Source organism: Phenylobacterium sp. (assembly GCF_030680185.1).
Lineage (GTDB): Bacteria > Pseudomonadota > Alphaproteobacteria > Caulobacterales > Caulobacteraceae > Phenylobacterium.
Genome location: NZ_JAUXVZ010000029.1, coordinates 105,764 through 158,867 on the forward strand (window position 1 = coordinate 105,764; position 53,104 = coordinate 158,867).

At 68.9% G+C, this 53,104-nt stretch carries 46 protein-coding genes and 1 pseudogene (1 of these 47 only partly in view); 22 read left to right on the plus strand and 25 right to left on the minus strand.

All coding sequences use genetic code 11. The features are described from left to right. From Q8L83_RS05655 to infA, 4 genes and pseudogenes are all read right to left on the minus strand, one after another. On the minus strand, nucleotides 1–443 hold the start of the coding sequence (locus Q8L83_RS05655; RefSeq protein ID WP_305285299.1) for a monovalent cation/H+ antiporter subunit D. Its footprint begins 1,084 nt before the window's first position; 443 of the gene's 1,527 nt are visible here — the first part of the coding sequence; it begins with the start codon at nucleotides 441–443; its stop codon lies off the left edge, out of view. A gap of 86 nt (nucleotides 444–529) precedes the next feature. Then, nucleotides 530–844, minus strand: a pseudogene (locus Q8L83_RS05660) (Na+/H+ antiporter subunit C); the annotation flags it as partial. A 2-nt stretch (nucleotides 845–846) separates the two neighbouring features. Next, the gene (locus Q8L83_RS05665) at nucleotides 847–3,726 is read right to left on the minus strand and encodes a monovalent cation/H+ antiporter subunit A (protein ID WP_305285303.1); all 2,880 of its coding nucleotides are present in this window, start codon (nucleotides 3,724–3,726) and stop codon (nucleotides 847–849) included. A 118-nt stretch (nucleotides 3,727–3,844) separates the two neighbouring features. Further along, nucleotides 3,845–4,114, minus strand: coding sequence for a translation initiation factor IF-1 (infA, locus tag Q8L83_RS05670; protein WP_300574777.1), 270 nt, complete (start codon nucleotides 4,112–4,114; stop codon nucleotides 3,845–3,847). A gap of 329 nt (nucleotides 4,115–4,443) precedes the next feature. Here infA and Q8L83_RS05675 point away from each other — a divergent pair, with 329 nt between their 5' ends. Next, entirely contained in the window at nucleotides 4,444–5,625 is a 1,182-nt protein-coding gene (locus Q8L83_RS05675) for an NAD(P)/FAD-dependent oxidoreductase (protein ID WP_305285304.1), read from the plus strand. A gap of 4 nt (nucleotides 5,626–5,629) precedes the next feature. Here Q8L83_RS05675 and Q8L83_RS05680 read toward each other — a convergent pair whose 3' ends face one another. Together Q8L83_RS05680 and Q8L83_RS05685 are read right to left on the minus strand one after the other, a co-directional pair. Continuing rightward, nucleotides 5,630–8,482, minus strand: coding sequence for an Ig-like domain-containing protein (locus tag Q8L83_RS05680; RefSeq protein WP_305285305.1), 2,853 nt, complete (start codon nucleotides 8,480–8,482; stop codon nucleotides 5,630–5,632). A 194-nt stretch (nucleotides 8,483–8,676) separates the two neighbouring features. After that, nucleotides 8,677–9,213 (minus strand): 2'-5' RNA ligase family protein, encoded by a 537-nt coding sequence (locus Q8L83_RS05685; protein ID WP_305285307.1) that lies wholly within the window; start codon nucleotides 9,211–9,213, stop codon nucleotides 8,677–8,679. A gap of 151 nt (nucleotides 9,214–9,364) precedes the next feature. Between Q8L83_RS05685 and Q8L83_RS05690 the strand changes: the two genes are divergently transcribed. Beyond that, nucleotides 9,365–10,894 (plus strand): MFS transporter, encoded by a 1,530-nt coding sequence (locus Q8L83_RS05690; RefSeq protein ID WP_305285308.1) that lies wholly within the window; start codon nucleotides 9,365–9,367, stop codon nucleotides 10,892–10,894. Between the two features lie 64 nt (nucleotides 10,895–10,958). On the opposite strand, the gene Q8L83_RS05695 is transcribed toward Q8L83_RS05690, so the two are convergent. Then, on the minus strand, nucleotides 10,959–11,546 hold the full coding sequence (locus tag Q8L83_RS05695) for a fasciclin domain-containing protein (protein WP_305285309.1): 588 nt from the start codon (nucleotides 11,544–11,546) through the stop codon (nucleotides 10,959–10,961). Nucleotides 11,547–11,738: 192 nt separating this feature from the next. Between Q8L83_RS05695 and Q8L83_RS05700 the strand changes: the two genes are divergently transcribed. The 4 genes from Q8L83_RS05700 (at nucleotide 11,739) to Q8L83_RS05715 (ending at nucleotide 15,300) form a co-directional block, all read left to right on the plus strand. Beyond that, entirely contained in the window at nucleotides 11,739–12,731 is a 993-nt protein-coding gene (locus tag Q8L83_RS05700) for an ATP-binding cassette domain-containing protein (protein WP_305285310.1), read from the plus strand. Nucleotides 12,732–12,739: 8 nt separating this feature from the next. Next, on the plus strand, nucleotides 12,740–13,573 hold the full coding sequence (locus tag Q8L83_RS05705; protein WP_305285311.1) for a hypothetical protein: 834 nt from the start codon (nucleotides 12,740–12,742) through the stop codon (nucleotides 13,571–13,573). Between the two features lie 6 nt (nucleotides 13,574–13,579). Beyond that, nucleotides 13,580–14,383, plus strand: a complete 804-nt coding sequence (locus Q8L83_RS05710) for an ABC transporter permease (RefSeq protein ID WP_305285312.1) — start codon at nucleotides 13,580–13,582, stop codon at nucleotides 14,381–14,383. A 107-nt stretch (nucleotides 14,384–14,490) separates the two neighbouring features. Next, nucleotides 14,491–15,300 (plus strand): SIMPL domain-containing protein, encoded by an 810-nt coding sequence (locus tag Q8L83_RS05715; protein WP_305285313.1) that lies wholly within the window; start codon nucleotides 14,491–14,493, stop codon nucleotides 15,298–15,300. A 19-nt stretch (nucleotides 15,301–15,319) separates the two neighbouring features. On the opposite strand, the gene Q8L83_RS05720 is transcribed toward Q8L83_RS05715, so the two are convergent. Further along, nucleotides 15,320–16,324: a nitronate monooxygenase family protein gene (locus Q8L83_RS05720; protein WP_305285315.1), complete on the minus strand. Its 1,005-nt coding sequence runs from the start codon at nucleotides 16,322–16,324 to the stop codon at nucleotides 15,320–15,322. Nucleotides 16,325–16,499: 175 nt separating this feature from the next. On the opposite strand from Q8L83_RS05720, the gene Q8L83_RS05725 reads away from it, so the two are divergent. Then, nucleotides 16,500–17,945, plus strand: a complete 1,446-nt coding sequence (locus tag Q8L83_RS05725; RefSeq protein WP_305285316.1) for a methylmalonyl-CoA mutase family protein — start codon at nucleotides 16,500–16,502, stop codon at nucleotides 17,943–17,945. Then, complete coding sequence (gene scpA, locus Q8L83_RS05730) at nucleotides 17,942–20,104, plus strand: methylmalonyl-CoA mutase (RefSeq protein WP_305285317.1); 2,163 nt, start codon at nucleotides 17,942–17,944, stop codon at nucleotides 20,102–20,104. Before Q8L83_RS05725 ends, scpA begins: the two co-directional genes overlap by 4 nt. 52 nt (nucleotides 20,105–20,156) lie before the next feature. On the opposite strand, the gene Q8L83_RS05735 is transcribed toward scpA, so the two are convergent. After that, nucleotides 20,157–21,428 carry a SulP family inorganic anion transporter gene (locus Q8L83_RS05735; protein WP_305285318.1) on the minus strand — a complete coding sequence of 424 codons (1,272 nt, stop codon included), beginning with the start codon at nucleotides 21,426–21,428 and terminating at the stop codon, nucleotides 20,157–20,159. Nucleotides 21,429–21,533: 105 nt separating this feature from the next. Beyond that, on the minus strand, nucleotides 21,534–21,956 hold the full coding sequence (locus Q8L83_RS05740; protein ID WP_305285319.1) for a DUF4112 domain-containing protein: 423 nt from the start codon (nucleotides 21,954–21,956) through the stop codon (nucleotides 21,534–21,536). Between the two features lie 189 nt (nucleotides 21,957–22,145). Between Q8L83_RS05740 and Q8L83_RS05745 the strand changes: the two genes are divergently transcribed. Beyond that, nucleotides 22,146–22,388, plus strand: coding sequence for an AbrB/MazE/SpoVT family DNA-binding domain-containing protein (locus Q8L83_RS05745; protein ID WP_305285320.1), 243 nt, complete (start codon nucleotides 22,146–22,148; stop codon nucleotides 22,386–22,388). After that, nucleotides 22,385–22,717 (plus strand): endoribonuclease MazF, encoded by a 333-nt coding sequence (gene mazF, locus Q8L83_RS05750; RefSeq protein WP_305285321.1) that lies wholly within the window; start codon nucleotides 22,385–22,387, stop codon nucleotides 22,715–22,717. The genes Q8L83_RS05745 and mazF overlap by 4 nt, the downstream gene beginning before the upstream one ends. Nucleotides 22,718–22,754: 37 nt before the next feature. Here mazF and Q8L83_RS05755 read toward each other — a convergent pair whose 3' ends face one another. The 5 genes from Q8L83_RS05755 to Q8L83_RS05775 all read right to left on the minus strand — a co-directional run bounded on the left by Q8L83_RS05755 (nucleotide 22,755) and on the right by Q8L83_RS05775 (nucleotide 28,802). Beyond that, complete coding sequence (locus Q8L83_RS05755; RefSeq protein WP_305285322.1) at nucleotides 22,755–25,478, minus strand: polar localization protein TipN; 2,724 nt, start codon at nucleotides 25,476–25,478, stop codon at nucleotides 22,755–22,757. 160 nt (nucleotides 25,479–25,638) lie between these two features. Then, nucleotides 25,639–25,902 (minus strand): hypothetical protein, encoded by a 264-nt coding sequence (locus Q8L83_RS05760; protein ID WP_305285323.1) that lies wholly within the window; start codon nucleotides 25,900–25,902, stop codon nucleotides 25,639–25,641. Nucleotides 25,903–26,020: 118 nt separating this feature from the next. Continuing rightward, on the minus strand, nucleotides 26,021–26,671 hold the full coding sequence (locus tag Q8L83_RS05765) for a beta/gamma crystallin-related protein (RefSeq protein ID WP_305285324.1): 651 nt from the start codon (nucleotides 26,669–26,671) through the stop codon (nucleotides 26,021–26,023). 66 nt (nucleotides 26,672–26,737) lie between these two features. Continuing rightward, nucleotides 26,738–27,304: a methylated-DNA--[protein]-cysteine S-methyltransferase gene (locus Q8L83_RS05770; protein WP_305285326.1), complete on the minus strand. Its 567-nt coding sequence runs from the start codon at nucleotides 27,302–27,304 to the stop codon at nucleotides 26,738–26,740. Continuing rightward, nucleotides 27,285–28,802, minus strand: a complete 1,518-nt coding sequence (locus Q8L83_RS05775) for a DNA-3-methyladenine glycosylase 2 family protein (protein WP_305285327.1) — start codon at nucleotides 28,800–28,802, stop codon at nucleotides 27,285–27,287. The genes Q8L83_RS05770 and Q8L83_RS05775 overlap by 20 nt, the downstream gene beginning before the upstream one ends. Before the next feature lie 186 nt (nucleotides 28,803–28,988). Here Q8L83_RS05775 and Q8L83_RS05780 point away from each other — a divergent pair, with 186 nt between their 5' ends. The 7 genes from Q8L83_RS05780 to Q8L83_RS05810 all read left to right on the plus strand — a co-directional run bounded on the left by Q8L83_RS05780 (nucleotide 28,989) and on the right by Q8L83_RS05810 (nucleotide 36,973). Further along, entirely contained in the window at nucleotides 28,989–29,804 is an 816-nt protein-coding gene (locus Q8L83_RS05780) for an alpha/beta fold hydrolase (protein ID WP_305285329.1), read from the plus strand. A 4-nt stretch (nucleotides 29,805–29,808) separates the two neighbouring features. After that, nucleotides 29,809–31,398, plus strand: coding sequence for a PAS domain-containing hybrid sensor histidine kinase/response regulator (locus Q8L83_RS05785; protein ID WP_305285330.1), 1,590 nt, complete (start codon nucleotides 29,809–29,811; stop codon nucleotides 31,396–31,398). A 272-nt stretch (nucleotides 31,399–31,670) separates the two neighbouring features. Further along, nucleotides 31,671–32,627 (plus strand): sulfate adenylyltransferase subunit CysD, encoded by a 957-nt coding sequence (cysD, locus tag Q8L83_RS05790; RefSeq protein ID WP_305285331.1) that lies wholly within the window; start codon nucleotides 31,671–31,673, stop codon nucleotides 32,625–32,627. Further along, nucleotides 32,627–34,516, plus strand: a complete 1,890-nt coding sequence (gene cysN, locus Q8L83_RS05795) for a sulfate adenylyltransferase subunit CysN (RefSeq protein ID WP_305285333.1) — start codon at nucleotides 32,627–32,629, stop codon at nucleotides 34,514–34,516. The genes cysD and cysN overlap by 1 nt, the downstream gene beginning before the upstream one ends. Nucleotides 34,517–34,640: 124 nt before the next feature. Next, entirely contained in the window at nucleotides 34,641–34,988 is a 348-nt protein-coding gene (locus tag Q8L83_RS05800; RefSeq protein WP_305285334.1) for a helix-turn-helix transcriptional regulator, read from the plus strand. Further along, a complete protein-coding gene (locus Q8L83_RS05805) occupies nucleotides 34,985–35,464 on the plus strand; it encodes an SRPBCC domain-containing protein (RefSeq protein ID WP_305285336.1) in 480 nt (159 codons plus the stop codon). Before Q8L83_RS05800 ends, Q8L83_RS05805 begins: the two co-directional genes overlap by 4 nt. Before the next feature lie 90 nt (nucleotides 35,465–35,554). After that, complete coding sequence (locus Q8L83_RS05810) at nucleotides 35,555–36,973, plus strand: response regulator (protein ID WP_305285337.1); 1,419 nt, start codon at nucleotides 35,555–35,557, stop codon at nucleotides 36,971–36,973. A 24-nt stretch (nucleotides 36,974–36,997) separates the two neighbouring features. Here Q8L83_RS05810 and Q8L83_RS05815 read toward each other — a convergent pair whose 3' ends face one another. Continuing rightward, nucleotides 36,998–37,465 carry a GFA family protein gene (locus tag Q8L83_RS05815; protein ID WP_305285338.1) on the minus strand — a complete coding sequence of 156 codons (468 nt, stop codon included), beginning with the start codon at nucleotides 37,463–37,465 and terminating at the stop codon, nucleotides 36,998–37,000. Nucleotides 37,466–37,637: 172 nt separating this feature from the next. On the opposite strand from Q8L83_RS05815, the gene Q8L83_RS05820 reads away from it, so the two are divergent. Continuing rightward, the gene (locus Q8L83_RS05820) at nucleotides 37,638–40,121 is read left to right on the plus strand and encodes a TonB-dependent receptor (protein ID WP_305285339.1); all 2,484 of its coding nucleotides are present in this window, start codon (nucleotides 37,638–37,640) and stop codon (nucleotides 40,119–40,121) included. A gap of 42 nt (nucleotides 40,122–40,163) precedes the next feature. Here the strand turns inward: Q8L83_RS05820 and Q8L83_RS05825 are convergent, their stop codons facing one another. Continuing rightward, a complete protein-coding gene (locus tag Q8L83_RS05825) occupies nucleotides 40,164–41,180 on the minus strand; it encodes an NAD(P)-dependent alcohol dehydrogenase (protein WP_305285340.1) in 1,017 nt (338 codons plus the stop codon). 79 nt (nucleotides 41,181–41,259) lie between these two features. Here Q8L83_RS05825 and Q8L83_RS05830 point away from each other — a divergent pair, with 79 nt between their 5' ends. Further along, nucleotides 41,260–41,874, plus strand: coding sequence for a hypothetical protein (locus tag Q8L83_RS05830; protein WP_305285341.1), 615 nt, complete (start codon nucleotides 41,260–41,262; stop codon nucleotides 41,872–41,874). On the opposite strand, the gene Q8L83_RS05835 is transcribed toward Q8L83_RS05830, so the two are convergent. Both Q8L83_RS05835 and Q8L83_RS05840 read right to left on the minus strand, forming a co-directional pair. Beyond that, complete coding sequence (locus tag Q8L83_RS05835) at nucleotides 41,855–43,018, minus strand: MFS transporter (protein ID WP_305285343.1); 1,164 nt, start codon at nucleotides 43,016–43,018, stop codon at nucleotides 41,855–41,857. The genes Q8L83_RS05830 and Q8L83_RS05835 overlap by 20 nt on opposite strands. A 48-nt stretch (nucleotides 43,019–43,066) precedes the next feature. Beyond that, nucleotides 43,067–44,098, minus strand: coding sequence for a DUF1176 domain-containing protein (locus Q8L83_RS05840; RefSeq protein ID WP_305285345.1), 1,032 nt, complete (start codon nucleotides 44,096–44,098; stop codon nucleotides 43,067–43,069). A 127-nt stretch (nucleotides 44,099–44,225) separates the two neighbouring features. Between Q8L83_RS05840 and Q8L83_RS05845 the strand changes: the two genes are divergently transcribed. Further along, nucleotides 44,226–44,600, plus strand: a complete 375-nt coding sequence (locus tag Q8L83_RS05845; RefSeq protein ID WP_305285346.1) for a DUF423 domain-containing protein — start codon at nucleotides 44,226–44,228, stop codon at nucleotides 44,598–44,600. On the opposite strand, the gene Q8L83_RS05850 is transcribed toward Q8L83_RS05845, so the two are convergent. Beyond that, a complete protein-coding gene (locus Q8L83_RS05850; RefSeq protein ID WP_305285347.1) occupies nucleotides 44,597–45,799 on the minus strand; it encodes a multidrug effflux MFS transporter in 1,203 nt (400 codons plus the stop codon). The genes Q8L83_RS05845 and Q8L83_RS05850 overlap by 4 nt on opposite strands. A gap of 101 nt (nucleotides 45,800–45,900) precedes the next feature. On the opposite strand from Q8L83_RS05850, the gene Q8L83_RS05855 reads away from it, so the two are divergent. Beyond that, a complete protein-coding gene (locus tag Q8L83_RS05855; protein ID WP_305285348.1) occupies nucleotides 45,901–46,896 on the plus strand; it encodes an alpha/beta fold hydrolase in 996 nt (331 codons plus the stop codon). 8 nt (nucleotides 46,897–46,904) lie between these two features. After that, nucleotides 46,905–47,897 carry a prolyl aminopeptidase gene (gene pip / locus Q8L83_RS05860; RefSeq protein ID WP_305285349.1) on the plus strand — a complete coding sequence of 331 codons (993 nt, stop codon included), beginning with the start codon at nucleotides 46,905–46,907 and terminating at the stop codon, nucleotides 47,895–47,897. Nucleotides 47,898–47,916: 19 nt separating this feature from the next. Here the strand turns inward: pip and rodA are convergent, their stop codons facing one another. The 5 genes from rodA to Q8L83_RS05885 all read right to left on the minus strand — a co-directional run. Further along, the gene (rodA, locus tag Q8L83_RS05865; RefSeq protein ID WP_305285351.1) at nucleotides 47,917–49,071 is read right to left on the minus strand and encodes a rod shape-determining protein RodA; all 1,155 of its coding nucleotides are present in this window, start codon (nucleotides 49,069–49,071) and stop codon (nucleotides 47,917–47,919) included. Continuing rightward, nucleotides 49,068–51,047 (minus strand): penicillin-binding protein 2, encoded by a 1,980-nt coding sequence (mrdA, locus tag Q8L83_RS05870; RefSeq protein ID WP_305285352.1) that lies wholly within the window; start codon nucleotides 51,045–51,047, stop codon nucleotides 49,068–49,070. Before mrdA ends, rodA begins: the two co-directional genes overlap by 4 nt. A 12-nt stretch (nucleotides 51,048–51,059) precedes the next feature. Further along, on the minus strand, nucleotides 51,060–51,521 hold the full coding sequence (locus tag Q8L83_RS05875; protein ID WP_370868359.1) for a hypothetical protein: 462 nt from the start codon (nucleotides 51,519–51,521) through the stop codon (nucleotides 51,060–51,062). A gap of 47 nt (nucleotides 51,522–51,568) precedes the next feature. Beyond that, nucleotides 51,569–52,681, minus strand: coding sequence for a rod shape-determining protein MreC (gene mreC / locus Q8L83_RS05880; RefSeq protein WP_305285355.1), 1,113 nt, complete (start codon nucleotides 52,679–52,681; stop codon nucleotides 51,569–51,571). A gap of 64 nt (nucleotides 52,682–52,745) precedes the next feature. Further along, a partial coding sequence (locus Q8L83_RS05885) for a rod shape-determining protein (protein WP_305285356.1) occupies nucleotides 52,746–53,104 on the minus strand: 359 nt, incomplete at its 5' end.

A 53,104-nucleotide genomic window follows, 5' to 3' on the forward strand; every position in this document is an offset into this window, starting at 1 on the left:
AGCATCAGCCCATAGGAGGCGATCAGCAGCACTTCGAAGAACACGAACAGGTTGAACAGGTCGCCAGTCAGGAACGCGCCATTGAGGCCCAGCAGCTGGAACTGGAACAGCGGATGGAAGTGCCAGCCCTTGCGGTCGATGCCGCTCGCGATCGCATAGCCCATCACCGGCAGGGCCAGGACGGCGGTGACCACGAGCATCAGGGCCGACAGCCGGTCCAGCACCAGCACGATGCCGAAGGGCGCCATCCAGTCGCCCATGGCGTAGACATCGACCTGGCCGCTGGCGGCGTGCCTCATCAGGCCGCAGCCGATCGCCAGCAGCGCCAGGCAGGCGGCCAGGGACAGGGTCCGCGACGCCACGAGCCGGTGTCTCAGGAACAGCAGCATCAGCGGCGCAAGCAGGGCCGGGATCAGGACCGGGGCGACCAGCCAGGGATTCATGGCTGGGCCTCCACGTCGCTGCGCACCTGCGCCTCGGCGGCCGATGCGCCGGACAGGGCCTCCTGCTCGGCCGACGTCTCCCCGTGCCCGTCCACCTGATCGGTGCCGGCTTCCAGGAAGGTGCGCAGGGCCAGCACCACCACCAGGGCGGTCATGCCGAACGCGATAACGATGGCGGTCAGCACCAGCGCCTGGGGCAGCGGATCGCTATAGGCCGCCACGTCCTTGCCATAGATCGGCGGCTGATCCACGACCAGCCGGCCCGACGAAAACAGGAAGACGTTGATGGCGTAGGACATGAAGGCCAGGCCCAACACCACAGGGAAGGTCCGGGCGCGCAGCACCAGATAGATGCCCGCCGCCGAGAGGACGCCCACAGCCGAGGCCACGAGAAATTCGATGCTCATGCCCCCGCCCCTCCTGGGGCTGGCGCAGGCGCAGGCGTCGGGGGCGGCCGGCTGGGATCGACGTCCATGGGCAGGTCGTTGGGCGGCAACTTTTCGGCGCGGCCGGCCACGCCCGACAGGTGGTGCAGGGCCAGCATCACCGCCCCGACGACCGTGAAGGCGACGCCGATATCGAAGGCCAGGGCGCTGGACAGGCCCACATCGCCGATCAGCGGGATCGAGACATACTCATAGGCGCTCTTCAGGAAGGGCGCCCCCAGCATCATGGACACCACCCCCGTCAGGGCCGCCACCGTCACGCCGAAACCGATCAGGGCGTGATGGTCGGCGGGCAGCCGGCGGTTCGACCAGGCGTAGCCCGAGGCCATGTACTGCATCAGCAGGGCGATGGAGACCACCAGGCCGGCGATGAAGCCGCCGCCCGGCTCATTATGCCCACGCAGGAAGATGTAGAGCCCCACCACCGAGGCCAGCGGCAGCAGCAGGCGTGTGGCCACCACCAGCATCATCGGGTGGCGTTCGGGGCTGCGGCGCTGGTCCGGCATCCAGTTGGCCAGCCTCTGGCCCGAGGCGCCGCGGTCGGCGGTCTCCAGCAGGGCGAAGATGGTCAGGGCCGCAATGCCCAGGACGATGATCTCGCCGAAGGTGTCGAAGCCCCGGAAGTCGACCAGGATCACATTGACCACATTGGTGCCGCCGCCGCCGGAATAGGAGTTGGCCCAGTGGAATTCCGAGATCGAAGCTGGTCCGTCCCGGCGCAGCAGCGCCCAGGTGGCCGCCGCCATGCCAAGGCCGCCCACCGTCGCCAGCACGCCGTCGCGGGTCCGGCGGGCGCGGCTGCTCTCCACCGGACTGGTCTTGGGCATCAGGTTGAGCGCCAGCAGCAGCAGGAGGATGGTCACCACCTCCACCGAGATCTGGGTCAGGGCGAGGTCCGGCGCGGACAGGTAGACAAAGCCCAGGGAGACGACCAGGCCGATGACGCTGATGAAGATCAGCGCCAGATAGCGCTGCCGGTGCCCCAGCACGACCGCGGCGGTCCCGCCCACGAGCAGGACCCAGGCCACGATCGCCGCGCCCGGCGCCGCGAGGGTCGGGCGCAGGCCCTCCACGTGCGGCGCGCTCAGGAAGCCCCCCACGGCGACCAGCAGGGCGGCCCCCATGATCATGGCCAGGTAGCGCTGCAGCGAACCGTTGTGGACAAGCTCGGTGGTCTTGCGCGCCGCGCCCGCGCCTGCGGCCACCGTCCGGTCGAACAGGGTCTTGGCGTCGGGCAGGCCCAGGGCGGTCCAGATCCGCGCCGCCGGGCGGTGCAGGGACAAGAGGATCACGCCGCCGACCACGGCCGCCAGGCTCATGGCCAGCGGCAGGTTGAATCCGTGCCACAGGGCCAGATGCTTTTCGCCCGCCGCCCCGCCCGTCACCGCCGCAGCTACGGCGTTGACCAAGGGCCCGGCCACCAGGGCCGGCGCCAGGCCGATGGCCACCGCCAGGATCACCAACAGGGCCGAGGGCGCCCACATGCCGAACGGCGCATCGTGGGGCTTGGCGGGATAGCTCTCGCGCTTGGGTCCGAAATAGACCCCGACCACATAGCGGAAAGCGTAGGCGGCCGAGAACAGGATGCCGACCATCACCATCACGGGAATCAGCCACGGCAGGCCGAAGGCCGAGGCCTGCACCGCCTCCTCCAGCATCATTTCCTTGGAAATGAATCCGTTCAGCGGCGGGATCCCCGCCATGGCCGCCCCGGCCAGCACCGCCAGGGTCGCGGCGATGGGCATCAGCGTATAGAGGCCGCCGAGCTTGCGCAGATCCCGGGTGCCGACCTCGTGGTCGACAATGCCCGCGTTCATGAACAGGGCGGCCTTGAAGGTCGCGTGATTGATGATGTGGAAGACGCCCGCCACCGCCGCAGCCGGCGTGCCCAGGCCGAACAGGAAGGTCAGCATGCCCAGGTGGCTGATGGTCGAATAGGCCAGCAGCCCCTTCAGGTCGTCCTTGAACAGGGCGACGATGGCGGCGAACACCATGGTGAACAGGCCGACCCCGCCCACCAGGTAGAACCAGGCCTCGGTGCCCGACAGCGCCGGCCACAGGCGCGCCAGCAGGAAGATGCCGGCCTTCACCATGGTCGCCGAGTGCAGATAGGCGCTGACCGGCGTCGGCGCGGCCATGGCGTGGGGCAGCCAGAAGTGGAACGGGAACTGGGCCGACTTGGTGAAACAGCCTCCCAGGATGAGCAGCAGGGCCGGCAGATACATGGGCGAAGCCTGGATCGCCTCGCCGCTCTGCAGGATCACGCTCAGGTCATAGGAGCCGACGATCTGGCCCAGCATCAGGAGGCCGCCGATCAACGACAGCCCGCCCATGCCGGTGATGGTCAGCGCCATGCGCGCGCCCTGGCGCCCCTCGGGCAGATGGCGCCAATAGCCGATCAGCAGGAAGGACGAGAGGCTGGTCAGCTCCCAGAACACCAGCAAAAGCAGGATGTTGTCCGACAGGACGATGCCGACCATGGCCCCCTGGAACAGCAGCAGGAAGGCGAAGAAGCGGCCCATGGGGTCGCTCTTGTTGAGATAGAACCGGGCGTAGATGATCACCAGCAGGCCGATGCCCAGGATCATCCCGGCGAACATCAGGCCGAGGGCGTCAAGGAAGAGGTTGAAGTTCAGCCCCAGGGTCGGGAACCAGGCGATCCTCGTGGAGACCACCTCGCCGGCCATGACCTGGGGGGCGAGACTGAGCAGGAGGACCAGGGCGGTCGCCGTCACAAGCCCCGTGGCCAGCGCACAGGCGTTGCGGCCCAGTCGGATGGTCAGCGCCGGCGCAAGCGCGCCGAGAAACGGCAGTAAGGCGATCCACGCCAGGGTCAAGATGGCCCTCGTGTTGAAGTCGTCGGTAGGGGAAGGCGCCCATCAATAACGGCGCCACGCCGCAGCCCCAATGAAATTCGCGTTATTGCGGAGCTATCGCCCCGCGGAGTTCCCAGCCTTAGCGGCGGCGGAACTGCGGACGCTGGCCGCCGCCCATGCGCGGGCCTTCGGTCTTGTGGCGATAGGTGATGCGACCCTTTTCCAGGTCGTAGGGGGTCATTTCCACCGTAACCCGGTCGCCGACCAGCGAGCGGATGCGGTTCCGCTTCATGCGGCCGGCGGTGTAGGCGAGAATGGTGTGTTCATTGTCCAGCTGCACCCGGAACCGGCCCTCGGGCAGCAGTTCGGTGATCACGCCTTCGAACTCGATGAACTCTTCTTTGGACATACGTATCGTCTCCTGCTGGCCGCCGACGCCCGGCGTATTGGCCCGCAGGCCGCGCCCCAACCATCAGAAGGGGCAGTCTAAGGTCTGCGCCCCAAAAGCGGCGCCGTGCGGTCCAGACGCGCCAACGGCCCCGCTCTGCCCCGGCGAACCGATGCATCTGAGGGGCGCTTGTGAGGCGAGCTTCTATCGAACCGCGCGGATGAAAGACCTAGGTCAAGCGTCGCGCGACGAAATGTCGAGACCTGTTAGGTAGGCTTCCAGGCGCCAAATGTCCAGCCAGGACCGCTCCGCCCGCCCCTCGCACGCGATTCTGCGCTAGAGACGCGGCCATGGAACCCAACTACGACGTGGTGGTGGCTGGCGCCGGCGCGGCCGGCATGATGTGCGCCGCCCAGGCCGGCCAGCGCGGCCGCAAGGTGCTGATCCTCGATCACGCCAAGGCGCCCGGCGAGAAGATTCGCATCTCCGGCGGCGGCCGCTGCAACTTCACCAACATCCACACCACGCCGAACAACTTCCTGTCGGAGAACCCGCGCTTCTGTATCTCGGCCCTGCGACGCTACCGACCCAAGGACTTCATCGCCCTGGTGGACCGGTACGGAATCGCCCACCACGAAAAGACCCTCGGCCAGCTCTTCTGTGACGGCTCGGCCCGCCAGATCATCGACATGCTGCTGGCCGAGATGGCCAAGGGCGGGGTCGAGCTTCGGCTGCAGACCACCATCGAGGCCATCGCCCGCACCGAAACTGATTTCACCCTGACCGTCGGCGGCCAGACGGTCGCCTGCCAGAGCCTGGTGATCGCCACCGGCGGCAAGTCGATCCCGAAGATGGGCGCCACGGGCTTCGGCTATGACGTGGCCCGACAGTTCGGCCTGCGGGTCACCGAGACGCGGCCGGCGCTCGTGCCGCTGACCTTCGACGTCTCGCTGCTGGAACGCACCGCCCCCCTGGCCGGCGTCGCCGTCGACGCGACGGTCGCCGCCGGCAAGACCCGCTTCGCCGAAGCCCTGCTCTTCACCCACCGGGGCCTGAGCGGTCCGGCCATCCTGCAGGCCTCATCCTACTGGCGCGAGGGCCAGGAGATCGCCGTGGACCTGGCGCCGGGCCAGGACGTCTACGCCCACCTCCGCGCCGCACGCACCACCCGGGCCAAGGCCGCGCCCGCCACCATCCTGGCCGAGCTGCTCCCCAAGCGCCTGGCCCAGTTCCTCAGCGAGACCCATGCGCCCAAGGGCAATATGGCCGACCAGTCCGACAAGGTCCTGCGCCCCCTGGCCGAGGCGGTGAACACCTGGCGGGTCAAGCCCGTCGGCTCCGAAGGCTACCGCACCGCCGAGGTCACCCTGGGCGGCGTCGACACCACGGAGCTGGAGTCGCGCACCCTGGCCGCCAAGACCGTGCCCGGCCTCTACTTCATCGGCGAAGTGGTCGACGTGACCGGCTGGCTCGGCGGCTACAACTTCCAATGGGCCTGGGCCTCAGGCTGGAGCGCGGGGCAGTCGGTCTGAGCACTCAGCCCGCCATGATCCAGTTGTCGCCTAGGTCCGCCAGGCGGACGCCCTCCAGGATCATCTGGTCGCCGCCGCTCAAGGTGATCACGGTGTCGTCGCCCACCTGAGCGGTGACGTAGCTGACGCCCGGCGCCAGCAGGACGCGGTCGCCTTCCAGCAGGTTGAAGTCGGTCACGACGTCCAGGCCGGCGCCGTCGAAGGTGTGGAACAGGTCGGCCCCCTCACCGCCCGTCAAGGTGTCGTTCCCCCGATCGCCCGACAGGAAGTCGTCCCCGAGGCCGCCGAACACGATGTCATCGCCCTGGCCGCCGCGGACGGTGTCATTGCCCGCATCGCCAAAGATGATGTCGTCGCCCAGGCCGCCCTGGACCTGGTCGGCGCCCTGGCCGCCGTGGACGGTGTCGTCGCCCATGTCGCCGAAAAGGTTATCCGCCCCGACATTTCCCTGCAGAAAATCACTGTCCTTGCCCCCCAGGACCAGATCATCCCCAAGGCCGCCATAGATGGTGTCCGAGCCCGTGTTGCCCTGGAGCACATCGTCGCCTTCGCCGCCGTCAATCAGGTCTGCGCCTCCCTCGCCCGTCACCGTGTCGTTTCCGCCGCCGGCGTCGATCGTATTGTCCAGGGCGTTGCCGGTGATGAATTCCGAGAACGGGGTCCCGAAAATCTGCGTGGGCGGCGGGGACGGCGGCGGCGGCGGGGCGGCGACCGTGTCGATGGCGTAATTGTTGGACTCGGTCGTTCCGGCTCCACTGTTGCCGGCAAGGTCGGCCACGCCGGCATTGTCCAGCACGATGAGGTTCGTGGCGTCCGAGACGCTCGCGCTCGGGGTCAGGGTGGCGGTCCAGGTCACGCCGCCATCGGCGGATGAGACCGCGCTCAGGGTCCCGTTGGCCACCGTCAGGTCGTCGTTGGAAAACCCTGTCACCGCCTCCGAGAAGGTGATCGTCACCTGCGACGTCTCACCGGCCTGAAGGGCCGTATCGGCCACCACGATGCTGGCGGTGGGGCGGAGCGTGTCGATGGCGTAGTTGTTGGACGCCGTCGTCCCGGTCCCCCCGTTTCCGGCGGCGTCTATCACGCCGGTATTGTCCAGCGTAATGACGTTCGTCGTATCCGAAATGCTGGCGCTGGGGGTCAGGGTGGCCGTCCAGGTGACGCCCCCATCGGCGGACGACACCGCGGTCAGGGTCCCGTTGACCACCGTCAGATCGCCGTTGGAAAATCCCGACACCGCCTCCGAGAAGGTGAAGGTCACCAGCGACGTCTCTCCCACCGCCAGCGCCGTATCGGCGACCAAGATGCTCGCCGTCGGGCGAAGGGTGTCGATGGCGTAGTTGTTCGAACTCGTCGTCCCCGTTCCCGTATTGCCGGCGGCGTCAGTCACGCCGGCGTTATTCAGGGTGACCACATTGGTGGTGTCGGTGGTGGCGGCCGTGGGGGTTAGGGTCGCCGTCCAGGTGATCCCGCCATCGGACGAGGCGAGTCCGCTCACGAGCCCGTTCGCCACCGTCAGGTCGGCCGTGGTGAACCCGGTCACCGCTTCGGAGAAGGTGAACGTCACCTGCGACGTGTCACCGGCTCGCAGGGCCGTATCGGCCACCACGATACTGGCCGTCGGGCGGGCGGTGTCGATAGCGTAGTTGTTGGAGTCGGCTGTTCCTGCTCCAGCGTTGCCGGCGGCGTCGACCACACCTGTCATGTCCAACGTGATGAGATTGGTGGTGTCGGTGACGCCCGCTGTCGGCGTCAGGGTCGCCGCCCAGGTAATTCCGCCGTCGGACGACGACAGGCCGCTGACGACGCCGTTGGCCACCGTCAGGTCGCCCGTGGAGAATCCGCTCACCGCCTCCGAGAAGGTGAACGTGACCTGCGACGTCTCGTCGGCCGCCAGCGCCGTATCGGCCACCACGATACTGGCCGTCGGGCGAACGGTGTCGATGGCGTAGTTGTTGGAGCTGATGGTTCCGGCTCCGGCGTTGCCGACGCCGTTGGTCACCCCGAACATGTTCAGCGTTATGAGATTTGTGGCGTCCGAGACATTCGCGCTCGGCGTCAGCGTGGCCGTCCAGGTGACGCCGCCATCGGTGGAGGACACCACGCCAAGGGCCCCGTTGACCACCGTCAGATCGGCATTGTCGAAGCCGTTCACAGCCTCGGAGAAGGTGATCGTCACCAACGAGGTTTCCCCCGCCGCAAGCGCCGCGTCAGCCACGACCACAGTCGCCGTCGGACGGATTGACTCGACACTGTAGTTGCCGGACGTCGAGGTTCCGAGGCCTGTATTGCCCGCCAGATCCGTATAGCCCGCATTGTTGAGCGTGATGACGTTGGTGCTGTCGCTGACGTTCGCCGTCGGCGACAGGCTGCCGGTCCAGGTGACTCCGCCATCGGACGACGACAGCCAGGTCACGGTCCCGTTTTCCACCGTAAGGTCGGCCGCGGTGAACCCGGTCACCGCCTCGGAGAAGGTGAATGTCACCGTCGAGGCGTCACCGGCCCCCAGCACCGTATTGGCGACCACGATACTCGCCGTCGGACGGACCGTATCAACGGCGTAGTTGTTCGAACTCGCCGTGCCGATCCCGGGCGTGCCGCCCAAGTCGGTGACGCCGGTCAGGTCCGCGGTGATGACATTGCTGGCGTCGGTGACCCCAGCATTCGGGATGAGGGTCCCGGTCCAGGTCGTCCCGCCATCGGCCGAGAAGAGTCCGGCGACCAGGCCGTTTCCCACGGTCAGATCACCGGGCGCGAAGCCTTGGACAGGCTCGGAAAATGTGAATGTTACAGTAGAGCTTTCACCGACAATCAGCGACGCGTCAGCGACAAGAATATCAACTGTGGGGGCCGCCATGAGTATTCATCTTCTCTCAGGTCGCCCACGAAGCCGGCCGAAAGCGAACGTTGTTCTTGTAATACCGGTATGCGGTTCGAAAATGAACGCTCTACCGAGCTACAATAGATGCATGACTCAAGGCAAACTGTTGATACTGGCGCACAACCTATCTTGGGTCTGACGCGCCAAGCACAGTGGGGGCCCGTCACCCCTCAGGTGAGTGAGACGGCTTGGCCTCCGCCCGCGAACCTCACCTTCGCCACCGGCGCCCACGGGCCGCCCAGATAGCGCCAGACCAGCAGGCCCTCGGCCGTGATATCGAAGGGCTCGAACGCCAGCTGCAGCCGCTCGCACAGGACGCGGGCCTCGGCTGGGTCAGCCTTGTTCTGGATGGTGATGTGCGGTCGAAAGGGCGCGCGGTCCTGTGGCGTCAGCCAGGACGCGAAGGCCTGCGCCAGTTCAGCGCGCAGGGCCTCCAGTTCCGCCGAGGCGATCCGATAGGCCACCCCGCGGCCGATGAACCAGGGTCCTCGCACCGCCAGGGTGATGGGCGCGCGCCGCGCGCAGGCCGCCTTCAGCGTCTCGGCGATGAAGGGCTCCTGATCCCCCGGCAGGGCGTGGAACAGGGTCAGGTGGGCGGGAGCCACGTTGCGGTGTTTCGGAAAGTGCGCCCGCCGCAGGTCGTCGAACCAGTCGAAGGCGCCCGCGTCCAGGGCCGCGGTGACGATCAGGGGCGGGCCGCCGCTCATCTTTCGCTCCCCATTCAAGGCCGCCTCATCCTTTCTGCTCTAGCCTCGGGTATGCTCACCGGCCAGTTGACCTTTGGGTCAGGCTCGGGCTTGCTCCCGTGATTGAGATGCGCCGATCCATTTTAAGAGCGTGCTCGGGGAGGATTTGAAATTGGCCCAGAATTCATCGGGCGTCAGCGAGCGGCTGCCGTTCAAGACCAAGCTGGCCTTCGGGGTCGGGAGCGGCGCGGAGTCCATCGCGCTGTTCTCCGTCGGCTCCTACGCCATGCTCTACTACAATCAGGTGCTGGGCCTGGAGGCGCACCTGGCGGGCCTCGCCATCTCCGCCAGCCTGTTCCTTGACGGCATTTCCGACCCCCTGGTGGGCTCGCTCTCGGACCGCACCAAGTCGCGCTGGGGCCGGCGCCACATCTATATGTTCTTCGCCCCCATCCCCATCGTGCTGTCCCTGTGGGCGGTGTTCAATCCGCCCGATGGTCTGGGGACCTGGGCCCTGTTCTCCTGGTTCGCCGTGACCGTAGTCATGCTGCGCCAGTCGATGACCTTCTATCATACGCCACACCTGGCCTTGGGCAGCGAGCTCAGTCGCGACTACACCGAGCGCTCCAAGGTGATGTCCTACAACAGCTTCTTCACCTGGGCGGGGGCCGCAGCCACCACCTGGATCGCGCTCAGCTACTTCTTCCAGGCGACACCGGAATACCCCCGCGGCCTGCTCAACCCCGAGCCCTACGGCCCGTTCTCGTTCATCATGGGCGCCATCGCCCTGGTGCTCCTGGCGGCGTCGGCCTGGTTCACCCGCGACCGCATCCCCTATCTGCCCAAGCCGCCGGAAAACCTGCCGAAATACAGCCCCTTCGAGTTCTTCAAGGACCTGGGCAAGGCGTTCAACAACGTCAACTATGTCTGGCTGCTGGTGGCCTACTTCTTCCTCAGCATGATGATCGGCCTGCGCGGCGGGCTTCACCTCTATACCAACACCTACTATTGGGGCCTGGGGTCGGAGCAGATCCGCTTCTTCGTCATCGGCTCGTTCGCCGGCTATCTGTCGGCCTTCCTGTTCGCCGCCATGCTGCACGGGCGGTTCGACAAGAAGGCGACCATCATCGTCTCGGCCATCGTCTACGCCCTGGCCCCGTCCGTGCCGATCCTGATGGGTTTCGCCGGCATGCTGACGACTGAGACGCCGAACCTGCTGGCCATCCTCATCGCCTTCTCGGTGCTGAGCTACGGGGCGGCCAGCGTGCTGTCGATCAGCATCATGTCGGCCCTCGCCGACATTGCCGACGAGAACGAGCTGAAGTTCGGCCTGAGGCAGGAGGGCGTGCTCTATTCGACCCGCGCCCTGTTCGCCAAGGTCGATCAGGCCATCGGCGCGGCCCTGGCGGGCTTCGTCCTGACCCTGATCTCCTTCCCCGTCCGCGCCCAGGTCGGTGAAGTGCCAGCCCAGGTGATCTGGGATCTGGCCCTTTGGGACGGCGTCCTGGCGGGTATTCCGGGCTTCATCGCGGTCTTCTTCTACGCCCGCTACAAGATCACCCGGGCCTCCTATGAAGAGACGAAGGCCGCCCTGGCCGCCCGTCGCGCGGAGACCGCCGCGCCCCAGGCCATGGCCGCTTCAGCCGCGGTGGACGTGCCCGAACCGCTGATCCCGCCGGTCGCCCCGCGGCCCGCCGAATAGCGGCCATGCAAAAGGCCCCCGCCTCGCGGCGGGGGCCTTCCGTCGTCCGTCGATCGCGTGGGGCCTATTCGGCCGGCATCAGCACGGTGTCGACCACGTGGATCACGCCATTGGACTGGTCGAGATCGGTGGCCGTGACCATGGCCGTCCCGCCGCGGGCGTCGGTCAGCTGGACGGCGCCGTTGACGACCGTGGCGGTCAGCGTGTCGCCCTCGACCGTGGTCAGGGTGGCCGTGCCGCCGCCGGCTTCGATGGCGGACATCAGGTCGGCGGCCATCATCTCGCCGGCCACCACATGATAGGTCAGGACCGAGGTCAGCATGTCCTTCGAGGCGGGCTGCAGAAGCGTATCCACCGTACCGGCCGGCAGCTTTTCAAAGGCGGCGTTGGTCGGCGCGAAGACCGTGAACGGGCCCGGGCCCGACAGGGTCTCGACGAGGCCCGCAGTTTCGATGGCGGTCACCAGGGTGGTGTGGTCAGGAGACGCCTGGGCGCCGGCGACGATATTGGTCTCCATGGCCGCGGGTTCAGCCGTGGCCATCGGCGCGGCGTCGGTCGCCGCGGGTTCTTCGGGCTGCGAACAGGCGGCCAGGGCGAAGGCCATGGCGATGGCGGAAGCGCCGGCAAGAATGCGGATTTTCGGATCAGTCATAGCTAGTCCCTCGTAGTCAGCGCGGCCGCGATCGGCGCGACGGCTAAGGTGAATACGCGCCAGCCGCCTTCACGGATGCGTCATCGCCACTTTCTTTTCGCGTTTGGCGTGTGGCGAAGCTGCGCCATTGCAACGGACGGGCCGCCCCTCTAGGGTCCGCGTCCTTCTCATTTTCATCACGGGCGCTCGCCCATGCCACAGATCCTCGTCGAGGACCTGGCCAAGACTTATCGCGTCGCCGAACGCGATCCCGGCCTCATGGGCGCGGTCAAGGGTCTGGTCCATCGCCGCCACCGCACGGTCGAAGCCCTGCGGGACGTCTCCTTTTCCCTGGAGGCGGGCGAACTGCTGGGCTTCATCGGTCCCAACGGGGCCGGCAAGTCCACCACCATCAAGATCCTGTCGGGCATCCTGAAGCCCGACGCCGGGGTCGTGCAGGTGAACGGCCGGGTCCCCTTCACCGACCGCATCGCCCATGTGTCGAAGATCGGCGTGGTGTTCGGCCAGCGCACCCAGCTCTGGTGGGACCTGCCGGTCTCCGAAGGCTTCGACCTGCTGGCCGACATCTATCGCGTCGAGCCTGCCCGCTACCGCGCCAACCGCGACGAGCTGGTGGCCCTGCTGCGCCTGGAGCGAGTGCTGGACCAGCCGGTGCGCCAGCTGTCGCTCGGTCAGCGGATGCGCGCCGAGATCGCCGCGGCCCTGCTGCACGAGCCCGACATCCTGTTCCTGGACGAGCCGACCATCGGCCTGGACGCCCCGTCCAAGCTCGCCGTCCGAGATGTGGTTCGCCGCCTGAACCGCGAGCGCGGCGTCACCGTCCTGCTCACCACCCACGACATGCACGACATCGAGGCCCTGGCCGAGCGGGTCATCGTCATCGGCCATGGCCAGGTCCTGGCCGACAGCCCGTTCGAGACCCTGCGGGCCAATGTCCTGGCCGAGCGACGCCTGGTGGTCGACTTCGCCCATGAGGCGCCCGACCTCAACATGCCCGGCGTCGAGGTGCGCAGCCGCAGGGGCCAGACCCTGGAGCTCGCCTTCGATCCGGCCCGGACCCCGACGCCCACCCTGATCGCCGCCCTCGCCGCGGCCCACGAGGTGGTCGACATCCATGTGGGGGAACCGGCCATCGAAGAGGTCATCGCCCGCTTCTACGACCTGCACGGCGCGAGCGAGGGCTGAGGCGCGCCATGGACGCCGCCCGCCCCTATCTGGCCGCCTTTTCCAGCCGCTTCCTGCTGATGCTGCAGTACCGGGCGGCCGCCATCGCCGGCTTCGCCACCCAGTGCTGGTGGGGCGCGATCAAGGTGATGATCCTGGCCGCCTTCTTCGCCGCCTCGCCCGGCGCGGCCGAGGCCTCTCCCATCAGCCTGGCCCAGGCGATCACCTATATCTGGATGGTCCAGGCCCTGCTGGCGCTCACCCCCTGGGGCTCCGATCCGGAGGTCGCCCAGGCCGTCCGCACAGGGTCGGTGGCCTATGACCGTCTTCGTCCGGTGGACACCTACTGGCTGTGGTACGTGCGTGGCGGCGCCTGGATGGTCTCCCGCGCCGCGCCGCGGGCCGCCCTGATGCTGCTCGCCGCGGGCCTCGCCCTGCCCCTGCTGGGCCTGGAGGCCTGGGCGTGGGGCCCGCCCGCCGGCCTTGCTGCGGCGGGCTTCTTCACCGTCAGTCTTGGGCTCGCCGTCGCCCTCTCCTCGGCCCTGCTGATGATCGTCAATATCGTGGTCGCCGCCACGCTGACGGACCGAGGGGCTGTGGTGCTCTACAATCCCCTGGTCATCGTCTTCTCGGGCAACCTCCTGCCGCTCGCCCTCTATCCCGACTGGGCGCAGACGGCCCTGCTCATGCAACCCTTCGCCGGCATGCTGGATATTCCCCTGCGCCTCTATATGGGCCAGCTCGCCGGCGCCTGGGCCTGGGCAGGCCTTGGCCTGCAGGTCTTCTGGGTCCTGGCGCTGATCCTGGTGGGCCGTGCGGCGCTGGCCCGCGTCATGGCCCGCCTCGAAGTGCAGGGAGGCTGAAGCGCCATGAACAGCCTCGCCCTGCTCGGCCGCTACTACGCCGCCTCCATGCGCGCCCAGCTGCAGTATCCCGGCTCGGCCATCATGCTGGGGATCGGCGCCTTCGCCACCACCATCATCGACATGCTGGCCGTCTGGGCCCTGTTCGACCGCTTCGGCCAGGTCCAGGGCTGGCGGCTCGGCGACATCGCCGTCTTCTACGGGGTGATCTCGATCAGCTTCGCCCTGGCCGATTTCGTCAGCCGCGGCTTCGACGTCTTCGGCTCGGAGTTCGTCAAGACCGGCGCCTTCGATCGGGTGCTGCTGCGGCCGCGCTCGCCCACCCTGCAACTGATCGGCTACGAGTTCCGCCTCAGCCGCTTTGGCCGCATGGCCCAGGCCGTCCTGGTGCTTAGCCTTGGTGCCTGGGCCGTGGGTCTCGATTGGACGCCGGACAAGATCGCCCTGCTGGCCTGGACCGTGGCCGGCGGGGCGGCGCTCTTCGTCGGCCTGATGATCCTCCAGGCCAGCCTCGCCTTCTGGACCACCGAAAGCCTGGAGGTGTTCAACGTGCTCACCTATGGCGGCGTCCAGGCTGGCCAGTTCCCGCTCAGCCTCTATGCCGGCTGGTTCCGCAACCTGCTGATCTTCATCGTGCCCATTGGCGCCGTGGCCTACTACCCCGTCCTCGCCCTGCTGGATCAGCCCGACCCCCTGGGCGCCCCGGACTGGTGGCTGCCTGCCGCGCCGGCCATGGGCTTCCTCTTCCTGGCCGCATCCTTCCTCGCCTGGCGCGCCGGCGTCGCCCGCTACACCTCGACAGGAAGTTGAGCTCTCCCACCTCCCGTCATTCCAGTCCTCGCCGGGAATCCCTCTCGAAGCTCGGGCGGCTTCCAAACTGAGGCGGCCGGTTTACGCTAGGTCGCAGGAGGATTCCCATGACAGCTATCGCCCGCGCCACCCCCCTCGCCGCCGCCCTGATCGCCGCCCTCATCGCCTCGGGCGCGGCGGCCCAGACGCCCGAGCCCATCCGCGCGATTGCGACGGATACGCCCATCGTCAACATCACCGCCGAGGGCCGTTCCAACCGCGCGCCGGACCTCGCCCTGTTCAACGCCGGCGTCGTGGCCCAGGCCAAGACCGCCGCCGAAGCCATGAGCGCCAACAACGTCCGCATGGACGCCGTGGTCGCCGCCCTGCGCCGCGCGGGCGTCGCTGAACGAGACATCCAGACCTCGGCGCTCACCCTGCAGCCGCAGTATCACTACCCTCAGCCTGTGCGCAGCCAGGACGGGACGACCGAGGTGATGGCGCCCCAGGCCCCCAGCATCATCGGCTATGAAGCCCGCAACACCGTCACCGTGAAGCTGCGGCGCATCGCCGACATGGGTCGCCTGATGGACGCCATGGTGAGCGCCGGCGCCAATCAGGTGGACGGCCCCCATTTCAGCGTCGAACAGCCCGACGCCGCCGCCGACGAGGCTCGCGCCGACGCCCTGCAGAAGGCCCGCGCCCGGGCCGATCTCTATGCCCGCCAGGCCGGCTTCCGCACGGCCCGGCTTCTGACCATCAGCGAGGGCGGCGGCTATTACCCGATGCAGCGCGACCTCCAGTCGATCGTGGTGACCGGCCAGAGCTATGGCGGGGCCATGCCTGCGCCCCCGCCCCCGCCCCCGATGGCCCCGGTGCAACCCGGCGAGGTCTCGGTGGGCGTCAGCCTCTCGGTGCAGTTCGCCCTGGAGCGCTGAGCGCCCTTGGCGGCGGGGCTTACTCCGCCGCCATCAGCACCCGGCCGGCGGTGAACGAGGTCTTCTCGGCGAGCGACGCCTTGGCCGCCTCGTATTCTTCGGCCAGCTTGGCCACCAGTTCGCCGGCGCCGAGGATTTCCTCGACTGCGCCGATGCCCTGGCCGCAGCCCCAGATGTCCTTCCAGGCCTTGGCCTTGGTGTTGCCGCCCGAGCCGAAGTTCATCTTCGACGGATCGGCTTCCGGCAGGTTATCGGGGTCGAGGCCTGCGGCCAGGATCGAGGGCCGCAGATAGTTGCCGTGCACGCCGGTGAACAGGTTCGAATAGACGATGTCCTCGCCCGAACTCTCGACGATCATGTCCTTATAGCCCTGGGCCGCATTGGCCTCCTTCGTCGCGATGAAGGCCGAGCCGATATAGGCCAGGTCCGCGCCCATGGCCTGGGCGCCCAGGATGGCCGCCCCATTGGCGATGGCGCCGGAGAGCGCGATCGGCCCGTCGAACCAGGTCCGCAGCTCCTGGATCAGGGCGAAGGGCGACAGCGCCCCGGCGTGGCCACCAGCGCCGGCCGCCACGGGGATCAGGCCGTCGGCGCCCTTCTCCACCGCCTTGCGGGCGAAACGGTCGTTGATGATGTCGTGCATGACGATGCCGCCATAGGCGTGCACCGCCTGGTTCACATCCTCCCGCGCGCCCAGCGAGGTGATGATGATCGGGACCTTGTACTTGGCCGCCATCTCCACATCGTGCTCCAGCCGGTCGTTGGTCTTGTGCACGATCTGGTTCACCGCGAACGGCGCAGAGGGAAGGTCCGGGTTCTTGGCGTCCCAGGCCGCCAGTTCCTCGGTGATCTGGGCCAGCCATTCGTCCAGCTGGCTCGCCGGCCGGGCGTTCAGGGCCGGGAACGAGCCAACAATGCCGGCCTTGCACTGGGCGACCACCAGGTCCGGGTTCGAGATGATGAACAGGGGCGAGGCGATGGCCGGCAGGCGCAGGCGGTCACGGAGAATGGGCGGCAGGGCCATGGGACGTTTCCTTGATCGGCAGATGTTCTGATTTACGATGTAAGCGAAAACCCGCCTCGCGCGCAAGACGCCTCGCCGATGCCCCCACGGCAGGCGGCCCCCGGCGAAAATCTGCCCCTGGGCGCCGTGGCGGCGCCCTTGACGCTCACCGCGCCCCCGGCTCATCACAGAGGGGATGGTCCAGATCGCTTCCCCCGCCGTGGAATTTCCGCAGGCCAGCGCCGAAGACTGGCGCGCCCTCGTCCTCAAGACCCTGGGCGACAAGCCGCCCGAAAGCCTGACCACCACCACGGCCGAGGGCCTGACCATCACGCCCCTTTATGGGCCGATGGACGCCCAGCCCGTCCCCACCCGGCCCTTCGATCCCGAGCGCGCCTGGGACCTGCAGGGCGTCACCCGCCATCCCGCCCCCGCGCGGGCCAATGCTGACATCCTCGCCGATCTCGAAGGCGGCGCGGCCTCGGCGCTGGTGGCCCTCGACCCGCAGGGAAAGACCGGCTGCGCCGTCGGATCGGCCGAAGACCTCGCCCTCGTCCTCGACGGCGTCATCCTCGAACTGGCGCCGGTGGCTCTGGACGCGGGCTTCCTCGGGATCGTCGCCGCCGACTGGCTGAGCAGCGTCGCCAAGGCCGCGCCGGCCGCTCAGCTCCTGTTCCATCTCGATCCGCTCAGCGCCTTCGCCGCCGCGGGCCAGAGCCCCGGCCCCATCGAGGCCCACCTCTTCGCCGCCGCAGGCGCGGCCGCCCGCCACGCCCAGACCTATCCCCAGGCCCAGCTCTTCCTCGCCTCCGGCGCCGTCATCCACGAGGCCGGCGGCGGCGAGGCCTGCGAGATCGCCTTTGCGGCCGCCAGCGCGCTGGCCTACGCCAAGGCCATGGTCCGGTCCGGCATGAGCATGGAGCAGGCCTTCGGCGCCATCACACTCGGGCTCACCGCCGAGGCCGACTACTTCCTGACCATCGCCAAGCTGCGCGCCGCCCGGCTGGTCTGGGCGCGGCTTGTGGGCGCCTGTGGCCTGGATATTCCCGCACGGATCGAGGCCAGATCCTCCCGCCGCATGCTCACCCGCCGCGATCCCTGGACCAATATGCTCAGACTGACCTCGGCGGGCTTCGGCGCGGCCGTCGGCGGAGCCGACGCCGTGGTCCTGGGCGCCTTCACCGACGCCATCGGCCTGCCCTCGGCCCTGGCCCGCCGGCAGAGCCGCAACACCCAGCTGGTGCTGATGGAAGAGGCCCATATCGGCCGCGTCGCCGATCCCGCCGCCGGCTCGGGCTATGTGGAATCCCTCACCGACCAGATCGCCCGCGCCGCCTGGTCGGCCTTCCAAGTCACTCAAGGCCTGGGGGGCGTCATCTCGGCGCTCACCGCTGGCCACATCGCCGCCGAGGTGGAGACCACCTGTGCGGCCCGCGCCGATCTCGGCCAGCCAGCCATCGTCGGCGTCACCGCCTTCCCGCCGGCCAAGGACGAACCCGTCGAGATCGACACCCCGGCGCCCCGCAGCGTCCAGGCGCCCTCGCCCCGCCTGCCCGGCCCAGACGGCCGCTGCCCGCCGCTGGCCCCGCTACGCCTCTCCGAACCCTTCGAAACCCCCAGCGTCATGGGGACCGCCCAATGAGCGCCTTCCCCGACTATACCGAAGTCCCCTTCGACGCAGATCGCCCGGCCGCGACGGTCCTGACGGCCGAACCCTGGGCCACGCCGGAAGGGATCGACGTCGCCCCCGCCTATGGACCGGCCGACATCGAAGGCCTGAGCGGCCTGGACGGCTACCCCGGCCTCGCGCCCTTCCTGCGTGGCCCCTACCCGACCATGTACGCCACCAATCCGTGGACCATCCGCCAGTATGCGGGCTTCTCCACGGCCGAGGACTCCAACGCCTTCTATCGCCGCAACCTGGCGGCCGGTCAGAAGGGGCTGTCGGTGGCCTTCGACCTCGCCACGCACCGGGGCTACGATTCCGACCATCCGCGGGTGGCCGGCGATGTGGGCATGGCCGGCGTCGCCATCGATTCCATCCTCGACATGCGCACCCTGTTCGACGGCATTCCCCTCGACCAAATGAGCGTGTCCATGACCATGAACGGCGCGGTGCTGCCGATCCTGGCGCTCTATATCGTGGCCGCCGAGGAACAGGGCGTGCCGGCCGCCAAGCTCTCGGGCACCATCCAGAACGACATCCTCAAGGAGTTCCTGGTCCGCAACACCTACATCTATCCGCCAGCGCCTTCGATGCGGATCATTTCCGACATCTTTTCATATACTTCAACGGAGATGCCGAGGTTCAACTCGATCTCCATCTCCGGCTATCACATCCAGGAGGCCGGGGCGACGCTAGACCTGGAGCTGGCCTACACCCTGGCTGACGGCATCGAATATGTCCGAGCCGGCGTCGCCGCCGGCATGAGCGTCGACAAGTTCGCCCCGCGCCTCTCCTTCTTCTGGAACGCGGGCATGAACGCCTTCATGGAGATCGCCAAGCAGCGGGCCGGCCGCCTGCTCTGGGCCGAGCTCATGCAGGCGGAGTTCGCCCCCAAGGACTCCCGCTCGCTCTCGCTGCGCGCCCACACCCAGACCAGCGGCTGGAGCCTGGCGGCCCAGGACGTCTACAACAATGTCGCGCGCACCTGCGTCGAGGCCATGGCGGCCACGGGCGGCCAGACCCAGAGCCTGCACACCAACTCCCTGGACGAAGCCCTTGCCCTGCCGACGGATTTCTCCGCCCGCATCGCGCGCAACACCCAGCTCTTCCTGCAGCTGGAAAGCGGCCAGACCCGGGTCATCGACCCCTGGGGCGGCTCCTACTATGTGGAGCGCCTGACCGCCGACCTCGCCGCCCGCGCCCGCACCCATATCGCCGAGGTCGAGGCCCTGGGCGGCATGGCCAAGGCCATCGAGGACGGCCTGCCCAAGCGCCGCATCGAGGAGGCCAGCGCCCGCACCCAGGCCCGCATCGACTCCGGCCGCCAGAGCGTCGTGGGCGTCAACCGCTACCGCTCGTCCGACCTCGACGAGATTCCGGTGCTCAAGGTCGATAACTCCGCCGTCCGCCAGCGCCAGCTCGAGAAGCTGGCCCGCCTGAAGGCCGACCGCGATCCCGCCGCCGTCGAGAAGGCCCTCGACGCGCTCACCGCCGGCGCGGCCGGGACCGGCAACCTGCTGGCCCTGTCGGTGGAGGCCGCCCGGGCCAAGGCCACGGTGGGCGAGATCAGCTACGCCCTGGAAAAGGTCTTCGACCGCCACAAGGCCAAGGCCGATGCGGTCAAGGGCGTCTATCTGCGCGAGTCCGGCGAGACCCCGGCCGCCCTGAAGGCCAAGGCCATGGTCGGCGCGTTCGCCTCCGCCGACGGCCGCAAGCCCCGGGTGCTGATCGCCAAGATGGGCCAGGACGGCCACGACCGCGGCCAGAAGGTGATCGCCTCGGGCTTCGCCGACCTCGGCTTCGAGGTGGAGATCGGCGACCTCTTCCAGACCCCGGCCGAGGCCGCGGCGCTGGCCGTCGAGCGCCAGGTCCATGTGGTGGGCGCCAGTTCGCTGGCCGCCGGCCACCTGACCCTGGTGCCCGAGCTCAAGGCCGAACTCGCCCGCCTGGGCCGCCCCGACATCCTGGTTGTGGTCGGCGGCGTCATCCCGCCGGAGGACTTCGCCGCCCTGACCGACATGGGCGTCGCCGCCATCTTCCCGCCCGGCACGGTGGTCCCCGAATGCGCCATCGAGGTGCTGGACCGCCTCAACGAAGAACTCGGCTACGCCCAGCTGGACGCCGTCCGCGGCTGATCTCTGGAGAGCCCAGCCTTGGGCTAAGAGCGATCATCCGCCCAAAAATGGGCTAGACCTTCCAGCGTCGCAGCAGCGCGATCCCAGCGGCCAGGGCGCAGCCGGCGGCGATGCCGGCGATCAGGTCGTGGGCCAGGGTCAGGGCGAGCGTCACCGCCATCACCGCTGCGCCTCCGCGGTTCTCCCGCATCAGGTGGGCGATCTCGGCCTTCTCCACCATGTTCCAGGCCACCACCGCCAGCAGGCCCGCCAGGGCGGCCAGCGGCACATAGGCCGCCAGCGGGGCTGCAATCTGCATGAAGGCCAGCAGATAGAGGCTGTGCAGCATGCCGGCCACTGGCGTCCGGGCGCCGGCCCGGACATTGGTCGCCGTCCTGGCGATCGTGCCGGTCACCGGCATGCCGCCGAACAGGGCCGCGCCGGAATTGGCGATCCCCTGGGCGATCAGCTCCATGTTCGAGCGATGCCGACGCCCCGTCATGCCGTCGGCCACCACCGCCGACAGCAGGCTCTCGATCGCGCCCAGCAGGGTGAAGGCCGCCGCCGCCGGCAGGACGGCCAGCACCTTGGTCCAGGACAGGTCCGGCAGGTGGGGCATGGGCAGCCGGTTGGGGATGCCGCCAAACTTCGAGCCGATGGTCTCCACCGGCAGGCTGAGCGCCACGGCGGCGGCCGAAGCCAGGCTGACGGCGATCAGCAGGGCTGGCCAGGCTGGCCGCCAGCGGCGGATCGCCACGATCAGGCCGATCACCCCGAACGCCAGGGCCGCCGCCGGCGCGCTGACGCTGGGCAGGGCGTGGGCCAGGGCAGCCACCTTGGGTCCGAACTCGGCGGGTTCGCCGCCCGCCAGGGTCAGGCCCAGCAGGTCGCGCACCTGGCTGACCAGGATGATCACCGCGATGCCGGCGGTGAAGCCTACCGTCACCGCCGGCGGGATCAGTCGGATCAGATTACCCAGGCGCAACAGGCCGCCGGCCGCCAGCATCAGCCCCGACAGGAAGGTCGCCAGGATCAGCCCCTCGATCCCGTGCAGATGCACCGTGCCGGCCACCAGAACGATGAAGGCCCCGGCCGGTCCGCCGATCTGGAAGCGGCTGCCCCCCAGCATCGAGACCAGGAAGCCGCCGACGATGGCCGTATAGAGCCCGCGCTCAGGTCCCACGCCCGCGGCGATGGCGATGGCCATGGACAGCGGCAGGGCGACAATCGCCACGGTCAGGCCAGCCACCGCGTCGGCCCTCAGGTCGCCCAGGCCATAGCCCGCCCGCAGCAGGGTCGCGAGCTTGGGCAGGTAGAGGTTCGAGGCCTTGGCGGCGTCGGTCATAGGGGCTTGGGCGTTGCGGGCTTCGGATGTTGGAGTGCCGCGATCATCATGGGGCGGAACGGCAGTGTCGCTGATCTGGCGCAAGTCGGCCAATCAGACCTGATGTCAGACCTTTACGGCCCGCCGGCTGGCGCGGGCCTTGCGCTTCCGGTCCCAGCTCGCCGGCAGGGCCGAGGGGCCGTGGCGAGCCTCGATGTCCTTCTGCAGCGCCTTGGCCGCCATCAGGTGGCCGGGAAACAGGGTGTCCACCGTCCAGCCAATGAAGGGCACGGTCGAGGACGCGGAGTCAAAGGCCAGATAGGCGGTCATCCGGCCCAGGGTCATGATCGAGGCGCCGGCGCGAAATCCGGCGGCCACCAGCAACGCCCCGGCGCCCACGCTGTAGACCGTGCCGGCCACGGGCGCCCAGGCGAGGATGCCGTCGAGCCCCAGGCCAAACGGCCCGACTCCCACCAGCCGGTCGGAGAGCCGCTTGATCCGTTCCGCCGCCCGCCAGGCTTGGTGGGCCTTTTCCTGGGTCGTCGCCATGGGCTCCCTAACGTTGAAGGCCGGCCGAAAGCTCCACCCTGGCGGATGAAGGCTGGAATGCGCCTCTAGCCAAGAAAGACCACGCGTCGCCGTTCCTGGCCATCCTTGATGCGTGTCGCGCGGAGCGGATCCTTTACAGGGCCAGACGGGTCAACTATGTATCACAGATGTCGATACAGGAAGCTCGCCATGCGTGTTCAGGTCAAGAAGTGGGGCAATAGCGCCTCGGTTCGCATCCCAGCCTCCGTCATGGCGGCCGCGTCCCTGCGCATCGATCAGGCCGTCGATGTGCGGGAGGAGGATGGCCGGGTCATCATAGAGCCGGTGGCCGCGCCCAGCTACGATCTGGACGATCTCTTGGCGAAGATGACGCCTGACACCTTTCCCGAGGAAATCGACTTCGGCCAGCCTGTGGGGGACGAGGCGTGGTGAGCCGCTATGTTCCCGATCGCGGGGACATCGTCTGGCTCCAATTCGACCCGCAGGCTGGGCATGAGCAGGCCGGTCATCGCCCGGCGCTCGTGCTGTCGCCCGCCCGCTACAACCAGACCAGGGGCATGATGATCTGCTGCCCCCTGACGTCGCGTATCAAGGGCTATCCCTTCGAGGTGCTGGTAAGCGAGGAGCCGCCGAGCGCGGTGCTGGCCGACCAGATCAAGAGCCTCGACTGGCGAGCGCGAAAGGCCACCCACAAGGGAAAGGCGTCCCCGGCTGTTCTGGCCGACGTCCAGGCCAAGATCGGCGCCTTGATCGGGCGATGACGCAGCAGGGACGAAGGCTTGTCCCTCGCCCGCCCCCTCACATCATGTCGCCCGCCGCAGCGTCGAGCAGGAGGAAGACCCGGCCGGCGTCCGAGGCCAGCAGGGTGGCGACCATGAAGCCCTCATGGTCCCGGGCCACCGCCTCCTCCAGCATGCCGCGATAGCGCCGCACATAGTCGCTGGCCTCGCCCTTCAGGGCGTCGTCGGTGAACAGGCGCCGCGTCAGGCGGCGCGTGGCCGCCGGCGCCAGGCGTCGGACCACCTGGCGGGCGCCCTCGGCGTCGCCGGTCTGAACCGCAGCCCCGATCTCCTCGATCCGCGTCCGGGGCAACAGCGCCGACGGATCGATGCCCATATCGACGATGTCGGCCAGAAGCTGAGCCTCGCGGCGCTCGTCGGACGGCCGGGGCGGCGGCTCGTCGATCGCGGCCAGCAGATCCTTCCAGGTCAGGCCATCGCCCTCGTCGCTCTCGGCCTGGGGCGCAGGCGGTCCGCCGGCCGACTCGAACAGGTTGGAGAATTCCTCGTCCGTCGCCGTCGGCGTCAGGCGAAGGCGGGGGCGCAGGCCGGCCTCCTCGGCGGTCTGACGGCGGGGCTCGCGGCCCTGCCGCGGGGCCGGCTCGTTCAGCTCCAGCGGCTCCTCGGCGCGCGGCGGCGCATGCGCGGATGTGGACGCGGACGGGCGCGGACGCTCTTCCCGCACGAACGGCCGACGCTCCCGGATCGGCGGCAGGCCAGAGCCCAGACCCGCGCCTGGGGCGAGGCCCGCGCTGGCGGAGCTGGCCACCGAGCCCATGAGACGCACAGCCTCGCTCAGCATTTCGTAGTTGCGGCTGACCCGGTCCTGGAAGGCCGCGTCGATGGCCTGGGTCTCCTCGGCCGTCCGCCGGGCCTGGGCCATCAGATCATCGATGCTCTCGCCCACCGCCTGGCGGACATCTTCCGCCTGGCGTCTGGCGCTGGCCGGAATGTCGGCGGCCCGGGCGTCGAGGTCGGCCATCAGGGCCTGGAGTTCGTTCAGGGTCTGGCGGGCGGCCGCAGCGCCGGCCTCCAGCTTGCGCGCGGTCTGGGCGCCGGCCTCTTCCACCAGGCTGGCCGACTGCTCGATCAGCGCGCGGGCCTCTTCCAGGCGGCCTTCGAAGACCTGATCGGCCTTCTGACCGGCGGCGAAGGCGGCCTCGGACAGATGGTCCACCTGCTGGCGGGCGGCCTCGGCGTGGCGGGCGGCGGCCAGGCGGGTTTCCTCGGCCGCATCCGACAGGGCGGCAATGGCCTGGCGGGTCTGGGCCTCCAGTTGCGACCGCTCGGCCGAAGCCGTGTCCGACAGGCTTTTCCACGATTGGCGGATGCTCTCGCCGAAGGCGTCGCGCTCGCCCTGGGCGGCGTCGGCCAGATCGCCGAACTGGTCGGCGGCCTGGGCCACCAGTTCACGCAGCATCTGGGCGCCCTTGATGGCCCGGTCGCCCATCTCCACGGCCGAGATCCGCGCTTCGGACAGATATTCGGCGAGCTTGGCGGTGTGGGTTTCGGCCTCGGCGGCGAAGGATTCCTGGTCGGCCCGCAAGCCATGGGCCACGGCCACGAGGGCGGCACGCTGCTCCGACAGGCCCACCTCGGCGGCGCCCACCTGATCGGCGACGCCGGCGCCGGCGCTTTCCAGGCGGGCGATGTGGCGGGTCAGGTCTTCGCCGACGATGCGGGCGACATCACTGGTTTCGCCGGCCGCGGCGGCCAGGTCGGCGGCTCGGGCGGCCAGGGAGGCCTCGGCCTCACGTAGCTGGGTCTCGGCCAGGTCGGAGGCTTCGGCGACCATGCGCGCCTGGCTGGTGATGGCGTCCATCACGGCGGTGGACTGGGCGTCCAGCCGGCCGGCCAGGGTGGTCATCTCCGTCCTCTCGTGGGACAGGGCGCGGGTCAGGTTCTCCGCCGTGCGGGCCGAGGCCTGGGCCGCATTGACCAGCTGTTCGGTTTCCGCCGCCAGGGCCGCGCGCAGAGCCGCCAGGGTTTCGCGGGCGTCATGGGCCGCCTCGCCGGCTCGGACGATCTCCTCGCGGACATTCTGCACGACCTCGCCGGCGCGACCGGCGGCGACCATAGCCGGCGAGACCAGCTCGTCGGCCAGGCGCTGCGTGCGGCGGGCCTCCAGGGCCAGCTTCTGCCCCTGCCGCAGAGCGTAGGCGACGACCCAGACCAGCACCGCCGGCGCCAGGGCCAGCAGCCCGAAGACCCCAAGCGCGAAGACGTCGTTCTGGAAGGGCACCACGTCCCCGCGATAGCCCCAGGCATAGGCGATCGGCGCCAGGGCCCAGAGGGCGGATATGGCGGCCGCGCCGGCATAGATCGGCCAGGCCGGCGGCATCCCGCCTGGGCCGGCTTCGCCGCCGGCGGACGCCATCAGGGCGCCGCTCCCGGCGCGGGTGGGGCTGCGGTCGCTGGTCCTGGCCAGATCGCCGCTCGACGCCGGCTCGGTCAGACGGAAGGGTTCTTCGGTGGAGATGTCCTGCGCCTCGGGCTCAATCGTATCGCGCGCGGCCTCGGCCGCCGGGCCGCGCGGCGCGCTGTAGGCGGGGGCTGGTTCATAGGCCGACGGCGTCACGGGTCGATGGACGATCTCGATCTCCACGGCGTCCGGGGCGTCCGTCAGGTCCAGATCGTGGTCGGGATCGGCGTCGGGCGCATCGGACTCCAGGCGCTGAGCCGGGTCCGGCTCTGTCAGGCTTTGGAAATCCAGCGGTTGATGACGCCGGTTCTTGATCTTCATCTGCGGCCCGTTACTGGCGGCCAACACGCCCCGCGCGCGTCGGGCGCTCGTCAGCTGGCCCGCGCCCCAAGTTGCAAGGATTATCGTCGAACGGTGCGCGCGCAAAGCGCCATGCGGCGAATTTGCGCCGTCACCGGCATATTTCGAGCCTGAGGCGGCCTTATGCCGCGCTGACGCCAGCCGTCCGGCGCAGACAGGACCCCTCGGAGACCTTTGCGGCGACGGCGCCTGCCTTCAGCGGCGCGCCCAGGGGCGTGGCGTTTGGATTGTCCACAGACCGGGCCGGCGTCGAGCGGGCCACCTTGCGCGCCGCAGCGACCGGGCGCTCAGGCTGATGCGGTTCGATGGTCACGCCGAAGTGCGAATAGGCCACCGCCGAGGAATGCACGACCACGGCGGCGACAAGTTCGGTCAAGGTTTGCATCGGATCTCTCCCGTCTCCGATACGAGTCTGCGAACGGGGTTATCGGCGAAGCGCCACCGCTCGGCAACCGGGCGTCACATGAAGTTTCGTTCATGTGACGCCCGCTCAGGTCGCCGGCTCAGTAGCGGCGGCAGACCAGGTCGCGCATGACGCTGGTGGGGCCGGTATAGCGCCCCTCCCCGTCAATGGCCTGCTGGGCCCGCTGACTGGAGTCGTAATAGGCCGACGCTCCCAGGCCCTGGGAGCGGCAGAAGGCGTTGGCCGAGGCCGAGCTGGCCGCGATGTCGTAGCCTTCCATCGTCGGATACGGGAAGAACACGCTGCGGGTGCCTTCATACGGCCGGTACTGACCAGGCCCGCTCCAGGATCCCCCTGGCCCCCAGGAATTGCCGCCGCCGGGGGGCCGGTAGCCGCCACCGCCGCCACCACCGCCGCCGGCATAGCCCTGCAGCGAGGTGATCCGCTCGGCCATGCCCAGGCGGTTCAGATCCGGGACGTCGCCGTTGACGTCCTGGCACCGGCCCCGGAAATCGGAATCCTCGCAGATGCGCCAGCGGCCCTGGAACCGGGCGCTGAGCGCCTTGTCGTTCCAGTCCCGCGGCAGATTGGTCGCCAGGCCATAGATGGTGGTCTGCCGGCCCTGGAAATTGGGTTGATCATAAAGGATCGCCGAAGGCTGACGGCCCCCGCCGCCGCCATAGGGTTGGGCCATGGCCGCCCCCGCGCCCAGAGTGGCGATGGCCGCCACCGTTGCCAGTATGGTCTTCATCCTGCGTCTTCCCCTGTCGTCCCTCACCCCTGAACCTAGACCGGGCTTGGCCAGCGCGAAAGCGGCTTAGCGGGCGTCGGAAAACAGGTCGGGCGCCGGCGCCCGGAAGGTCGCGCCCTCGTGGGTCAGCAGCCACTGTTTGCGGTCCAGACCGCCGCCATATCCGGTCAGGGCGCCGCTGGCGCCGATCACCCGGTGACAGGGCGCCACAAGGCCGACGGGATTGGATCCGTTGGCCAGACCGACGGCCCGCACCGCCTTGGGCGCCCCCACATGGGCGGCGAGCTGGCCATAGGTCCAGGTCTGGCCGGCGGGGATCTCGCACAGCGCCCGCCAGACCGCCTGTTGGAAGGCCGTGCCGCCCGTGGCCCAGGGCACGGTGGACAGGGCGCTGATCTCACCGTCGAAATAGGCCGCGAAAGGCTGCGCCAACGAGGCTGGCGGCGGCGCCTCGGCCACGCCAACGGCGGCGGCCGCCCCATAGTGCCGGGTGAGCAGGCGGACCATGCGGGCCTCGTGACTTTCCCAGTCGAAGGCCCGCAGCACGCCCTCGCCGTCGAAGACGATGCGGGCAGGCCCCAGGGGGGTGGGAATATCGGCCTGGAAGAGGCGTTCAGGCGGCGTTCTGGTCATGGCGGAGTTCTTTTCGGACAGGTTTGGGCTTGGCGGGGGTCATCCCCTCCGAGGCCCAGAGATGCAGGGCGGCGTAGGCCCGCCAGGGACGCCAGGCCTCGGCGCGAGCGGCGAGTTGCTGGGCGGTGGGGCGCACCCCGTCGGGGCCGGTCAGGGCGCGCATCAGGCCGATGTCGCCGTGGGGGAAGGCGTCGGGCTCACGCATCTGGCGAAGCGCGATGTACTGCGCCGTCCACTCCCCGATGCCGGGCAGGGCCTTCAGCCGCGCCACCGCCTCTTCCAGCGAGCCCCGAGGCGTAAAGAGCTGCGGATCGGCGGCCGCTGCAGCGGCCAGCCCCACCAGGGCGCGCGCCCGGGCCTGAGGCATGGGAAGACTGGCCGGATCGACCCGCGCCAGCGCCTCGGCGTTGGGAAACAGGTGTGTCAGGCCGGGCGACGCCAGGGTCGCCGGCAGCGGCTCCCCGTGCTCGGCCGCCAGCCGGCCGGCGATGTTGCGGGCGCCGACCACCGTGATCTGCTGGCCGAGCACCGCGCGCACCGCCAGTTCGAAGCCATCCCAGGCGCCCGGCGCCCTCAGGCCCGGCCGCTGCGCCACCAGGGGCGCCAGGGCGGGATCGCGAGACAGATGGGCGTTCACCAGGGCCGGATCGGCGCCCAGGTCGAACACGCGGCGCACCCGGGCGATCACCTGCGGCAGGGCCTGCAGCCGGGGGAACTGCGCCCCGACCTCCAGGGTCTCGCCGGGGCCAAGGACTATGCTCACCCGCCCGACATCGCCGCCGATCCGCAAGGTCCGCTCATAGCGCCCCTGGTCCACCCGCTCGACGCCGGGAACCGCGCGCAGGGCCAGAAAGTCCAGCATGGCGTCCCAGTCGTAGGGCGCCCGATAGGCCAGGCGCAGGGTGACGGTCCCGCCACCCGCTCCGCTGACCTCGGGCCGCCGGGCCCGGCGCAGATCCCCCGGGGGGCGGGCGAACAGTTGCTGGAAGGTTTCGTTGAACCGCCGCACGCTGCCGAAGCCCGCCGCCAGCGCCACCTCGCCCATGGGCAGGGCCGTGTCGTGGATCAGCTGCTTGGCCAGCAGCACCCGCCGGGTCTGGGCCACCGCCACCGGGGAAGCGCCCAGGTGGGTCTTGAACAACCGGCGGAGCTGACGGCCGCCGACCCCCAACCGGTCGCCCAGGGCTTCGACATCGCCCTCGTCCAGGGCGCCGTCTTCGATCAGGGCCAGGGCGCGGGCCACCGTGTTCGAACTACCCCGCCAGGAGCCGAGGTCGGGGGACGTCTCCGGCCGGCAGCGCAGGCAGGGGCGAAAGCCCGCCTCCTGGGCGGCGGCGGCCGAGGGATAAAAGCTCACATTGCGTCGAAGGGGCGTGCGCGCCGGACAGATCGGCCGGCAATAGACCCCGGTGGAACGCACGCCCACGAAGATCTTCCCGTCCAGGCGGGCGTCGCGCATCGAAAAGGCGCGGTAGCAGGCGTCATCATCCAGATCCATGACCGCGAGCATCGCGCCGACGCCACCCCCTGTCTCGCGGTTTTCGGACATGACGTCTGGCAAGATGGCGGTTTTCGGCCGTCGTTCATGCCACGCCGGCTTGGGCGAACGCTGAAATCTCGAATCTTTTCAATTTTTATTAGGTGCGCTGCAGCAAAATCCAGGGCGCACTGAGGAGCCTTTGGGATGGACGTCGTCGCCCGCAACAATCTGACATTCCGGGGACGCGGCCCGTCCACCTTTCTGTTCGCCCACGGATTTGGTTGCGATCAGAACATGTGGCGGCATGTGGCCTACGCCTTCGACCAGCAGGGCGTGGTGGGCCTGTTCGACCACGTGGGCGCGGGCCTCTCCGACACCAGCGCCTACGACCCTGAGAAGTACAGCTCCCTGCACGGCTACGCCGCCGATGTGATCGAGATCTGCGACAGCCAGGGCCTGAAGGACGTCGTGTTTGTCGGCCATTCGGTCAGCGCCACCATCGGCGTGCTGGCGGCCGTGGCGCGGCCGGATCTGTTTTCGGCCCTCGTCCTGGTCTGTCCCTCGCCCCGCTACGCCAATACCGACACCTATTTCGGCGGCTTCGATGAGGCCGATATCGATGAACTGCTGGACCTGATGGACAAGAACCATCTGGACTGGTCGGCCCTGATGGCGCCGGTCGTCATCGGCCAGGAGAATGGCTCGGAGTTGCAGGACGAGTGGCGCGACAGCGTCTGCCGGGCCGATCCGGAGATCGCCAAGGCCTTCGCCAACGTGACCTTCCGTTCCGATCACCGCGCCGACTATCGCAAGGTGACGACGCCGACCCTGCTGATCGAGTGCAGCGACGACGCCTTGGCGCCGGCCGAGGTGGGCGCCTACGTCCAGGCGGCCATCGCCGGCAGCCAGCGCCATATCCTGAACGCCAGCGGCCACTGCCCACACATGAGCGCGCCCGCCGAGGTGATCAGCGCCATCAAGGCCTTCGTCGCCGACCAGGGGAGCCGCAGGGCCGCCTGACCTCGTGACGCGTTCAACCTCCGCCGCCGAGGCCGATGACCTTCTCGACCTCCTCCCCTGCGGCCTGCTCCAGCTCAGCGCCGACTTAGAAATCCTGTCGGCCAACGCCTATTTCCTGGACCTGATCGGGGCCAGCCCGGCCGACCTCGAGGGCATGAAGCTGCATCGGCTGCTCAGCGTGGCCGGTCGCATCTTCCTGCAGACCCGTCTGCAGCAGGAATTGGCCCTGGCCGGCCGCCTGGAGGAGCTGGCCCTCGACATTATCCGCACCGATGGGGTCCGGGTGCCGGTCATGCTCAACGCCGTGCAGCCGCCGGACGCCCACGGCCAGCCCGGCCCCATCCGCATCGCCCTGTGGCGCGCGGTCAGCAAGCGCGCCTATGAAGCCGAGGTCCCCAAGGCCAGGCTGGCCGCCCAGGAGGCGGTGCAGGTCAAGGCCGACTTCCTGGCCAATGTCAGCCACGAGATCCGCACGCCGCTCAATGGGGTGATCGCTGTCGCTGGCGTCCTGCGCCGCACGCCGCTGACCTCCGAGCAGCAGGAGATGGTCGATATGATCCAGTCCTCGGGCGCCATGCTCGAACGGCTGGTCTCCGACATCCTTGACCTCTCCAAGGTGCAGGCCGGCGGCCTGACCCTCGAGGCCAGGCCCTTCGACCTCATGGACGAGATCGGCGGGGTGATCGACATGGCCCGCCTGCGCGCCCGGGAGAAGGGGATCGGCTTCCATCTGGACTGCGGCGAAGGGGTCGAGGGCCGCTATCTGGGCGATTCCGTGCGGCTCAAGCAGATCCTCGGAAACCTGACCGCGAACGCCATCAAGTTCACCGAGCAGGGCGAGGTGCGTCTGGCCCTCGCGCGGACCGCGGACGGACGGATCGAGCTGCAGGTGAGCGACACCGGCGTCGGCTTCGACGAGGAGGTGGGCGACACCCTGTTCCGCCGCTTCCAGCAGGCCGATTCCGGCATCACCCGACGCTTCGGCGGGACCGGCCTGGGACTTTCGATCACCAAGGCCCTGGTCGATCTCATGGGCGGAACCATCACCGCCCGCTCACGCCCAGGCGAGGGCAGCCACTTTACGGCCACCCTGCCCCTGCCCCAGATCGAGACCGTCTTGGCCCCCTCGCGGGAGGCGCCCCCTCCAGCGCCCACCGACGTGTCGGCCAGTCCGCGGATTCTGCTGGTCGAGGACAACCCGACCAACCAGCGCGTGGTCCAGATGATCCTGGCGCCTTTCGACATCGACCTGACCATGGTCGAAAACGGCGCCCTCGGCGTGGAGGCCTGGCGCCGGGGCGCATTCGATCTGGTCCTGATGGACATGCAGATGCCGGTCATGGACGGGCTGACCGCGATCGCCGAAATCCGCAGGATCGAGCAGGTCGAACCTCATCGCGGCCGCACCCCTGTCGCCATGCTGAGCGCCAATGCGATGGAGCACCACCGGCAGGAGTCGATCCGGGCCGGCGCCGATCTGCACCTCTCCAAACCCATCACGCCTGAGCGGTTGCTGGCCGGGATAGAACAGGCCCTGGCCCTTGCTGCGGCGCCGGTGGGGTCCCCGATAGAGACAGGCCAGGCCACCGCCTGACCGCCTCGGTCGTGCGCCGAACCGAGGCGACACTTGGGTTTCACCCAGATCGGGCGCCCGCCGTCATGGGATTGTGCGACGCACGCGCTAAGGATCGGGACTGGCCCGGAACTTGAACCGGAGGTTGAGCCTGCGCTTGCCTTGGGCGCCTTGGTCCCTTAACTGACCGGGAAAGGGCCAGTCTGCGTGTCGGGTGCAACCGACGGGCGGATTATTTTGAGCAATAGACGGATACTCTGGCCCAGATGACCCCCATGCAAGGTTCGACTGTCATGGACGCCCGCCAAGCCGAGGCCGCCAAAGGCGCCCTCACGCCCGGCCTTTCCGCCGAAACTCTCACTCACCTTCAGCGGCTGGAGGCGGAGAGTATTCACATCATGCGAGAGGTGGCCGCCGAGGCGGAGCGGCCGGTGATGCTGTACTCCATCGGCAAGGACTCCGCGGTGATGCTTCACCTGGCGGCCAAGGCCTTCTACCCGTCCAAGCCGCCCTTCCCGCTGATGCATGTGGACACCACCTGGAAGTTCCAGGCGATGTACGAAATGCGCGAGCGCATGGCCAAGTCCCTGGGCTTCGACCTGATCGTGCACAAGAATCCGGAAGCCGTGGAGCGGGGCATCAATCCCTTCGACCACGGCTCGGCCCTGCACACCGACATGTGGAAGACCGAAGGCCTGAAGCAGGCCATGGACAAGTACGGCTTCGACGCGGCCTTCGGCGGCGCCCGCCGCGACGAGGAAAAGTCCCGCGCGAAGGAACGCGTCTTCTCCTTCCGCTCGGCGCAGCATCGCTGGGACCCCAAGAACCAGCGGCCTGAGCTCTGGAACCTCTACAACGCGCGCAAGGCCCAGGGCGAAAGCATCCGGGTCTTCCCGATCTCCAACTGGACGGAGTTGGACATCTGGCAATACATCCACCTGGAGAACATCCCCATCGTGCCCCTCTACTTCTCGGCCGAGCGGCCGGTGGTGGAGCGCGACGGCGCCCTGATCATGGTCGATGACGACCGCATGCCGCTTCGTCCGGGCGAGACCCCGATGATGAAATCGGTGCGGTTCCGCACGCTCGGCTGCTACCCGCTGACCGGCGCCGTCGAGAGCACCGCGGCGACCCTGCCCGAGATCATCCAGGAAATGCTTCTCACCACCACGTCCGAGCGCCAGGGCCGCGTGATCGATCACGACCAGGCCGCCTCGATGGAGAAGAAGAAGCAAGAGGGCTACTTCTGATGTCGCACCAGTCCGCACTCATCGCCGAAGACATCGAAGCCTATCTCAAGGCTCACGAGCACAAGAGCCTGCTGCGCTTCCTGACCTGCGGCTCGGTGGACGACGGCAAGTCCACCCTGATCGGCCGCCTGCTCTACGACTCGAAGATGATCTTCGAAGACCAGATGGCCGCTCTGGAGGCCGACTCCAAGAAGGTCGGCACCCAAGGGGGCGAGATCGACTTCGCCCTGCTGGTGGACGGTCTGGCCGCTGAACGCGAGCAAGGCATCACCATCGATGTCGCCTACCGCTTCTTCTCCACCGATACGCGCAAGTTCATCGTCGCCGACACCCCTGGCCACGAGCAGTACACCCGCAACATGGTCACCGGCGCCTCGACGGCGGACGCGGCCATCATCCTGATCGATGCGCGCAAGGGCGTGCTGACCCAGACGCGGCGGCACTCCTATCTCGTCTCGCTGCTGGGCATCCGCCACGTGGTCCTGGCCATCAACAAGATGGACCTGGTGGGCTGGAGCCAGGAGGTGTTCGACTCCATCCTGGCCGAGTATCACGACTTCGCCGCCCAGATCGGGATCAAGGCCTTCACCGCCATCCCCATGTCGGCGCTGAAGGGCGACAACATCACCGAGCCCAGCGACAAGGCGCCCTGGTACAAGGGCCCGCCCCTGCTGCCGCACCTCGAATCTCTCGATGTCGAGGACGACCTGCGGGAAAAGCCCTTCCGCATGCCGATCCAATGGGTGAACCGCCCGGACCTGGACTTCCGCGGCTTCTCCGGCCTGATCGCCACCGGAACCATCACCCCTGGCGACCGGGTCAAGGTGTTGCCGTCCGGCCGCGAAAGCACCGTGGCGCGCATCGTCACCATGACCGGCGACCTGCCCCGCGCGGTGGCTGGCCAGTCGGTGACCATCACGCTGACCGATGAGATCGACATCAGCCGCGGCGACGTGCTGTCCATCGCCGGCCAGCCGCCGGAAGTCGCCGACCAGTTCGAGGCGACCATCGTCTGGATGGATGACGAGGGCATGCTGCCCGGCCGTCCCTATCTGATGAAGATCGGCACGCGCATCGTCGGCGCCAGCATCACCGAGCCCAAGTACAAGGTGAATGTGAACACCCTCGAACACCTGGCCGCCAAGCGGCTGGAGCTGAACGAGATCGGCGTCTGCAACCTGTCGCTGGACGCCCCCATCGCCTTTGACGCCTACCAGGACAACCACACCCTGGGCGGCTTCATCCTGGTGGACCGGATCTCCAACCGGACCGTGGGCGCGGGCATGCTGCACTTCGCGCTCCGCCGCAGCCAGAATATCCACTGGCAGGCGCTGGACGTGTCCAAGGCCTCTCGCGCCGCGCAGAAGGGCCAGAAGGGCCGCGTGGTCTGGCTCACCGGTCTCTCGGGCGCCGGCAAGTCGACCATCGCCAACCTGGTCGAAAAGCGCATGCAGGCCGTCGGCCTCCACACCTATCTGCTCGACGGCGACAATGTCCGCCACGGCCTGAACAAGGATCTGGGCTTCACCGAGGAGGACCGGGTGGAGAACATCCGCCGGGTGGCCGAGGTCTCCAAGCTGATGGTCGATGCAGGACTGATCGTGCTGGTCTCCTTCATCTCGCCCTTCCGGGCCGAGCGCCGGATGGCCCGCGAGCTGATGGAGGACGGCGAGTTCGTCGAGGTCTATGTCGCCACCCCGCTGGCGGTGGCCGAGCAGCGCGACGTCAAGGGCCTCTACGCCAAGGCCCGGGCCGGCGAGCTGAAGAACTTCACCGGCATCGACTCCCCTTACGAGGAGCCGGAACACGCCGAGATCACCGTCGACACCACCACCCTGTCGCCCGAACAGGCGGCCGAGGAAATCGTCGCCTGGCTGGCCAAGAACTAGGGTCAGGACGAAGCAGACGACAGAAGGGCCGGCGCCGCAGGGCGCCCGGCCCTTTTTCGTTTTGGGCGCCGTCTGCGATGCGTCGGGCTTGACTCCTGTCCGGGTCGTCGCAAAACTTAAGTGAATGCTACAGCATCAAGACAGCCCCCTCGACCTCGCCTTCCAGGCGCTCGCCGATCCCGGCCGCCGGGCCATGGTCGAACGCCTGAGTCTTGGCCCCGCCTCGGTGAGCGAGCTGGCCGAACCCCTGCCCATGACCCTGTCAGCGGTAGTCCAGCACCTGAAGATCCTGGAGGCCGCAGGCCTGGTGACGACAAAGAAGGTCGGCCGGGTGCGCACCTGCGCCCTGAAGGGCGAGGCCATGGCCAGGGTCGAGCACTGGATCGCCGAGCGCCGGCGGTTCTGGACGCAGCAGTATGACCAGCTTGAGGCCTACCTGGCCAACACCGCCCCCAAGACGAGGGACCCATGACGATCACCCATCACACCTTCACGCTGGAGCGGCGGCTGAACGCCACGCCGGCCCGGGTCTTCGCCGCCTATGCGACCCTTGAGGCCAAGAGCGCCTGGTTCGGGGCGATCGCCGACATCGAAACCCTGGACCGCGACTTCGATTTCCGGGTGGGCGGCAGGGAGCGCTTCCATGCCCGTTGGCCCGGCGGACGGGTCAGCGACTTCCAGGCCATCTATCACGACATCGTCGAGGCCCAGCGGATCATCCTGGTCTACGACATGTTCCTGAACGGTGAGAAGCTGTCGGTCTCCCTCCAGACGCTGGAGTTCCACAAGGAAGACGTCGGGACCCGGCTGATCCACACCGAACAGGGCGCCTATCTGATTGGCGGCCCGGAGGCGGCGCAGGGCCGCGAACATGGCACGGCCTGGGGCCTCGACAATCTCGCAGCCCTGATCGAAGGGCGCGCCCCGGAGCCCCTGGCTCCCACCTGAGCGCTGTCCGCGCGGCGGGACAGCTTCACCAGAAATTTAGGCTGGCAGGACCACGGTCGGGCTCACGTTCCATCAGCGGACACCGCAGACATGGCTCCACATCGGTTCGGCGCGGGATGGGACCGGTTGCGGCGGCCTGTCTGGCTGTATGATCCGCGGACCGGACAGAAGCCCTACGCCAATCCGGCCGCCCTCTCCCTTTGGGGGGCGGAGAGCCTTGCGGCCCTGGCCGACCGCGACTTCTCGGCGCAATCGCCGGCCATGAAGACCCGCATTCAGCGGCTTGTGGAGCAGACCGCCCAGGGCGCGGCGGTGAGCGAGCGCTGGGTGTTCTTCCCGCACGGCCAGCCGGTCACGACCCAGGCGGTTGTCTCAATGTTCGTCGATGACGACGGCCAGGCGTTGCTGCTGTTTGAAGCCACGGTTGAGGATGTCCCCGTCGAGGAGCGGCGGGCCGCCGAGGCCCTGCGGCACGCCTCCACCCTGATCAGCCTGTTCGACATCGATGGAACGAGGCTCTTTTCCAATCCTGCCGCCTTCCGCGCCTATGGCGACATGGAGGGTGATTTCGCCGCCCGCTTCGCTGTGCCCGAAGAAGGCCAGGCCATGCTCACGGCCGCGGCCGAGGGCTCGGTCTCAGAACTGCGCGCGGTGATCACCCGGGACGGCCCACGTTGGCACCATATGGGCGCCCGGCCGGTGCCAGACCCTGTGACCGGGCGCACCTGCATCCTGCTGGACGAGCAGGATGTGACGCTCCGGGTCGAGGCTGAGATCGCCAGGAGCGCGGCCGAGCAGAAGGCCAGCATGGCCGAGGCCCGGCAACAGTTCCTGACCGAGATGTCCCATGAGCTCCGCACGCCCCTGAACGCCGTGATCGGCTTCTCCCGGCTGCTGGCGGACGCCGATTTGCCCACCGCCGCCAGCGATCAGGCCCTTCGGATCCACGGCGCAGGCCTTGGGCTGCTGGAGGTGGTCAACCAGATGATCGCAGACCCCCTGGGCCAAACGGTTCAGCCCCTGCCGCACCCCGCGGCGTCCGCTGACATCCCCGGGGAGGAGGCCGAACAGGGCCTCTCCAACGGCGGCGAAACGGGTCTGCGAGCCCTCTATGTGGACGACAATGAAAGCAACCGCACCCTGGTCCAAGCCATGTTCGCCACCATGGGCTTCGTCTGCGAGACGGCTGTCGACGGCCGCGCCGGCGTCGAGGCGGCGAAGTCCGGGGACTGGGACGTCATCCTGATGGACATCCAGATGCCTGTGATGGACGGGGTGACGGCGACGCGGATGATCCGGGCGCTGGAGGGCGCTGCGGCGTCCACCCCCATCATCGCCGTGACCGCCAATACGCTGCCTGATCAGATTCAGACCTATGTCGAGGCCGGGATGGACGATTGCGTCGCCAAGCCGATCAACATGGTCGAGCTGCTGACCAAGGTCTCACACTGGGCGCAAGGGTGCTGGCGCGAGACGGCCTTGGCGGGACCGACCGCCACGGCGTCCTGATCCCGGCTCTTCCGCCGTCCGCCTTTAGCCCCTGACCTCCCACGCCTCCGTGTCGTGGTCGGGGTGCTGGTAGGACACGATGCCCGCCAGGTAGACCGCCGCCTTAGGCTCCTCCACAGGGTGGACCGGCAGGCTCGCAAGGTCGTCGAGCTCAGCGACCTGCGCCGGCGAGGCCAGTTGCTCGGTCAACCGCGCCTCGGCGGGTCGGTCCAGGGCGCCGATGGCCAGGCTGACATGCCCCTCTCCATATTCGAAGGTCAGCGGCGTGCCGCAATCGCTACAGAATCCGCGGCGGACCTTGTTGGAGCTCTGGAAGCGCTTGGGCTCGCCACGGGTCCAGACCAGGGCCTCGAACGGCGCCCCCACATAGGGCCCGAACAACCCGCCCGTCGCCTTCTGGCACATGCGGCAATGGCAGATGGAGCCCTCGCCGAGCTCACCCTCTACGCGGAACCGCACGGCCCCGCACTGGCATCCGCCGGTCATGGTCATCGGGACGCCTCTCTACCCCAAGGGCTTCAGACCCGATGGTGGCATAACAGCCCCGGACGTCAACGCCACCGCCTCGCTTGCGCCGTGATCGCGACGGATATGGCGGGGTCGTGCGTGACAGCTTCATGGGCGGTCTCCCCGCCGCCCGGGTCAGCATCAGGAATTAAGTGCTTTGCGTCTGCCTCCCCGTCGTCGTCCCCCCGCCCGCCTGCGCGCCAGCCTGCTGGCCGGCGCAGCCTTCGCCAGCCTGTCCGCCGCCGCCATGGCTCAGGAGGTGGGCGACTATGATGATGTGGAGGTGCAGGAGCTCGTGGTCAGCGGCGCGCGGCCGGCAGGCTCAGTGATCGGCGACATCACCCCCGAGCTCACCCTCTCGCCCCAGGAAATCCGCGCCTATGGGGCGGCCAGCGTCAGCGAACTGCTGGAGGCGCTCTCTCCCCAGATCGGCAGCGGCCAGGGCGGCGGGCGTCCCGTCATTCTGATCAATGGCGGCCGCATCTCGGGCTTTTCCGAGATCCGCGACCTGCCCACCGAGGCCATCGCCCGGGTGGAGATCCTGCCCGAGGAGCTCTCCCTGAAGTACGGCTATCCCGCCGAGCAGAAGGTGGTGAACATGGTCCTGCGGCCCCGGTTCCGCGCCACCCTGGTGGAGGGCACGGTCAGGACGCCGACCCAGGCCGGCGGCGGCGAGACCCTCGGCGCGCACGGCGCGCGGCTCGACATCCTGCAGGGCCGTCGCCTGACGGTGGACGGCAAGGCCAACTGGACCAGCTCCATCGAGGAGAGCGACCGCGACATCACCGGCGGCGAAGGCGCCTTCCGCTCGCTGCAGCCCCAGTCCAGCGACGTCGCCCTGAACGCTGTCTATGCCCGGCCGCTGGACAACGGCGTCTCGTTCTCGGTGAACGGCCTGTTGGAGACCAGCGAGAGCGAATCCCGCCAGGGCCTGTCGCCCTTTGGACCCGAAGCCCAGCTGAGAAACACTGAGCGCCAGACCGCCCGCCTGGCGGCCTCGGCCAATGGCGCCCTGGCCGGCTGGCAGTGGTCGACCACCGCCGAGATCGAGCGCGGCGAGGTGGAGACCGATACCGACCGGGCCTCGGGCGGGCGGGCCTTCCAGGACACCGCCCGCACGGTGACCACCTCCGGCGCGGCCGATCTGGTGCTGAATCGCGCCTTCGGGGAGCTGCCGGCCGGCCAGATCAGCACCGCCCTGACGGCCAGGGCCTCGGCCACCGAACTGGAGAGCGAGGCCACGCGACTCGGCGCCTTTCAGGCCAGCGATCTGTCGCGGACCGTGGGCGAGCTGCGCGGCAATTTCGACATCCCGCTGACCCGGGCCGGCGAAGGCCTGGGCGAGCATATCGGCCGCCTGTCGGCGAATCTGAACCTGGGCGTCGAGCAGGTCTCCGACTTCGGCGCCCTGGAGACCTGGGGCTATGGCCTGAACTGGCGGCCGACCCCGGAGCTGCGCCTGCTCGGATCCTTCAGCCGCAGCGGCGAGGCGCCGACCATGAACCAGCTGGGGGACCCCGTGACGGTCACCACCGGGGTTCGCGTCTTCGACCTGACCCGCGGCGAGACCACCGAGGTCGCCCGCACCACCGGCGGCCTGGCCACCCTGGACGCCGGCCAGAAGGACGTCTTCAAGCTTGGCGCCACCTACCAGCCTTTTGACGAGATCAATCTGCGGCTGCAGGCCAACTACGTCTCGAGCCGCACCCACGACGCCATCGTCGCCTTTCCCTCGGCCTCGACCCAGGTTGAGGCGGCCTTCCCCGACCGTTTCACCCGCGACACGTCGGGCGCCCTGACCGCCATCGATGCGCGGCCGGTCAACTTTGCCCTGCAGGCCCGGGACGAGGTGCGATGGGGCCTGACCTATTCGCGCCAGATCGGCTCAGAGCCCACCGCCGATGAACGGGCCGAGATGCGGCGTCGCTTCGAGGCCGCCCGCCCGGCCGCCGCAGCGGGAACCGAGGCTCAGACCCCCGCCCGGGGCGGCGCGCAGGCAACCGCCGAACGCCCGCCGTCCGGCGAGGGTCCGCCTGATGGCCCCCCGCCCGGCGATGGCGCGGGCCCTTCGGGTCCCCCCGGCGGCGGCATGGCCATGGGTGGTCGAGGCCCAGGCGGCCCTGGCGGCGGCTTTGGCGGCTTCGGCGGCGGCGGGCCCCGCAGCGGGGTCTTCCAGGTCGGTTTCTATCACACGCTCGCCCTGCGCGATGAGGTGCAGATCGGCGCCGGCATGCCCAAGCTCGACCTGCTGGATGGCGCAGCCCTGGGGTCGGGCGGCGGCTCGCCGCGCCATCAGCTGGAGCTGCAGACCAACTATTCCAAGGCAGGTGTCGGGGTGGCCATGAACGCCAACTGGCAGAGCGCCACCACGATCTCCGGCAGCACACCGGAAGGAGATCTGGAGTTCTCCGACCTGGCCACAGTCAGCCTACGTCTGTTCGCCGATCCCGGCCGCCAGCGCTGGGCGCGAGACTATCCCTGGCTGCGCGGCGCCCGGGCGACCCTGTCGATCGACAACCTCTTCGACGCCCGCCAGGAGGTGCGCACCGGCGACGGCGCGATCCCGATCACCTACCAGCCGGACCTGCTCGATCCTGTGGGCCGGACGGTTCGGCTGACCGTGCGCAAGCTGATCTTCTGAAGATAAGAGCGGCCGGCCTCAGCCGCCGGCCGCTCCCGCGCCCTAGAACTCCAGGACGATCTTGCCGAAGTGTTCGCCGCCGGCCATGGCCGCAAAGGCCGCCTTGGCCTCGGTCCAGGGGAAGACCTTGTCCACCACAGGGGCGATGCGATGGAGCTCGATCGCCTTGCACATGGATTCGAACATGTCGCGGGAGCCGACGAAGACCCCCTGCATCTTCGCCGCATTGCCGATCAGGACCGCCGGATTGATGCCGGCGCCGCCCTGGGCGACCACGCCGATGATGGCGATATGGCCGCCGATGCGGATGGCCTTTAGGCTCTGGTCGATGGTGCCCTGGCCGCCCACCTCCATGATGAAGTCCGCCCCCACCCCGCCGGTCGCCTCGCGCACGGGCTTGGCCCATTCCGGGGTCTGGCGGTAGTTGACCAGGTGATCGGCGCCCAGGTCCTTGGCCCGGGCGAGCTTCTCGTCGGAGGACGAGGTGATCAGGGCCCGCAGGCCCGCGGCCTTGGCGAACTGCAGGCCGAAGATCGACACCCCGCCGGTGCCCTGCAGGACCACCGTGTCGCCCAGCTGCAGGTCTGCGTCCTCGAACAGGGCCCGCCAGGCGGTCAGCGCCGCGCACGGCAGGGTCGCCACCTGTTGGTCGGTCAGGAAGTCCGGAACCTTGGACACACCTTCCTGGCTGAACACCGCCAGTTCACGCCCCGCGCCTGGGATCGGCGAGCCCAGCGCCGTCATCGCCTTTTCCAGGGTCGGCGGCCCAGACAGCCAGCCCTGGAAGAACAGGGTGGCCACCCGATCGCCGACCTTCACCCGGGTCACGCCCTCGCCCACGGCCTCGATCACCCCGCAGCCGTCCGAGAACGGGGTCACTGAGCCGCCGGTGGCCGAGCCGCGGCTGTACATGCCGTTGATCATCAGCCAGTCGCGATAGTTCAGGGAGACCGCCTTCATCCGCACCAGCACCTCGCCAGGGCCGGGCTTGGGCTCGGGCGCCTCGACGATCGTCAGGTGGTCCAGGCCCCACGGTTCAGCCGCTTGCAGTGCGCGCATGGTCTTCATCTCCACTGTTTTCGCCAGTTTCGTCGGGCGCCCCTGGGGCATTCAAGGCCGCGTGGGCTATATTGGCTCCATGTCCCCTCGCCTCCTCCTCGCCGGTTTCGGCAGTTTTCCGGCCGCGCCGCTCAATCCGTCGGCCGCCGTCATCGCCACCCTGGCCCGTGAGGGCTGGGCGCCGCCCGGCTCAGAGATCGACTACCTTACCCTGCCCGTTCAGTGGCAAGGCGCAGCCGAGACGATCCTGCGCGAGGTTCAGGCGCGCCCGGTTGGCGGCATTCTGGTGGTCGGCGTGGCGGTGGAGGCGCAGACCTTCCGCGTCGAGACCCTGGGTCGCAACTGCGCCAGTCCCGACCGCCCCGATCAGGCCGGCCGGGTCTGGGGCTCGGCCTGCGTGGCCGAGGCGGGTGAGGACGTGATCGCGTCCACTGCGCCCTGCCAGGCCATGGCTTCGGCCCTGGAGACCGAGGGCCTGCCGGTCACCCTGTCGGAGGATGCTGGCGACTATCTCTGCAACTTCACCCTCTACCGCCTGCTGCACACCAAAGCGGCCCCAAAGGTAGGCTTTCTGCATGTGCCCCAGGCTCGGGAGTGTGCGGAGACGGCGACCTTCGACCTCGCCCAGATCCGCCAGGCGGTGAGCGCCACAGCCGCCGCCTTCTGCGCCGAGCTCACCCGTCCAGCCGCCTGACTCCGTAGAGCCGCAGGGCGCCGGCCAGGCCCAGCGCCGACATGGCGGCCATGGCGAAATAGCCATAGGCGCCGACCGCGTCATAGAGGCCGCCGGAGACGATGGTGGCCAGGCCGATCAGCAGGCCGCCGGAAAAGGCCGAGTTCATGGTCTGGGCCGATGAGGCGTTGGCCGGGGTCGACAGCCGCTCCACCAGCTGCAGCGAGGCCATGAAGGTGGCGGCGAAGCTGAGCGCATGCAGGGCCTGGATGGGAAACAGCAGCCAGAGCGGCGGCGACAGGGCCAGCGTCCCCCAGCGCACCACCGCGGCCGCCCCGCCGATCACCAGCAGCCGCCGGGGCCCGATGGCGCGCCGCCAGGGCTCCATGAACCACAGGAAGCCGATCTCCACGGCGACCCCGAAGCCCCAGAGGACGCCGGTCAGGCTTTCGGGGATCCCCTGCGCCTTCCAGACCAGGGCCGAGAAGCCGTAATAGAAGGCGTGGGCCGATTGGATCAGTCCCACCGAGACCACCGCCAGCATGAAGCCGCCGTCGCGCACCAGGGAGCCGAGACCGGCCAGGCTTTCCGACAGGGCCGCGCGGCCGCCCTCCTCGCGCACCGGATCTGGGGGCAACAGGAAGCGGGTGCCCACCGCCGTCAGCAGGGCGGCCACGACGATCCAGATCAGCACCAGGTCGGCGGGTCCCTGAACCAGCATCACCCCCATGACCACATTGGCCAGGATGAAGGCGGCCGAGCCGATGCCCCGGGGCCAGCCATAGTTGAAGCCGTCCCGCCGGGCCCGGGCCAGCACGATGACGTCGGTCAGCGGCGAGACCGTCGAGATGGCCGAGGCGGCCACGAACCAGACGGCGAACCACCACCAGAAGCCGAACGGCGCGGCCAGCAGGATGTAGGCCACAGTGGCCAGCGCCCCCATGAGCATCAGCGGCGTGCGGCGCAGGGCAAAGCTGTCGGCCCAGACCCCGATGGCCGGCGCGGTGATCACACGCGCCATCATCGGCGCTGAGAGGATCAGGCCGATCTCGGCGCCGCTCAGGCCATGGCGGGCGAACCAGATGGGAATGTAGGGCGCGCTGGCGCCGGTGCCCACGAAGATGGCCGAATAGAACAGGCCCAGACGCAAGGGCAGCGAGGGCATGGGTCAAGCCTGTGGGGCGGTTGGCGCCCCTCAGGCTCTAATCTGAGTCTAGCGTGACCGGTAGCTGACCGGCCAATCGTCGCTCATCACCCCCTGGCACTCCGGCATCAGCACCTGATGGGCCACGGCGAAAGCTTCGCCGGTCCAGATCCACTCGGTGATCGCACCGCAGTCGCCCAGCCCGCGGCCCTTGTCGAAGTTCATCAGGGTCTGGGTCTTGGGGTCGAAGCTGATGTTCATCAGTTCGGACGTCGTCTCGTCGCTGGGATAGGAGAGCTCGAGGGGGCGGACATCGCCGCCGCGCTCATCGGTGAGAAACAGGCGGTAGATGACGTTGTAGGCCCCGCGGGAGCAGACCACCCCCCAGAATAGCCGCCCCTGGCCAAGCCTGGCCACCTCCGGCGCAAAACCCAGGTCAGCGATGTCGTCGTCGCAGTCGCGCAGCTGCGCCTGCATGGCCGGCGACGGGGTCGTGGGCAGCCGGGCCTGGCTGACGGCGGGCGCGGCCTTGATCGCGGGCGGCTGGGACGGCGCTGGAACGGCCGAAGCGGGCCGCGCCCCCCGGGCCACCAGGGCGGTGACCGTGCCGGCCCGCTTCTGGCGATCATCCATGAACCGCATGGCCGCGCTCGATCCTGCCAGGGAGATGGTGGCGGCGGGGTTCTGGCCCTCCATCAGGGTCAGGGTGCGACCATTGACGAGCACCGCCAGCAGGGCGCGGGTCTGGGCGGGCGTCAGTTCGGTCACGCGACGCTCGGGATCCTCCGCCATCGGCGTGGCGGGCACAGCGGCCAGGCCGCTCGGCGAGGCGCCGTCCACCGCCAGGCGCAGGGTGGCCGCCGCAGTTCCCGCGGTGATCACGCTGATGGTCGGCTCGGCGCCCGGTCCCGTCTCGCGGCGTAGCTTCAGCAGGGCGGAACTGCCCATCTCCCCCAGTTCGCCAAAACCCATGGCGGTGCAGACCTGGACATTGTCGCAGACCACGGCCCAGTGGCCGAAGCTGCCGCTGTCGGCGGTCGCGCCGCCGCCGAGGCTCAGGGTGAACGCCGCTGCGGCCAGTCCCAACTTCCGCAAGTCCATGACCTGTCTCCTTGCGCCCAGCGCGATTTCCTCAACCTATGGCGCAGGGCTGAGTCAGCCTTGCACCGTCCTTGGCGCGGCCGTCGCCGGCGCGCCTCAAGGCGCCCACATAACGCAGGAGGACGCCATGGGTGTCGACCGATTCTGGCTGGGGCTGGCGGCCCTCGGGGGCTTTCTGTCGGTGGCCCTCGGCGCCTTCGGAGCCCACGCGATTGCTGATCCTCAGGCCAAGGCCTGGATGGACACCGGCGCCACTTATCTGATGGTCCACAGCCTGGCGGTGTTCGCCGCCGCTATTGTTGCAGGTCAAGGCGGGTGGCTGGCCCGGATCGCGCCGCCCTTCTTCCTCGGCGGCGGGATCATCTTCTGCGGAACCCTGACCGCCATGGCGCTCGGCGCGCCGCGCATCCTCGGCGCCGTCACCCCGATCGGCGGACTGATGTTCCTGGTCGGCTGGCTCGTCCTGGCCGTGGCCGCCTTCCGCCTGAAGCCCGCAGCCTAGCTGCGCCCCGGCAGGGCCAGGGTCCGCAGGGCCAGCGCCGATCCCGCCAGGGCCAGGGCCATGGCGATCCCCATGGGACCGGGGGTGCCGTCATAGGCCAAACCCGTCAGGCTGGCGGCCACCGCGCCCACCCCGAAGGAGGCCCCGCCCATCAGGGCGGAGACTGAGCCCGAGCGGCTGGCATCGACGCTGAGCGCCCCGGCCATGGTGTTGCCCTGGATGAAGCCATAGGTCGCCAGGATCAGGAACAGCAGGGGCAGCACGGTCCAGCGCTCGCCAATCCCGGTCACCGCCGCCAGGGCCAGCAGCGCCCCGAAGCCCACGGCAATCAGGCTTGCCCGCGCCAGGACCTGATCGGGCCCGACATACTTCAACAGGTAGCGGTTGGCCTGGCTGGCCCCGATGACGCCGGCGGCGTTCAGCCCGAACACCCAGCCGAAATTGGCCGGCGAGATCCCATAGACCTCGATCAGCAGGACCGGCGAGGCGGCGATATAGGTGAACAGGGTCGCCCCATTGAGCGCGCCGGCCAGGGCGTAGCCCACCAGGCGGCGCTGGCGCAGGAGGGCTGCGAAGGCGGCGAACGGGTTCTCCGCCCGGGCCTGGACGGCGGTGGCCTCCGAGCGGCTCTCTTCCAGCCGCAACAGCGCAAAGGCGCCGACGATCAGGCCAAAGGCCAGCAGCACCCAGAAGATGGCCCGCCAGCCGGCGACCTGCAGGATCACGCCTCCCACCAGCGGCGCGACAATGGGGGCGATCCCCATGATCAGCATCAGCAGGGACAACATCCGGGCCGTCTCGGTGTGATCGAACCGGTCGCGGACAATGGCCCGGGCCACCACCCCGCCAGCGCATCCGCCGAGCGCCTGGACGAAGCGGGCGGCGATCAGCATGTCGGGGCTCGTCGCCAGAGCGCAGGCTATGGTGGCCAGGGCGTAGACGGCGATGCCGGCCAGGATCGGACCCCGGCGGCCAAAGCGGTCCGAGGCGGGGCCATAGATGAACTGGCCGATGGCCATGCCGGCGAAGAAGGCGGCCACCGTGGCCTGGGTCTGGGCGGCGCTGGCTCCCAGGCTCTGGCCGATCTGCGGCAGACTCGGCAGATACATGTCGATGGACATTGGCGCGAACGCCGTGAGCGCGCCGAGCAGGATCACAAGACCCCAGGGGGTGGGCGCGGCGGCGGCGGCTTTGGTCATGCCCCTATCTAACCCTCCGGCCCCACAGGGGAAGGGCGCAAGGCTTGCCTCCCCGCCCATATCCCCCCAAATGCCGGGATCAGACCTGTCCGGAGCCCCCCATGGCGATCGCCCTGCCCCCTGCCCTCGCCGCCGCCATGCCCCCGGTTCAGACCGCCCAGGTGAACGGCATCGAGATGGCCTATTACGAGGCCGGCCCCAAGGATGGTCCGGCCATCGTGCTCTGCCACGGCTTCCCGGAGACCGCCTTTTCCTGGCGCCATCAAATCCCGGTCCTGGCGGAGGCGGGCTACCACGTCATCGCGCCAGACCAGCGCGGCTATGGCCTGAGCTCGGGTCCGGAGGCCGTGGCCGATTACGACATGGAGCACCTGACCGCCGACCTGGTCGCCCTGCTCGATCACCTGGGCCTTGAGAAGGCGGTGTTCGTCGGGCACGACTGGGGCGGCTTCGTCGTCTGGCAGATGCCGTTGATGCATCGCGAGCGCTGCGCCGGGATCATCGGCCTCAACACCCCCTACCAGCCCCGCTACCGGGCCGAGCCCATCGAACTGTTCCGCCAGGTCTATGGCCCGGACATGTACATCGTCTGGTTCCAGACCCCGGGCGAGGCCGACCAGACGCTAGGCGCCGACGTCAACAAGACCATGCGCTTCTTCCTGCGCAAGCCTGCGGCCCTGCGCCAGTCCAGCGAGACCAAGAAGGGCGGCTCCAGCTTCGCGTTCGCCGCGGGCCTGGCGGCCTATGACCCGGCCGCTGATCAGAGCCAGTTCCTCAGCGACGAGGAGATGGCGGTCTATGTGGCCCTGTTCGAGCACAGCGGCTTCACCGGCCCGATCAACTGGTACCGCAACTTCACCCGCAACTGGGAGCGGGGCGCCGACCTGCCCACCCGGATCGATGGCCTGCCCTGTCTGATGATCATGGCCGAGAAGGATGCGGTCCTGCCGCCCGCCATGGCCGACAAGATGGGCGACTACATTTCCGACCTCGAGAAGGTGCTGGTGACCGACTCCGGGCACTGGACGCAGCAGGAGCAGCCAGAGGCGGTGAACCGCTACATCCTCGACTGGATGCGCAGGCGTTTCCCGGCGTAAATACAGACATGGATCGCCCCTCCCCTTTCACCGCCGTCTCATCGCCCGCCCAACGTCGTGGGCTGTTCCCCGAGAACGAGCCCTTCGCCCATGGCTGGCTCGCCACCGAGAGCGAGCACGAGGTCTATTATGAGGAGTGCGGGAACCCCGACGGTAAGCCCTGCCTGATCCTGCACGGCGGCCCGGGCGGCGCGATCAACCCGACCATGCGGCGCTTCTTCGATCCCTCGAAGTGGCGGATGGCGCTGTTCGACCAGCGGGGCTGCGGCCGCTCTCACCCCAACGCCCGGCTGGAGCACAACACCACCTGGACCCTGATCGCCGATATCGAGCGGCTGCGGGTCAAGCTGGGCGTCGAGAAGTGGACCGTGTTCGGCGGCTCCTGGGGGTCGACCCTGGCGCTCGCATACGCCATCACCCATCCCGACCGGGTCGAGGGCCTGGTCCTGCGCGGGGTCTTCCTGCTCACCGAGAAAGAGCTGCGCTGGTTCTATCAGGACGGCGCCTCCATGCTGTTCCCCGACGCCTGGGCCCACTTCCTGGCGCCGATTCCGGAGGAGGAGCGCCACGATCTGATGGGCGCCTATCACCGGCGCCTGACCCATGCCGACCGCCGGGTGCAGGCCGAGGCGGCGACGGCCTGGAGCCAATGGGAAGGCGACACCATCTCCATCCGCGGGCCCGAGGCGCGGCCCTCAAAGTTCAACGAGGTGGACTTCGCCATCGCCTTTGCGCGGATCGAATGCCACTACTTCGTCAATCGCGGTTTCTTCCCGGAAGACGGCTGGATCCTGAAGAACATCGACAAGATCCGCGGCATTCCCGGCTGGATCGTCCAGGGTCGGTTCGATGTCGTCACGCCGATGGACGCCGCCTGGCGTCTGAGCCAGGCCTGGCCAGAAGCTAAGCTGGACGTGGTCTGGGATGCCGGCCACGCCTCCACGGAGCCCGGCGTCGTGGACGCCCTGGTGCGCGCCACCGACCAGGCCCTGGCGGGTTAGCGCCAGCCGGCTAGCGCCTTTAGACGAACGCGCCCTTGCCGCTGGTGACCTCGGTATAGCGGTGCACCCGCACCGACTGGACGAGCCCCCAGCCGATCATCACGGTCAGCATCACCGTGCCGCCATAGGAGAGCAGCGGCATGGGCACCCCCACCACCGGCGCCAGACCCATGACCATGGCCCCGTTGATCAGCACATAGAGGGTGAAGGTCGCCGTCACCCCAGCGGCCGCCAGCCGTCCGAAGTGGCTGTGGGCCAGGGAGGCGGTGCGCAGGGCCATGAAGATGACCGCCGCGAACAGGGCCAGCACCAGGGCGCACCCCAGGAAGCCGAACTCCTCGGCCAGGGTGGCGAAGATGAAGTCGGTGTGCTTCTCGGGCAGGAAGTTGAGCTGGCTCTGCGAGCCCAGCCCATAGCCCTTGCCGAAGAAGCCGCCGGAGCCCAGCGCGATCTTCGACTGCAGGATGTGATAGCCGGAGCCGGACGGGTCGCTCTCCGGATCGAGGAAGGTCAGCACCCGCGCCCGCTGATACTCGTGCAGCACGAACATCACCATGATGGGTACGGCCGCGACGAAGGAGATCACGGCTGCGCCGATGATCTTCCAGGACAGCCCCGCCAGGACCACCACCGCGGCCCCGGTCAGCGCGATCAGCATGGCGGTCCCCAGGTCCGGCTGATGGGCGACCAGCAGGACGGGGGCGGCGATCATCAGCGCCGGGATAATCAGCCACCAGGACAGGCGCGCGTCCTCAGCCGAGATACCGTGATAGAACCGCGCCAGGGCGAGCACGATGCCGACCTTCATCACTTCTGACGGCTGGAAGCTCATGAAGCCGAGATCCAGCCACCGGGTCGCGCCCATGCGCGTGTCGCCCACGAACTCCACCGCCAGCAGCAGCAGCAGCCCCAGCCCGTAGATCGGATAGGCGAGCGCGAACCAGACCCGCACGTCGAACAGGGCCAGCGCGATCATCAGGACGAAGCAGAAGCCGAAGCGGAACAGATGCGGCCCCGCCCACGGCTCCCAGGAGCTGCCGGCCACCGAGAACATCATCAACGCCCCCGTCCCGGCCAGCAGGCAGAGCGCAATGGCGAAGGTCCAGTCGATCTGGGTGAACTTGACCACCAGGCGGTCGCGTTCGCCCGGACGGCTCAGCGCGCTCATGGTCATGTGGGTTCACCTGGATCAAGGGGCGGCGGCGCGGCCACCGCGCCTTCCGGCGCCTCCCCCACGGGAGGCAGGTCGGTGACATCAGGCAGCGGCATGGGCTGGACGATACGGGCCCGGATCTCCGGGTCTTTCAGCAGGGCCACCCGCATGACCTCCCGGGCCCGCGGCGCGGCGGCCGTGGCGCCGCCCAGCCCGCCGTGCTGGATGATCACCGAAATCGCGTAGCGCGGCTGGTCGATGGGCGCGAAGGCGACATAGAGGTTGTGGTCCTTCAGCCCCCAGCGGACGCTGCGGCTGTCACGGTTGGCCACCCCGTCATAGCTGCGGACCTGGGCAGTGCCGGTCTTGCCGGCCATCAGCACGTCGCCGAGGCCCAGTTGGCTCTGCCGAAAGGCCGTGCCGCTGCGGTCGTTGGCCACGGCGATCATGCCGGCGCGCACATAGTCCAGATGCTCCTGCGAGAACGGCAGGTTCGGCACCTCGTCCCCAGGCGGCATCTCGACACCGCCCACCGACTTGACCAGTCGTGGGTTGAGCTGTTTGCGGCCATTGGCCAGTCGGGCGGTCATCACCGCCAGCTGCAGGCCGTTGGCGGTGATGTAGCCCTGGCCGATCCCGTAGCTGACCGAATCGCCGGGATGCCAGGTGGGGTCGCGCTTGACCTGGGTGCGTTTCCAGTCGGTGGAGCCCACCACCCCGGTCCGCTGACCGGGTATGCCGATGTCGAAGGCCTGGCCGAAGCCCAGGGCCTTGGCCGCCCGAGCGATGTGGTCGGGGCCCATTCTGAGGGCCACCTGGTAGAAGTAGACGTCGCACGAGTTCTTGATGGCGTCGTGCATGTTCTGGGCGCCGTGCCCGCCATGGCGCCAGCAGCGCCAGGTCCGCCCCCCGAACCGCCACCCGCCCGAGCAGTGAATCCGCTCCTCAGGATTGATGCCGGCCGCCAAGGCCGCCAGCGCCGTGGTCATCTTGAAGGTCGAGCCAGGCGGGTAGGTGCCGCTCATGGCCTTGTCGAGCAGGGGCCGGCGCTCATAGTCCGCCAGGGCCCGGTACTCGGCGGTGGAAAGGCCGCGCACGAAGCGGTTGGCGTCGAAGCTGGGCGCCGACACCATGCACAGCAGGTCGCCCGACCGGCAGTCCATGACGACGATGGCGCCGCTCTCGTCGCCCATCACCTCCAGAGCCCGGTTCTGAATGTCCACATCCAGGGTCAGCTCGACCGTCTTGCCTGGGGCTGCGGGGATGTCCCCGTCGGTGTCGTTGCGGATCTCGCGGCCGCGGGCGTCCACCTCGACCTTCCTGGCGCCGGTGCGACCGCGCAGGTCCAGATCAAAGGCCTTCTCCACCCCCTGACGACCGATCCGGAAGCCCGGATGCAGCAGGATGGCCTCCGAATTCGGGCCGGTCTCGGTGAGGTCCTCGCGGTTCACCTTGGCTACATAGCCGATGACGTGGGCGAAGGCGCCGCCGTGCGGATAGACCCGCACCTCGCCCATATCCGCGGTGACATTCGGCATTTCCGGCGCGCGGACATTGATCGCCGAGAACTGCTCCCAGGTCATGTCCTCCATGACCGACACCGGGGTGCGGTTGGGGGTGCGCTCGAACTCGCGCATCAGGCGCTCCTGGCGGGCCTCGTCCAGGGGCACGAAGTGGGCCAGGGTCTTGAGCGTCTCGCCAGGCTCGTGCTCCCCGTCCTTGACCACCAGGAGGCGGAAGTTGGGGCGGTTGGTGGCCAGGACCGCGCCGTTGCGGTCGACGATCAGCCCCCGCGGCGGCGGCACCAGACGAAAGTTGAACTGGTTGGAGGCCGAGAGCTTCTGATAGCGCTGGGCTTCCAGGAGTTGCAGGTGGGCCAGACGTCCGCCCAGGGCCAGCAGCCCGGCCCCGGCGAACCCGCCCAGCAGGAAGCTGCGGCGGTGGAAGGCCCCCTGCCGTTCATTGACCTCGGAGAAAAAGATGGACGGCTCGCTCAACGCCGTCGCCCCCTATCGGAACCGCACGTCGGCGTCATCGAACCTGTCGATCAGCCGGTGCGCAAATGGATACAGCAGGATTGTGGCGAGGAATTGCCAGAGCATGGCCAACAGGTTCGGGGTCGCCCGGACATCGAGCTGGGTGACCAGGAAGCCCACGGTCTGGGCCACGGCGCAAGCCGCCGCGAACCAGATCCACATCATGGGCCGGCTCTGTCCCACCATCATGTTCCGCGCGCCCAGCACCGCGCCATAGGCCACCAGCAGGGAGAGCGCCCAAAGTCCGAGCGGGCCGCCCCAGAAGATATCCAGGAACAGGCCCATGGTCAGCACCCCGAAGGGCGCGGCGATGGAGGGCCGGATCATAGCCCAGGCGAAGGCCGGCGCCATGCAGAAGACGGGCTCGGGCAGACCCCAGCCGAACACCCGGATTGGCAGGCTGAAGAGGATGGTGGCGGCCATGCACTGGAGCATCGGCGCGCCGAGCCAGCGCCAGGGGTCAAGCCTCGTCGCCGTCAGGCTCAAAAGACCGGCTCCTCGACCGGCGGCGGCGCGGCGGCTTCAGGGGATGGCGCAGGCTGGTTCGGCGCCGGCGCAGGCGCCGCCTTGGCGGCCGGCGCCTTGGGCGCGGGGGTCCTGGGGGCTGGGGCCTGGGCCGCAGGCGGGCGGGCGGCTGGCGCAGACGTTGCCGGCGCAGGGGTCGGCGGCGGCGGCGAGGTCACGCCCACGGCCGGCAGGACGCCATCGGCGGGGGGCTCGCTGCGGGCGTTCAGTTCGTCCTGGTCGACCAGCTGGGCGAAGTCCTCGAACAGCAGGATGCGCACGAAGTCGATGGCGCCGGCCTCAGAGCTCAACACCACCCGCCAGGCGCCGTCGACGCCCTTGACGGCGACGCCCACCGGCAGGCCCCGGGGCATCAGCCCCCCGTCGCCGGAGGTGACAATGCGATCGCCTTCCTTCACCGGGTCATGGCCGCGGAGATATTCGAGCTTGGGGTTGGGGCCGCCGTCTCCGGCCAGGATGGCCCGGGCGTTGGTGCGGTCAACCATCACCGGCGTGCGCGAGGCGATATCGGTGAGCAGCAGGACGCGGCTGGCGCCCCGGGTCACACCCACCACCCGACCCACAAGGCCATATTCGCTCATCACCGGGTTGCCCACCCGCACCTGCCGCTCGCGCCCGGCGTTGGCCAGGCGGGTGTTGGCGAAGGGTCCCCGGGAGTCGCTGACCACCCGGGCCGACACCATGGGGATCGGCGGATCGGTCTGCAGGCCCAGCAGGTCGCGGTAGCGCTCGTTCAGGTCCCGCAAGCCCAGGACCTCCTGGCGCAGCTGGGCGGCCTCTTCCAGCTCGGCGCGCAGGCGGCGGTTCTCGGACACCGCGAAAAAATACTGGCTGATCCCGTCCGAGAGGGCGCCGAACCAGTGGACGGGCGCCGACACCACCCCCGACACAGGCGCGGCTACGGCGTCGCTGACCTCGCGGGTCACGCCATAGGCCTCATTGCGCAGGGTCTCGCGGCGGTCGCCGAGCAGCAGGGTCACCGCCACGACGACGGCCACGACCAGGGCGACGCCGGCCGTCCAGACCAGCGGCACCCGGATTTCACCCAGAGGATTGTCCCGGAAGGACACCTAAGATCGTCTCCCCGCCAGAGGCAATTGGGCTGTGGCCGTACCGTCTTCGATCAAGCAAGTCCTAGGCCAGGGTAGATTCCAGAACGCCCTTCATCCACTTGGGATGTTCCAGGACCTTGCCGCAGCCCAGAGCCACGCAGGACAGGGGATCGTCGGCCACCGTCACTGGCAGGCCGGTATGGTCGCGGATCTCGGCGTCCAGGCCGCGCAGCAGGGCGCCGCCGCCGGTCAGCATGATGCCCTTGTCGGCGATGTCGGAAGCCAGTTCCGGCGGGGTGGCTTCCAGCGCCATCTTCACCGCATCGACGATCTGACCAACGGGTTCCGACAGGGCGTCGGACGCCTGCTTCTCGCTGATGCGGACCTCGCGGGGCACGCCCTGCATCAGGTCGCGGCCCTTGACCTCGATGGACAGGCCTT

Excerpts from the sequence above, each read along its gene's own strand:
- Q8L83_RS05765 (WP_305285324.1), bottom strand. The coding sequence starts at position 26,671 with ATGAAGACCATACTGGCAACGGTGGCGGCCATCGCCACTCTGGGCGCG.
- Q8L83_RS05840 (WP_305285345.1), bottom strand. The coding sequence starts at position 44,098 with ATGGACTTGCGGAAGTTGGGACTGGCCGCAGCGGCGTTCACCCTGAGC.
- Q8L83_RS05715 (WP_305285313.1), top strand. The coding sequence starts at position 14,491 with ATGACAGCTATCGCCCGCGCCACCCCCCTCGCCGCCGCCCTGATCGCC.
- Q8L83_RS05770 (WP_305285326.1), bottom strand. The coding sequence starts at position 27,304 with ATGACCAGAACGCCGCCTGAACGCCTCTTCCAGGCCGATATTCCCACC.
- pip (WP_305285349.1), top strand. The coding sequence starts at position 46,905 with ATGGATCGCCCCTCCCCTTTCACCGCCGTCTCATCGCCCGCCCAACGT.
- Q8L83_RS05735 (WP_305285318.1), bottom strand. The coding sequence starts at position 21,428 with ATGACCGACGCCGCCAAGGCCTCGAACCTCTACCTGCCCAAGCTCGCG.
- Q8L83_RS05830 (WP_305285341.1), top strand. The coding sequence starts at position 41,260 with ATGTCCCCTCGCCTCCTCCTCGCCGGTTTCGGCAGTTTTCCGGCCGCG.
- Q8L83_RS05755 (WP_305285322.1), bottom strand. The coding sequence starts at position 25,478 with ATGAAGATCAAGAACCGGCGTCATCAACCGCTGGATTTCCAAAGCCTG.
- Q8L83_RS05845 (WP_305285346.1), top strand. The coding sequence starts at position 44,226 with ATGGGTGTCGACCGATTCTGGCTGGGGCTGGCGGCCCTCGGGGGCTTT.
- Q8L83_RS05680 (WP_305285305.1), bottom strand. The coding sequence starts at position 8,482 with ATGGCGGCCCCCACAGTTGATATTCTTGTCGCTGACGCGTCGCTGATT.
- Q8L83_RS05850 (WP_305285347.1), bottom strand. The coding sequence starts at position 45,799 with ATGACCAAAGCCGCCGCCGCCGCGCCCACCCCCTGGGGTCTTGTGATC.
- Q8L83_RS05685 (WP_305285307.1), bottom strand. The coding sequence starts at position 9,213 with ATGAGCGGCGGCCCGCCCCTGATCGTCACCGCGGCCCTGGACGCGGGC.
- Q8L83_RS05725 (WP_305285316.1), top strand. The coding sequence starts at position 16,500 with ATGGTCCAGATCGCTTCCCCCGCCGTGGAATTTCCGCAGGCCAGCGCC.
- Q8L83_RS05705 (WP_305285311.1), top strand. The coding sequence starts at position 12,740 with ATGGACGCCGCCCGCCCCTATCTGGCCGCCTTTTCCAGCCGCTTCCTG.
- Q8L83_RS05815 (WP_305285338.1), bottom strand. The coding sequence starts at position 37,465 with ATGACCATGACCGGCGGATGCCAGTGCGGGGCCGTGCGGTTCCGCGTA.
- Q8L83_RS05695 (WP_305285309.1), bottom strand. The coding sequence starts at position 11,546 with ATGACTGATCCGAAAATCCGCATTCTTGCCGGCGCTTCCGCCATCGCC.
- Q8L83_RS05800 (WP_305285334.1), top strand. The coding sequence starts at position 34,641 with ATGCTACAGCATCAAGACAGCCCCCTCGACCTCGCCTTCCAGGCGCTC.
- Q8L83_RS05855 (WP_305285348.1), top strand. The coding sequence starts at position 45,901 with ATGGCGATCGCCCTGCCCCCTGCCCTCGCCGCCGCCATGCCCCCGGTT.
- rodA (WP_305285351.1), bottom strand. The coding sequence starts at position 49,071 with ATGACCATGAGCGCGCTGAGCCGTCCGGGCGAACGCGACCGCCTGGTG.
- Q8L83_RS05810 (WP_305285337.1), top strand. The coding sequence starts at position 35,555 with ATGGCTCCACATCGGTTCGGCGCGGGATGGGACCGGTTGCGGCGGCCT.
- Q8L83_RS05710 (WP_305285312.1), top strand. The coding sequence starts at position 13,580 with ATGAACAGCCTCGCCCTGCTCGGCCGCTACTACGCCGCCTCCATGCGC.
- Q8L83_RS05745 (WP_305285320.1), top strand. The coding sequence starts at position 22,146 with ATGCGTGTTCAGGTCAAGAAGTGGGGCAATAGCGCCTCGGTTCGCATC.
- Q8L83_RS05700 (WP_305285310.1), top strand. The coding sequence starts at position 11,739 with ATGCCACAGATCCTCGTCGAGGACCTGGCCAAGACTTATCGCGTCGCC.
- cysN (WP_305285333.1), top strand. The coding sequence starts at position 32,627 with ATGTCGCACCAGTCCGCACTCATCGCCGAAGACATCGAAGCCTATCTC.
- Q8L83_RS05675 (WP_305285304.1), top strand. The coding sequence starts at position 4,444 with ATGGAACCCAACTACGACGTGGTGGTGGCTGGCGCCGGCGCGGCCGGC.
- Q8L83_RS05805 (WP_305285336.1), top strand. The coding sequence starts at position 34,985 with ATGACGATCACCCATCACACCTTCACGCTGGAGCGGCGGCTGAACGCC.
- cysD (WP_305285331.1), top strand. The coding sequence starts at position 31,671 with ATGGACGCCCGCCAAGCCGAGGCCGCCAAAGGCGCCCTCACGCCCGGC.
- Q8L83_RS05740 (WP_305285319.1), bottom strand. The coding sequence starts at position 21,956 with ATGGCGACGACCCAGGAAAAGGCCCACCAAGCCTGGCGGGCGGCGGAA.
- Q8L83_RS05780 (WP_305285329.1), top strand. The coding sequence starts at position 28,989 with ATGGACGTCGTCGCCCGCAACAATCTGACATTCCGGGGACGCGGCCCG.
- infA (WP_300574777.1), bottom strand. The coding sequence starts at position 4,114 with ATGTCCAAAGAAGAGTTCATCGAGTTCGAAGGCGTGATCACCGAACTG.
- Q8L83_RS05775 (WP_305285327.1), bottom strand. The coding sequence starts at position 28,802 with ATGGATCTGGATGATGACGCCTGCTACCGCGCCTTTTCGATGCGCGAC.
- Q8L83_RS05825 (WP_305285340.1), bottom strand. The coding sequence starts at position 41,180 with ATGCGCGCACTGCAAGCGGCTGAACCGTGGGGCCTGGACCACCTGACG.
- scpA (WP_305285317.1), top strand. The coding sequence starts at position 17,942 with ATGAGCGCCTTCCCCGACTATACCGAAGTCCCCTTCGACGCAGATCGC.
- Q8L83_RS05835 (WP_305285343.1), bottom strand. The coding sequence starts at position 43,018 with ATGCCCTCGCTGCCCTTGCGTCTGGGCCTGTTCTATTCGGCCATCTTC.
- Q8L83_RS05720 (WP_305285315.1), bottom strand. The coding sequence starts at position 16,324 with ATGGCCCTGCCGCCCATTCTCCGTGACCGCCTGCGCCTGCCGGCCATC.
- Q8L83_RS05875 (WP_370868359.1), bottom strand. The coding sequence starts at position 51,521 with ATGCTCCAGTGCATGGCCGCCACCATCCTCTTCAGCCTGCCAATCCGG.
- Q8L83_RS05760 (WP_305285323.1), bottom strand. The coding sequence starts at position 25,902 with ATGCAAACCTTGACCGAACTTGTCGCCGCCGTGGTCGTGCATTCCTCG.